The following is a 55,077-nucleotide window of genomic DNA, read 5'->3' as shown; positions in this document are numbered from 1 at the left end:
TTCTATCTTTTTCCTATTGCTTTTTCCAATGATTAATATTCCAAAGATATTTTAACTTTTTTAAGAGCGTTATCCTAATAAACAAACTTATCACAGGGTACCTTCCTGCCTCCTTATTCCCACTTCCATCTTCCAGCCACCTGATATTAATTTTCTTACCCCTAATTCACTTCATTAGGTCAAACTTTTCTAGTTACATTTTCGTACTTTTGCCGCTGAATAAAAAATCAATATCAAACCATTACATTCCAATGAATTACGTTTCTGTCGAAAATCTTACTAAATCTTATGGCATCAAAGTTTTGTTCGAAAACATCTCCTTTCACGTTAATGAGGGTGACAAAATAGCCATCGTTGCCAAAAACGGAAGCGGAAAGTCTACCCTTCTTAAAATATTAATGGGGAAAGAAATTGCAGACAGCGGAACTGTAACTATTAATAAAGACATCCAGGTGGTTTTATTCGACCAGGAAATCGAGTTTGATTCTGATCTGACCATTGACGAGTTTATGATGACTCTGGATTCTGCACCCATTCAGGCTCTGAAAAATTATCATAAATCACTGCTTTCCACAGATTATGATTTCATTGAAAAGGCTCTGGCTGAAATGGAAATTCACAAAGCGTGGGATCTGGAGAATGATATGAAACAAATTCTTTCCCAGCTGAAAATCACGGATCTGGAGGCCAAAATGGGAACTCTTTCCGGAGGGCAGATCAAACGTGTGGCTTTGGCCAAATTACTGACTGAAACCAGAGCGGAGCACCGTCATACTCTTCTGATCATGGATGAGCCTACCAACCACCTTGATGTGGAAATGGTAGAATGGCTGGAAAGCTATCTGAGTAAAGCAAAAATTACATTAATCCTGGTCACTCACGACAGGTATTTCCTGGATGCAGTTTGTGGAATTATCTGGGAAATGGAGGATAAAAACCTGTATTTCCATAATGGTTCTTACGCAACTTATCTTGAAAACAAAATGATTCGTGAGGACAATATGAATTCTACCATCGACAAAGCCAATAATCTTTACAGAAAAGAACTGGAATGGATGAGAAGACAGCCCAAAGCGAGAACGACAAAATCGAAATCCAGACAGGATGACTTTTACGAAACTGAAAAAATAGCGAAAACCGATACAAGAAAAGAATCTCTGGAACTCGATTTCGAAATGAAAAGGCTTGGAAACAAAATTCTGGAGCTTAGAGATATTTCTAAAAGCTATGGTGATAAATTATTATTAAAAGATTTCAGCTATCAGTTTCAGAGAGGTGAGAAAGTAGGAATCGTAGGAAAAAATGGTGCTGGAAAATCTACTTTACTGAACATTATCCAGGGACTTGAACCCAAAGATTCCGGAGAGATTGAAACCGGAGAAACGATCAAGTTCGGCTATTTCTCACAAAAAGGACTGAAGTATAAAGAAGACGAAAGAGTCATTGATTTCATTAAAGAAATTTCTGAGAACTTTCCTTTAGCTAATGGGAAAACGATCTCTGCATCGCAGTTCCTAAGATTATTCTTATTTGATGATCAGACGCAATATTCGCCTATTTCAAAACTTTCGGGTGGTGAAAAAAGAAGGTTGCACCTGATGTACATCCTGTATCAGAACCCTAACTTCCTGATCTTTGATGAGCCTACCAATGACCTGGATCTTCCTACATTGACTGTACTGGAAAATTTCCTGCTGAATTTCCAGGGAAGTTTGATTATTGTTTCTCACGACAGGTATTTCATGGACAGAATTATCGACCATGTTCTGGCTTTTGAGGGAGACGGAAAAATCAGAGATTTTATAGGAACTTTCTCAGAATACAGAGAAGCGAAAAGCCGTGAGGATGCACAGGGAAAAAATGCGGTATCTAAACCGGAACCTGTAAAAGAAATTGTTGTAGCAGCACCAGAGGTTTCTCAACCTGCTACCCCAAAAAGAAAAATGTCTTTCAAGGAACAGAGAGAACTGGAAACGATAGAAAAAGAAATGCCTGAACTTGAAGAAAAACGTGCCAAGATCATGGATCAGCTCAATAACGAAACGGAATACGAAAAGGTAGCCAAGCTCTCTGCGGAACTGGAAACCATTTCTGAAAAGCTGGAGGGATATGAGATGAGATGGCTGGAGCTTCAGGAAATATAAATAAGTTAGAGGGTTTTAGAGTAAGAGTGTATTAGGGTTTATACCCAACGCTTTTACTCTAAAACACTCCAACCCTCCTACTCTCAGACTCTCCTATAAATAAACCACTTTCTCCCCTTTCGAACTCTCCAAAGAAGCGTCAATGATCTTCATATTTTGAACCACTTCTCTTCCCTGAGACGGCAATGCATATCCAAAGACAATATATTCATAGATCTGTTGGTAATAATCCATATAATTTCCGGGATCGCTGGAAGTGAGTATTCTTTCTGTTTCTGAATTTTCATTCAAATAATTTAAAATTCCGTCTGTTCCCTCTAATGGCTTCGTCCATTCATTCCCGTAAACAGGTATAGATCCGGCCACCAGTTCATTTTCCTGATTATCGGTTCTTTCCTGCAGGAAACTTCCTTTTTCTCCATGAATATTATAAGCATGGTGTGCTTCTTTCGTAAAGACCGATGATTTTAGTCTCACTCTTAAATTATTCTTATAATATAATAAGATCTCAAAATAGTCATTGGCGTATTCTTCGCCTTTCATCGAAAACACATCTGCAAAAAGCTTTTCAGGATATCCGAAATACTGCACCGCCTGATCTACAAGATGAGCTCCCAAATCGTGAAGTGATCCCGAACCTGTCTGCTGAGGGTCTTCTTTGTGCTGTTTTCCGCTCGGCGTTGTACGGAATCTGTCGAAACGGATCTCGGCTTCTTTGATCTCCCCTAATTTTCCTTCATTCAATATTTTATGAACCTGTAAAAAATCGCGGTCAAATCTTCTGTTTTGGTAGACGCTTACAAACAATCCTTTTTCTTCAGCCACACTTACAAGCTGTTCTGCTTCAGAAACGGTTACTGTAAAAGGTTTTTCAACGATAATATTTTTCCCGGCCTCAAGTGCCATTTTAGCATATTCAAAATGCGTCTGCACGGGAGTATTGATGATCACAAGTTCAATATCTGCATGCTGAAGCATCTCCTCTACCGAACGGTAAATGGTAGCTTCCGGATATTTTTCTTTAGATTCTTCCTTGCTTCTTTCTACGATAGCAGCCATAAAAAATCCCGGATGTTCTTTCAAAAACGGAGCATGAAATACTTTTCCGCTCATTCCAAAGGCACAAAGTCCTGCTTTTACCAATTGCATATGTATATATTTTTTAACAAATATATTCAATAATCCTCAGTTTAAAAGCCTTTGACAGCAACTGGTATTTTTATCACATCTTCAAAGTATGACAAAAATCATTTTATTATTTTTATTAATTCTAAATTAATCCTTTGCGAATTCTTATTTTTGCCGCTATTTAAAACTGTTCTACATAAAAATAAGAAATGAAAAAACAACTAGCTTCTTTAGGTTTTTTATTGGCCGCCTTATCTGTAAGTGCGCAGATGAAAAACCTTGAAACCGATACCATCAGGTCTCAAACCATTGAAGACATTAATCTTCACAAAACAGGAAATCCCAACCAGGCAAGAACATTATCTACGAAGTCAGCACTTACGGTAATGGAAAATCCTCAGGCCATCTCAATCGTAACCCACGAAATCATTGAGCAGCAACAGGCAAAACAACTGAGTGATGTTATTCAGAATATCAACGGTATGTACGTGACTTCATCCAGAGGAAATTCTCAGGACAGTTTTGGAGGCCGTGGTTTTATTTTAGGTAACGATAACGTTTTTAAAAACGGAACGAGAGTTAACAGCGGAGTATTTCCTGAAGTAAGCGGTTTGGAAAGAGTTGAGGTATTGAAAGGAGCTAATGCGATGCTTTACGGAAATACGGCTGCAGGAGGAATCATCAATATGATCACCAAAAAGCCTAAATTTAATTTCGGAGGAAGCATAGGACTCAACGGAGGAAGCTGGAATTCATATAAACCTACTGTTGATCTTTATGGTCCGATATCTAAAAATATTGCATTCAGAGTAAACGGTGCTTATGAATATGCCGAAAGTTTCAGAGATGTGGTACAATCTGAGAAATATTATTTCAATCCTTCTATCTTATTTAATTTAAGTTCGAAATCTCAGTTGATTGTAGAAGCGGATTATCTGAAGAATAATTTCACTCCGGATTTCGGGATTGGTTCTATCACCAATAAAGATCTGAGCTATTCTTTGAACAATTATGTGGATAGAAATACATTTTTTGGTACCGACTGGCAATATCAAAATGTAGAACAGGCTTCTGCGAATGTGACCTTCAATCATCAAATAAGTACCAACTGGACATTAAATGCGGTTGCCTCTTATCAAAACTATGTAAAAGATTATTTCTCATCCGAGCGTGTGCAATGGGGATATGATAAAAAAGTATCTGAAACCCGTCTGTCATGGACAAGACCTTTTAATAAAACCAACAACAGAAGTAAATATGGTTCTGCACAGGTGAATATCAACGGAGAATTTAATACCGGATCAATTAATCATAAAGTATTAATCGGTGCTGATGCTGATTACAACCAGGCAGATGCTTACGCTTATAATGTTATTGCTCCTGTTAATGTTCTGTTCCTTGATGATCCTTCAACATGGGGAAATGTTGCAATGCCGGACAGTGGTGAAAATTCACTAACGAGAATCAATACAAGAAGAGCGGGTGTTTATGTACAGGATTATATAAGTCTGACCAAGCAGTTTAAAGTGATCGCTGGTGTTCGTTGGTCTTATGTAGAAAATATGCCTTCTATAAAGACTACTTATGCAACGGCAACAAAGCCTTTGGATAAAAGCTTTGCCCCTAACTCTTCAACTTCTGATCAGGCATTCTCTCCAAAGTTAGGGGTGGTTTATATGCCTAATGATAATCTATCTGTATTCGCCACTTATACCAATTCATTTGTTTCCAATGCAGGATATATGTCTGATGGAGTTGGCTCTTTAAACACTTCAGGTACGGTTGCGCAGGTGAGAGACAGAGTCAATAATCTTCAGAAGCAAGGTATCAACCCAACTACCATTGATCAGTACGAAATCGGGGCAAAGAAAAACCTTTGGAATAACGCTCTGGCTATTAACCTTACGGTATATCAGATTTTACAAAATAACAACTACCAGAACTTCTTTTACGTAGATAACACAGGAACTGTACAGACACCTGACACTAACCTTAAGGAATTTGCGGGAAAAATGAGAAGCCGTGGTGTTGAGGTAGACATCACAGGAAATCCTACAGAAAACCTTTCTATCATAGGTGGTTTCTCCTATAATAATTCAGTTTATCTGGATACCCCTGAAAAAGGATACGTAGAAAAACAAAGACTGGTAAGAACTCCAGCCACTACAGCCAATGCATCTGTGTTTTATAAATTCACCAAATATGCAAAAGGATTAAAAGTAGGAGCCGGTATTTACTATATCGGTGACAGAATAGCGGGTTGGAATGACTCAAAATCTACCAATGTCACCAGAAAGGATGTAAGCAGAATGTTTGAATTAAAAGATTACACCACAGTAACCGTTTCTGTAGGCTACGAGTGGAAAAAATTCTCTATTCAAGGGAAAGTGGGTAACCTATTCGATGTGGTTAATTATAACGTACACGAAAATTATTCGGTAAACCCTATTACTCCGAGAAATTACTACTTCACACTGACGTATAAACTTTAGAATTATAGAACGAATAATTTTATCAATCAAAGGGGAAATTGCATTTTTGCAGTTTCCTTTTTTAAATTAAACAAAAACAATACGATATGGATAAGATCAAGGACACAAGAAGTTTCATGAGAATCACGCACCGCTATCTGGGGTATTTTCTTGCAGGAATAATGGCTGTATACGCTGTAAGCGGAGTGCTGTTGGTTTACAGGGATACAGATTTCCTGAAAAAGGAAAAGAAGTATGATAAAACAGTTGCTGTGAATCTTTCGGAAAAAGAATTAGGTAAGGAACTCAAGATCAAAGGGCTGGAAGTAGAAAAAACAGAAGGAAACATCTTATACTTCAAACAGGGAACATACGACGCAGCATCCGGAAAGGCAAAATATGCTAAAAAGGAACTTCCATTCGTTCTGGACAAGATGGTGAAACTTCATAAATCCCAGTCCAAGGAAACATTATCCCCTCTGAATACATTTTTCGGCATCTCTTTATTTTTCTTTGTGATCTCCAGTTTCTGGATGTTCAATCCAAAGACAAAAGCCTTCAAAAGAGGAATCAAATTCACAATTGCAGGCCTTATCATTTCAGTGATTCTTCTGTGCATATAAATTTGTGGTATCAACAAAAAAATGACCAAATAATTCACATTTTGATTCCTCCCAAATTAACACTTATTCTGAGTTTTTATCTAAAATTAAGAAGCTTGGCACATTTCTTGTTTTTTCTTTAATCTACAAATGATAACATTTAATTATTAAAATAATAAATTATGAAAAAACTAATTTTTGCAGGAATATTGGCAGCAACAGGTTTGACTGCAACAGCTAATGCTCAGATTCAACAAGGTAATTGGATGGTAGGAAGTACTTTAGCTACAAGTAACTTTGGATTAAACTCTGGAGCTGGTTATGATTTCTCAGTTGAGCCAAGAGCTGCGTACTTTATTAAAGACAATGTTGCAGTTGGAGGTTATGTGAAATTAGGTTTTTTAAAACCTGGAAAAGGAGAAGCAACTCAGTTTAACTATGCTGTTGGAGCTTTAGGACGTTATTTCTTATCACCAGGTGAAAAAGGAGTAGATAACTTACTTAACCACGGGCGTTGGTTCCTTGAAGGTAACGTAGGTATCGGAGGAACTTCAGTAGAAAACGGAATTTCAACAACAGGTCTTGACTTTGGTGCGGGTCCGGGTTATTCTTATTTCATTACACCAAACATCGGTGTTGAAGGTTTAGTAAAATATAACGGTGTAACTGGTTTTGGAAATGAAGGGCTAACATCTAAAATTAGCTTTAACATAGGATTCAGTATTTACTTACCTACTTCAAAAGCTAAGGAAGTAGCGAATGATGTAAGAAATTAATCATTTTTTAATTTAATTTACCGAATAAAAAAATTGAAATCGCCCCGAAATATTTTTCGGGGCGATTTTCGTACAAATTAAAACTAAACTATAAAAAATCAAATAAATCATGTATTGGGTTGGGGCGTATATCTCAGATACGGCTTTATTTCTGTCACGCCTTTCGGAAATATTTTTCTGGCATCCTCTGTAGAAATAGCTGGCGGAACAATAACGTCTTCGCCGTTTTCCCAGTTGACAGGCGTCGCTACCTTATGTGAATCAACCAACTGAAGAGAATCAAGCACTCTCAGAATTTCATTAAAATTCCTTCCTGTAGAAGCCGGGTAAGTAATGATGAGTCTTACTTTTTTATCCGGATCAATGATCAATAAAGAACGCACAGTAGCAGTAACTGAAGCATTCGGGTGAATAAAATCATAAAGCTCTGAAATCTTTCTGTCCTTGTCTGCAATTATAGGAAACTGTACATCCGTATTCTGAGTCTCGTTGATATCCTTGATCCAGTTTTGATGATCATCTACTCCATCTACACTCAGGGCAATCACTTTGGTTCCTCTCTTATCGAATTCAGACTTAAGCTTTGAAGTATATCCAAGTTCCGTAGTGCATACCGGTGTATAATCTGCAGGATGCGAGAACAGGATTCCCCAGGAATTCCCTAAAAATTCGTGAAATTTAATATCCCCTGAAGAAGTCTCTGCCTGAAAGTCCGGTGCTGTATCTCCTAGTTTGATTGACATAATATTCTGCTTTATTAGTCTACAAATTTAGTAGACTTTTTGGAACTGGCAAAATTTTTGTTAATTATTTATATCTTTAATCAAAATTTTATTCATGCAGAACATTGAACACAGCTATATAGATGTTGTTTACAGGGTTTTGGAAAGCTGGTACATGAAGTTTGCCGAGCTTACACCGAAACTTATCGTCGGAATTTTAGTATTCTCATTTTTTCTTATTACGAGTAAGTACTTAAGCATAGGAGCGGTAAAATTATTCCACAAATTCTTCCCGAAAAGCAAGAAAGAAGGGTCTCTGGTTACTCTAATAGGCGTTTTCAGGTTCTTGATCATGATGATGGGGAGTTTTATTGCCCTTGAAATTATGGGCTTTAGTGGTTTTCTCTGGAAGTTTATCGGAAGTTTAGGAGTAGCCGGGGTTATTGCCGGGGTGGCTTTAAAAGATCTGGTATCGAGTATTTTTTCAGGAATGCTGATTGGGATTGATAAGGCATTTAAAGTAGGAGATTATATTACCATCGGGAATCATTCAGGAACAGTTCAGGAAATTGGATTTTTAACGACCAAGCTTATCACGGATGACGGAAAGAAAGCATACATCCCGAACCAGGTTATTTTTAATGCTCCGTTTTACAATATTACAGCATCCCCGCAGCGCAGAATTATTTTAAATTTTGAAATTCCTGCAGATGAGGATATTACCAAGGCGCAGAAAGGAATGCTGGATGTCATCAAAAATCTTGACAGTGTAGACAGGCTGGATACTTCAGAAGTTATTTTCACAGACCTCAAACAGGGCAATTTTAACCTCCAGGCCAAATTCTGGATGAAGGTAGGCGCCAACATGGTTCAGCTGAAAAGTGAGGCTTATCTGAAGATCAAGCAGCGTCTGGATGCCGATAACATTCAACTGGTAACACCTACGAGTATCAGCATCACAAATGGGGAACCTCTTCCTTCCGAACATCAGGATAAATAAGAATCAGCCGCTTTTTTTAAGCGGTTTTTTTATACCTCAAATTATTTGGTAACCATTAAATTCAACCACAAAAGTCACAAAAGTTTTTTAAACACTTAAGTTATTTTAAAGTTAAATGGATTGCGGATAGAAGTCCACTTAAGTTTTTAAGAAAATCAAAGATTTTCTGCTTATGTAATCTTGTTGTTTTCAAGATGGTAAAACTTTTAAAACTAAAGTGTTCTAAAGTGTTTAACATTAAAAACTTTTGGACTTAAGTTATTTCAAAGTTAAATGGATTGAGCATAGAAAGTACACTTAAGTTCTTGTGAAAATTTTTGATTTTCTGCTTATGTGATCTTGTTGTTTTCAGGATGGTAAAACTTTTAAAACTAAAGTGTATAAAAAACTTTTGTGACTTTTGTGGTTTAAAAAAAACCGCTCCAAAAAATGGAACGGTTTCTCTATTTATTTAAAAGTTCAGCTTAAGCTAAAACTTCTTTTACTTTGTTTGCAGCTTCTTCCAAAGTAATTGCAGAATGTACAGGAAGACCTGACTCGTCAATTAATTTTTTAGCTTCTACAGCGTTAGTTCCCTGTAATCTTACGATCAATGGAACCGGAAGGCTACCCATTGCTCTGTAAGCGTCTACAACTCCCTGAGCTACTCTGTCACATCTTACGATACCTCCGAAGATGTTGATAAGGATTGCTTTTACGTTAGGATCTCTAAGGATGATTCCGAAAGCAGTCTGAACTCTCTGAGCATCTGCAGTACCTCCTACGTCAAGGAAGTTCGCTGGGCTACCACCAGATAATTTGATGATATCCATCGTTGCCATTGCAAGACCAGCACCGTTTACCATACATGCAACGTTACCGTCTAGCTTTACGAAGTTAAGACCAGCTTCACCAGCTTCTACATCCATTGGATCTTCTTCTCTTGTATCTCTTAAAGCTTCAAGATCTTTGTGACGGAACAATGCGTTACCATCTAAAGTTACTTTAGCATCTACAGCGATAATTTTATTGTCAGAAGTTTTCAAAACCGGGTTGATTTCGAAAAGAGAAGCATCAATTCCTGTGTAAGCATTGTAAAGAGATGCAATGAATTTTGTGAATTCTTTGAAAGCATTTCCTTCAAGACCAAGGTTGAAAGCAATTTTTCTAGCCTGGAATCCCTGAAGACCTAAAGCCGGATCAATGATTTCTTTGTGGATCAAATGAGGAGTTACCTCAGCTACATGCTCGATATCCATACCACCTTCAGTAGAATATACGATGGTGTTTTTACCTTCAGCTCTGTCTAAAAGAATAGAAACATAAAATTCTTTAGTTTCAGATTCTCCAGGATAATAAACATCTTCTGCAACCAAAACAGAGTGTACTTTTTTACCTTCAGCAGAAGTTTGTGGAGTTACCAACTGCATTCCGATGATGTTCTGAGCGTTTTCTTTAAGTTTATCCATGTTTGGAGAGAACTTTACACCGCCACCTTTACCACGTCCACCTGCGTGAATTTGCGCTTTTACTACCCAAGCCTGAGCTCCGGTTTCAGCAGTCAATTTTTCAGCAGCTGCTACAGCTTCTTCTACATTGTTCGCTACGAAACCACGTTGGATAGCAACTCCGTACTTTGATAAAATCTCTTTTGATTGATACTCGTGAAGATTCATATTATTTTTATTATTTTATTTTAAAATTTAAAGGTTGACAAATTTACTAAAAAGACATGGAAGTTCAAGTTTATTGACTTAAAAATTAAGGCACAGGAAACTTGATTTTTAACATATCCTCCAAATTTGCTTTATTCTTCGGACAATTTCTCAGACTGCGAACCGATGAACGGAATCTTAGGAGCCAGAAAATAGCCCGTTAAGCTTGCAAAAAGTATCGGAACGAAATACGTAAACCCGGTTAAGGTTCCCAGAATAATCGTTGTACTCATTGGCGTTCGGGTCACGCAGGCATTAATGGCAGCCATACAGCTTACAATTGCTAAAGTGGTATCAACAGTGGGAAACAGCTGATGAATGATCAATCCTAAAGTAGTTCCTACAAAGAATAACGGGATAATGAAACCGCCTCTCCATCCTGAAGTTACGGTCACAGCAATCGCAATGATTTTAAAAATAAGGACCACAATTAAAAAGTTCAGTGCAAAATTCCCATTGATCAGTTCATTGATTTCATGGTGACCGAAGTATCTTGTAATCGGGAAATTATAAGCAATAACACCTAAAATAATTCCTCCTACTAGGGTTTTAATGTAAATAGGAAATTGTCTGTATTCGAAAATCTTTTTGAAAAATTTAACCACAAAAATAAAGATCCATCCGAAAATAGTGGCCACTACTCCAAATAGAAAGGCATAGATGAAATCATAGACTCCGGAATAATGATAAGCCTTCAGGTCCCACGTTGCGCCTATCCCCAAATGAATAATCAAAGCAAACATCACATAACTGAAACAGCTCGCCACCAAAGCAGGAATGATTGCCCTGTAATATTCTACCGCATGTTTATGATGCAGAATTTCAAGTGAGAAAAGACTTCCTCCCAGCGGTGCCCCAAACAGAGCCGTAAAGCCTGAAGCCATTCCGGCGATGCTCAGAGAACGTAACTCCTCTCCTTTCAATCTGAAGATTTTCCCCAGCCAGGTTCCCGTAGATCCGGTGACCTGAACCAAAGGAGCTTCCGGACCGAGACTTCCGCCCGAAGCCACACAAAACAGGGACGACAGAATCATGGAAGGATTGTTTTTAGGATCCAGCTTTCCCTTATTAAATCTGATATTATTAACGATTAAATGAATTTCTCCGGGATCTCCTATAAAGTGAATCACAAGTCCCGCCATCAAACCACAAATGGCCATGGTAGGAATCACCATCCATCCCTGAAACTGTACTAAAAACTCTGTAAAATGTTCCAGTACGATCCAGTAACCACCGGCAATCGCTCCCCCAACAAGACCGGTAAGAGCCCACATGAAAAAAGTTCTGCTGAATACAAACGGATTGAATCTTATAGGCTGATCCAGAAGATTGAATGTTTTTATTAAACGTCTCCTTCTATTGATTTTCATTTAATTTATTTTAAATAGTAAAGGAATCTCATCATTTGTTTTTATTGTTTTTGAATGTGTACATATACACAATAACTTCTTAAAGTACATGTTATAACTATTCAAATCTTACTATGATTGGTTGGGAAAACTGTTGGATGATTGGCTTTTTGTTATACATCAACGGTTCTTCCAAAGATCCGATGGCGTATAGGAATAATGCACTGATGATATTGAATTCTGTGCCGGATGACCCGCTGTATTTTACTTTCTTGAATTTTCCATCTACATCAATGATGAAATTCAATTTACATTGGTACACACCTTCACTGCTGTCTTCTATCAAAGAAACGGGAAAATCAGCAGTCAAACGTTTTTTTAAGTCTGTAAGCTGCTGATAATTTTCGATCTGAGCAATATCAACAATTTTAGTTTTTGTTTCATTTTGAGGAGGAGCTTCTCCGGGCGATACGCTGTTTGTTGGAACCTCGCCCGTTGCTTTAAATGAAATACCGGTATCAAACTTCCCGATAATTACATCCTTGTCATAGATACTCTGGTACAGGTTTTTCAGATCCTGTATTTTTTCAATGTAAAAAGCTCTGTATTTTTCACTGTATACAACAGAATTCTTTTTGTAATCATAATGACTGATACTATCCGAAAAACGCTTTTGAATAATTTTCACTTCCGTTAAAATACTACCATTCAGTAATTTTTTCTTCTCCTGTGCTTCCATCTTCTGAACACTTAGAAAAAAGAAAAGGAACGTTATGAGAAAACTTGTAAAGCGGGTATTCATTTTTAAATTTTTCGGTGAGCCACTCCGTAAAGTGAGTATATTTTCTTTCTGCAGACTGAACTGCAATGATTATATTTTTGTCTTGGCGAAATACCAGATCAGCATTCCCCAGCTTAAAATCATAAAAAGACCTCCCAGCGGCGTAATAGGTCCTAAAAATTTCAAGTTGGCGCCCAGATAGTCCTGTAAGCTCAGGAAATAAATGCTGAAAGAGAACAGAATCGTTCCTGCCATCATTAAAATAGAAATCCATTTTTGTGATGAAGTATCAAATTTTAAGATGTATCCTACAATCAATAAAAAGAAGGCAGCATACATCTGGTATCTCACTCCCGTTTCAAAACTTTCCAGTCTTTCCACAGATAATATTTTTTTTAAAGCGTGTGCTCCGAAAGCTCCGAGAATAACCGACAGCATTCCATACGCAGCCCCGAAAATTAAAGTAATTGTTTTCATTTTATAATTCTTCTAATTCTAGATTTAAATATTTTTTTGTTTTGTTATCCTGCCAGGTTCCGGTGATCTTGTTCCCCGTGATATCAGCTTCCACAAATCCCGTCACCATCCATTGTCTGGCTTCTTCACTGTAGAATTCACTTTCTGTGATAGAGATATGATTCCCTTTCATCTTGCCGTTCCACTCGATCAGTTTTTTATTTTTATCATACCAGTACGAAGCGTTAAAGCTGGCACCGCCACCCTGCTCATCATACAAACGCTTAATAAGAACCGTAACCGGATATTTTCCACCAATTGTCCCTTTGTACAGTTTGTTTCTGAAACTTGTATGATCTGCCTGTGAGGAGCCTGATACTAAGTTTTTAGCATAGGGACTCCAATATTTCTCCAGGAATTTATAGGAAAATTCAATCACATGACTATCCAGTTCATCCAATGCTCTCATAGCATGGTTGGCACATCTTGGTGCAATAAACTTCATCTTATCTTTTGCGAAATAATATTCCATACCGTCTAAACCATAATCAGTATAGCAGTTTTCATAAAGGCCAATCTGCGTCAGAACCTCATCTGACTGATTTTTCTCTGCTTTTAACACGACAAGAAAATCAGCAATCTGTTTCTTTATTTCTTTCTGGATCAAATTTTTAATGGTTTTGGCAGCATCCGGCGGGAACAAATCCTCAACATTGATATAATTTCCTGTTCTCAGGTCAAAATTCTTAGCGATAAAAAAATTCTCCGGATATGCTCCCGAAGCTTCACCTTCCATCGTAATACTCAGAATATTTTCAGGAGATTCCATTTTTTCCCAACTGTAATAATCTACATAATTGGAGTAAGAATTGGTAGCAGTAGAAGCCCGCTTAAAAGGATTTCCAACGGAATTCGGAACGTATTCCAGTTCACTTACCTGCAGAAAAGTATTGATCTTATTCTCAAGTAAAGGCTTTCCGCTGTACGAAATTACCGGAAAATAATGATTTTCAGAGGCAGGCTTCAGGTCATTAATCTTCACATTTTTTTGTTGTGAAAAACTTAAACCTGAAATCAAAAGGAAGAAGACAATGTTGCGTTTCACTATTTCGATTTTATGTAGATTAAAATAAGTTTCGCCACCAATGTTGAAATCCCCAATATAATAAAGACATTGGAAAGCTTTTTAGAATTTCTAAAGCCCGGCGATGTCGTTTTCTTTAAAAAGATCCCGAAGATGATGAATATAATGGGTAAGATGATCTGCAGCATTATTGAGCTCTTAATCTGTTAAACTCATGAATAACCTCATGATGGCTTACCGTTTTATCTTTAAAATACGTTACAAAATGTTGTTTTTCTGCCTCTGTAGCGCCCATTTGATTTAAAATATTCAGCAAGTGCATTTTCATATGCCCTTTTTGGATTCCTGTGGTTACCAGAGAGCGGATGGCTCCGAAGTTTTGCGCAAGACCTGAAACCGCAAGAATACTCATCAGTCCCTGTGCAGAAGGTTTTCCAAGCAATGCCAGTGAGAATTTCACCAGTGGATGGAGGTTCGTAAGTCCTCCCACTACTCCTACAGAAATCGGAAGGTCGATCCAGAATCTGAAAATTCCGTTATCGATGGTACAGTGTGTCAGAGATCTGTATTGTCCGTCTCTCGCAGCATAGGCATGAGCACAGGCTTCTGTTGCTCTGAAATCATTTCCTGTGGCAATCACTACAGCGTCTACTCCATTCATCACCCCTTTGTTGTGAGTTGTAGCACGGAAAGGTTCAATTTCAGCAATGGTAACGGCCTGTTTAAATTTTCTCGCGAATTCTTCATTGGAAATTCCGCTGTCATCTTTTAAGTCTTCAATCTTACATGAAACCTCAGCTCTTACAATACAGTCCGGTGTAAAGTTGGAAAGAATATTCATCACGATCTGAAGTGAACTTTTCTCTTCCTGTGTGAAATCTTCACTCGTGGCAATCTCCTGCTTCATCGTTTTTCCGAATTGCTCAAGACATGAATTGATAAAATTCGCGCCCATGGAATCTACCGTATCAAAGCTTGCTTTAAGCTGATAGTAATTCGGCATTTCAGCAGTTTTATCCACTAATTTAATATCTAAAATTCCACCCCCGCGTTTTCTCATATTGGCGGTAATGTCTTCTGTAGCTTCAAGAAGTTTTTTCTTTAAATTGAAATTAAAGAAATGCAGAAGTTTATGCGATTCTACATTGAATATAAAGTGAGTATGGCCCAGCTTTTCATTGTTGATAATGGTCGTTTTAAAACCTCCTTTATCAATCCAGAATTTGGCAGCTTTGGAAGCAGCGGCTACCACTGAACTTTCTTCAACAGCCATTGGAAGAGCGAATAATTTTCCGTCAATTAAGAAATTCGGAGCAATTCCGTAAGGCATATAGAAATTGGAAATGGTATTTTCAGAAAACTCTTCGTGAAGCTTCTGAAGTTCAGCATTTTCGTTCCAGTATTGTTTTAATATATTTTGATATTCTTCGTTTCCTTCAAGGTATTCGCCGACAAGCCAATCGATTTTCCCCTGCTTGGTCAATTTAGAGAAACCTTCTACCGGTTTATGATTCATAGCATAAATTTAATAAGTGTAAAGATAGTAATTTTGAAAGTCTCCATTGTTGATAACTTCTATAGAAAAATATTGGTAATTATACATTTTGGAACTACTTTTGAACAAACTTTAGATACAAATTGTAACATCCAGTTAAAAATATGAACTTTGAACGCCTGAAAGAAAAGCTCGAAATCCTTGCCGATGCAGCGAAATACGATGTTTCCTGCTCATCCAGCGGAGGAACGAGAAAGAATAAAAAAGGCGCTTTAGGAGATAGTTCCGCGAGCGGTATTTGTCATACCTATACGGAAGACGGACGATGTGTGTCCCTGCTCAAAATTCTCCTGACCAACCATTGCATCTATGATTGTGCTTACTGTGTATCCAGAAGTTCCAATGATATTAAAAGAGCTGGGTTTACTGTAGAAGAAGTCGTAGATCTGACGATTAATTTTTACCGCAGAAATTATATTGAAGGTTTGTTTCTGAGTTCCGGTATTTTTAAAAATGCAGATACAACGATGGAACGTCTGGTAAGAGTCGCGAAAAAATTACGGACTGAAGAAAATTTCAACGGCTATATCCATTTAAAATCGATTCCCGGAGCCAGTGATGAACTGATGCAGGAGGCTGCTTTGTATGCAGACCGACTCTCTGTGAATCTTGAAATCCCTACGGAAAGCGGATTGAAATTACTTGCTCCTGAAAAGAACCGTCAGGATATGATCAACCCGATGCGTTATATCCAGAAAGGCATCACTCAGTATAAAGATGAAAAGAAAATTTTCAGAAAAGTTCCGAAGTTCGCACCTGCAGGCCAATCTACGCAAATGATCGTGGGAGCTACTAATGAAAATGATTTACAGATTATCAAAGTGGCCGATCATTTTTATAAAAATTTCAATCTGAAAAGAGTCTATTATTCAGGCTATGTTCCAGTGTTGGAAGATAAAAGACTCCCTTCTTTGACTACGGAAGTTCCTATGCTTCGGGAAAACCGTTTGTATCAGTCGGATTGGCTAATGCGATTCTACGGATTCAAAGCGGAAGAAATCCTCGATCCTCATATGCCTTTCTTAGATCTGGAAGTCGATCCTAAGCTTAGCTGGGCTTTGAGACACCTTCATCAGTTTCCGGTTAATCTTCAGACTGCCGATTATCAGATGATTTTAAGAATTCCCGGCATCGGAGTAAAAACGGCACAGAAGATTGTTCAGGCACGCCGTTTTCAGGCTTTAAATATGGATCATCTGAAAAAATTGGGAGCAGCCGTCAACCGCGCCAAATATTTCATCGATTTTAATGCAGGGAATGCTTATTTAAAATATTTAACCGATAAAAATTTAAGGCAACTGCTCGTGGGCGGAAGTTCTTCTAAGTTTCATAATCAGTTTTCACAGCAGCTGAGTTTGTTTTAGATTGATTTAAAGATTGAAGAATTTAAAAATTTAAAGATTCAGAGATTGAGGAATTAAGAGATTTATATATAGGAACAGGAAGTCATCACCTTAACTGTTACCTCATCAACACATCAACACATCAACACATCACCAAATCATCACATCAACCAATGACTACACTCCTCTACGACGGAAGTTTCGACGGCCTTTTAACTGCAGTATTTGAAGTTTTCGAATACCGGTATAAAGATGTGGAGATCGTAAATAAGGAAAGATTTCATAAGGAAAATATTTTTGCAGAAATTCATGAAACCATTACGCAAAATGATAAATCTGAAAGGGTGTTCAAAAAACTGGAGCAGAATATTGGGAGATCCGGCGTTCATCAGCTGCTGAAAGTTTTCCTGTCAGAAGATCCGGAACTGGAGCATCTTATTTTATCCGCAGTCAGACAATCTATTAAACATCCTGAAGAAAATATCCTTCAGAATTATGCCGATAACGACATGCTTACCGTATCAAAGATCTGTAAATCTGTAGACCGCGAAAGGCACAGAATGACCGCTTTTGTACGTTTTGAAAAAATGCAGGACGGTGTTTTCTTTGCGAAAATAGATCCTGATTTTGATGTTCTTCCGCTGATCCGGAAACATTTTAAAGACCGTTACCAGGACCAGAAATGGATGATCTATGATTTGAGGCGACATTATGGCATTCTGTACGATCTGGAAAACTGCGAATTCTTTTATCCGGAAGAAAAATTAGACCTTCACCAATACCAGCAGAAGTTTCACGACGAAGAACAAAACTACCAAACCCTCTGGCAGCGATACTTTACCAAAACCAATATTGTTGAACGAAAGAATTTAAAACTGCATGTTCAGCATGTTCCAAAAAGATACTGGAAATATCTGACCGAAAAATGGTAAACAGATCCTTAAAAATTTAAACAATGTGAGTTCGGGATAAAATTGCATGTAAATATGCTGGTCACATATAATTTAACGCAATGTGCGCTAGCTTATTGATTCTTTTATTTTTTCGGTCGCAAGGGCGTTCCACTCAGCAAAGGCAGGTTGCGGTTTCTGCTTAGTAAAACGCCTTTGCGAACATTTTTTTCAGGCTTACTTAAAAATATTTTGCGATCATAGCGTTTAAAGGTAGCTTCAAGTTTATCATCTAAATTTTTTCATACCGATTTCGGATTATATAGGCGGTCTCTGGAAATGAGCTCTAAAATTTGAATCGATAATTCCATATTGTGGATAACTTTTTATTATGGCGAAAAAAGACCTGATTTCAAGTCCCTTTTTGATCTCCATTATTTAAATCATTCATTTCGTGATGTATATAATCCCCATTAATCAAAAACTAATATTGTGGATAACTTTTTCCAGTTAACATACAGTTAATATTGAAGCTTTTTCAATCGTATCTTTCCTGTCAAATTATGCAAATTATTCCCTGGTCAACGGGAATAAAGGGTTTGAGAAAATCATTTAAAAATGTGAAAATCTGTGATATAGGTAATAAAAACTTACATCACCATTCTTCCTTTGTGGATAAGTCTTACTTTTTAAGGGTTCGCAGAGCTTTTTTTACGATATACTGCGTCTCTTTTGTCGGACTTTCCCGAAGCCATTCATCGCAGATTTCTATGACAAACTCAGGTTGTGATTTGCTGGCATCATTCAGCCAGTTACCCACACTATCCTGCACATATCTTGAAGGATCTGACCGTAAAGGTTCGAGAATTTTCAGTCCAAGTCCGGGATTTTGTTTTAAAGCAATGATATGCTCGCACCAAACTCCTCTGGGCCTTGTAGATTCGCTGGCAAAACGTCTTACATTCTCATTGTCATGCCTCGTCCATTCGGATAAAACAGATAAGCTTTCATCAAGATTTTCGGAAATATCCGGACGCACCGCCATCCAGCAGATTTCCCTAACTCCAAAATGAGGATCAGAAGCAAATGACTGAATCCTATCTAATTTTTCTCTAAGTTTTAAATTATTGTTTCGTCCAACAGTATAGGCAGCCCAGCAGCGCACGAGATCTGCCTGATGGGCTAAAAGTTTGAGAAGAAAATCATCGTCATTATTTTTAGAAGCCAGATTAAGCAAACCCATTCCGATGGTTTCATTAATGGTGTTAACGGTTTGTTTTTTCAGCTGATCTACATTTTCTACAATAGGTTTCAAATATTCTGTACGGTGATTCTGCTGAAGTAAATTTTCCAGCAACAGCCTTTGATCTACCGCCAGCCATTCTGTAAGGTTTGCCGTTTCGATATCACCCCGGTTCAGCTGTTCGAGGATATCTTTCGGGATATCTTTTATGGAGCGGGCGCCTTTTCGTTTTTCGGTCATGATTCTATTAATGATTAACTTTACAAAAGTCCGAAAGTGAATCAAGATGGGCAACAGCGCATATTTTTCACCCATAGGGATAAAAAAGTCAATTTTATGAAAACAAAGGAGAAAGCTGAAGAAAATAAAATCTGTCCATTGGAAATTGCCGTTAATACCATCAGTGGAAAATGGAAAATTCCGATTGTGTGGCAGATCAATGAAGGGAAAAAACGTCCGAGTGAATTTCTCCGGGGAATTGCTAAGGTAGACCGCAGAGTTTTGAACCAGCAGCTGAATGAGATGGTGGAAGATGGGATTTTGGTTAAACAGTCGTTTAATGAATTACCTCCCCGTGTTGAATATACCCTAACAGAACTTGGCGGAAAACTGGTAGAAATCCTTTGGCAGCTAAACGACTGGGGGAAACTTTTAATCCCTGAAAATGAGAATGTTTAATATTTTTCACTCGCGCAGATTAAACAGATAACGCAGATAAAACGCAAGCATCCGTGTAAATCTGTGCAATCCGTTTATTCTGTAGGAAAGATACCAACCACAAAAGTCTCAAAAGCTTTTTGAAACACTTAAGTTTATTTAAAGCTTAAAATCTTACTGCAAAAAGTTCACTTAAGTTTGTAAAAAATCAACGATTTTTATAATACCATAAAAATATCCTCAAACATCTGTGTAAATCTGTGCAATCCGTGGTTAAAAAAATTAATACTAAATAAAACACAGGCACCTTTACAAATTCGTGCAATCTGTGTTTAAAAAAAATCACTTCATGTTCAAAAATCCATGATATTTGTAATTGAAGAAAAAGCACATGAAAAAAACTATTTCTATTCTGACTGTTGCACTCATGACAGCAGCATGCAGCAATGACAAAGCCATATCCGGCAATAAAACCAATATTACGGAGGTTTTGGCTCCGGAAAACTCCGTTTCCATTCATAAAGATAAAAATACCATCAAAGAGAGATTTTCTCCTCCCAAAGGCTATACCTGGATTGAAGAACAACCTGATTCTTTCGGATATTTCCTTGAAAATTTTAAGCTAAAACCTTATGGCAGCCAGATTTTGAGATTTGATGGAACTCCCATCGAAACCCAGGATCTTCATGAAGCCGTCTTTGATATTGACACGGGAAATAAGGATCTACAGCAGTGTGCTGATGCCGCCATCCGTCTCAGAGCTGAATATTTATACAAAGCCAAAAAGTTTGACGAGATCAAATTTCATTTTACAAGCGGCGATTTGGTTTCCTGGAATGACTATAAAAATGGTATCCGCGCCTTTGTCAGTGGGAATAATGTCAGTTTTAGAAAAACAGCAGGCTTTGATGATTCCTATCCCAATTTCAGAAAATATCTGGATCTGATTTTCAATTATGCAGGAACCATATCTTTAAATAAGGAAACAAAACCTGTTGCTACAACTTCAGATCTGAAAACCGGTGATATCCTGATCACCCCGGGAAGTCCGGGACACATTGTTTTTATTTCCGGAGTATGTCAGAATAAGGAAGGGAACAAGTTATTTTTATTAAGTCAGGGATTCACTCCGGCGCAATCTATTCATACACTTTCCAATCCTTTTGAGAAAAATATTTCACCATGGTACAGTCTTGATGTAAATGCTACAGAAACGAAAACGGCGAGGTATTTTTTTAAACCTACAAATTTTAGAAGCTTTTAATTATTTATATTCAAAACTCTTCTCAACTTACTGCCATTATCTGAACTTGTTTTTGTAAATTTGTGTTCGAAATTTTTTACTAGATGAAAGAGAGTGCTGTAAAAAAAATTGCAGTTCTTACCTCTGGAGGTGACGCTCCGGGTATGAATGCGGCATTAAGAGCGGTAGTAAGGACCGCAAACTATTATAATATTGAATGCTACGGAGTAAGGGAAGGCTATAATGGCCTTATCCACGATGATTTCCTGAAAATGGGTCCCCGTTCCGTAAAAAATATAATCAACCAGGGCGGAACGATTCTGAAATCCGCCAGATCCGTGGAATTCAGAACTCCTGAAGGACGCCAGAAAGCCTATGAGAACTGTGTGAAACATGGTGTGGATGCATTGGTATGTATAGGGGGAGACGGAACTTTTACCGGTGCTAAGATCTTTTACGAAGAGTTTGGGATCAGAGTAATCGGTGTACCCGGAACAATCGACAATGATATTTTCGGAACGGATAATACCATCGGCTACGATACGGCTTTAAATACGGCTATGGAATCTATTGATAAGATTCGTGATACGGCAACTTCTCACAACAGGGTTTTCTTTGTAGAGGTAATGGGCCGTGATGCAGGTTTTATCGCTTTGAACAGCGGATTGGCAACTGGTGCGCTGGATATTCTTATTCCTGAGAAAAAAGACAGCAGAGATGAACTTTTCGCTAATTTCAGAAAGGCTGAAAAGACCGGAAAGGCATCAAGCATCGTTGTGGTAGCAGAAGGTGAAAAGCAGGGAAGCATCTATGATCTTGCCAACCTGACTAAAGAAGAATTCCCTGATTATGACATCCGTGTAACCATTTTGGGACATATCCAGAGAGGTGGTTCTCCAAGCTGTGCAGACAGAGTTTTGGCCAGCAGACTGGGTTACGGTGCCGTAGTGGGATTAATGGAAGGAAAAACAAATGTAATGGCGGGAATGCGTTCCAACGATATGGTGTACACACCGATCGAAGATGCCATTAAAAAACATAATGAAATCAATAAAGATCTTTTACTGATTTCCGAAATTTTAGCAATCTAATTATTTTTTTATAAATCTAAAACAAACTATTATGTCAACAATCAAAGTAGGTATCAACGGTTTTGGTAGAATTGGACGTCTTGTTTTCAGAGCAATGACTGAAAGAGATAACATTGAAGTAGTAGGAATCAATGACCTAATCAACGCAGAATACATGGCTTACATGTTAAAATATGATTCTGTACACGGTATTTTCCCGGGAGAAGTTTCTGTAGAAGGAAATGACCTTGTGGTAAACGGAAAAAGAATCAGAGTAACTGCTGAGAAAGATCCTAACAACTTAAAGTGGAATGAAGTAGGTGCAGACTATATCGTAGAATCTACAGGTCTTTTCTTATCTAAAGACTCTGCTCAGGCTCACATCAACGCCGGAGCTAAAAAAGTAATCCTTTCTGCTCCATCTAAAGACGATACTCCGATGTTCGTAATGGGTGTAAACCACCTGGAACTTACTGACGATATCAAAATCTTATCAAACGCTTCTTGTACAACGAACTGTTTAGCTCCTTTAGCTAAAGTAATCCACGATAACTTCGGAATCGTAGAAGGTCTTATGACTACGGTACACGCTACAACAGCAACTCAGAAAACGGTTGATGGTCCTTCTGCTAAAGACTGGAGAGGTGGTAGAGCTGCTCTAAACAACATTATCCCTTCTTCTACAGGTGCTGCTAAAGCGGTAGGAAAAGTAATCCCTTCATTAAACGGAAAATTAACAGGTATGTCTTTCAGAGTACCAACTGTTGACGTTTCTGTAGTAGACCTTACTGTAAGATTAGAAAAAGCTACTTCTTACGATGAGATCTGTGCTGCTATCAAAGCTGCTTCTGAAGGTGAATTGAAAGGAATCTTAGGATACACTGAAGATGCAGTGGTTTCTCAGGATTTCGTAGGAGATAAGAGAACTTCTATCTTCGACAAAGACGCTGGTATCATGCTTTCTCCAAACTTTGTAAAACTTGTTTCCTGGTATGACAACGAAATGGGTTACTCAAACAAATTGGTAGATATGCTGATTCATTCTGCTTCTTTATAATCAGTAATGAGCAATTAGCAATATATAATGAAAACCTTCCCATCGGGAAGGTTTTTCTATGACTAATAAATATATTGGTTATAAAATTCTCACACTAATAATTTACGGTTTCGCTCCGAAAGGGTTTTTATCAAATCTAAACGATAGTCCCACGAATGGATTCACCCTGTACTGCGATTTATTCAGATTATCGGAGGTAACGGAGCTGTCAATAGTCTGCCCTACTGTGTAGTCTGTGTTAGGGCGGTTTTGCTTATGAACCGCAACGCCTGCTGATAAAACAATATTCTGTCCGATCCCTAAAGCACCTCCGGCAAAGACAGACAATTCTTCGAAATTAAATCCTAAACCGCCTGTAAATCCGGGAGAAAAATTCCGCTGGTTATTCATAAATGTAAACATAATACTTGGCATCAGGTCCATCATTTTACCATCTCTGTTTTGTGCTACTACATTATCTACGGACGTAAATCTTGAACGGCTTGTGAGAAAAACGGCATTGGCTCCAAAGGAAGTTGTCCATTTCCAGTCAGATTCACTTTTCAGAATATACTTTCTTATTTTCTCTTCGCCAATTACACCGATGTACAGAATATATTGAGTATTGTTTCTAAAAACCAATTCCGCAACCACCTCATTTTCAGAACCAACCTCAGCTTTCTCTTTTTCTTTTTCTTTCTCCATTTTTAATGGTTCATATTCAATAGCTTTCTTTTTTATCACCAGACTTTTTAGCTGCAAGGATGGTATATATAATTTATAAATTCCTTTTTCAACAGGCATTTCAATACTATCTATTTTAACAGACAGATCAATAGTAATATTTCTGCCTATTATTTTTTTCCCGTCATCTCCTGTTATCCTTTCAACTTTTATCTGTGTAAAAAAAATGGAGGGGATAAAAATTACGAAAGCAAGAATCTTTAATAATAAATGTGTTTTCATGGCTATTAGTTTTCTACAAAGTTTGGAATTCCATGAATACAAGTAAAGTACCCGTTCGGGTGATTTTAAAATGCCGGATTAGCAAGAAAATAAGTGGATCATAAAAAAGAAAAAGCCTCTCCAGCAACGAGAGGCCATTAGTTTATCATTTTCAAACAACTAAAAAGAAAAGAGTAAACTGATTTTATAACATTCATTATCGTTTCAAATAAAGCCGTCCTGAAGACGGTTCGTTAAGTTTGCTATGCTCAACATTTTCCTAATTACAATAAATTATGGAAAAAATAAATCACAAAACAAAACGGAATAGTAGAAATTGAGTCGCCATGGTTATTAGCTAGTACAAAGTTTATCATTTTATCAGTGTAAAAAAATCCCCCTTTTGTGGTATTTTGTAAGTTTTTTAGTTATTTTAGCGTAAAACTATTTATTCATGGGGAATTCAGAAAAAAAACATCCTCTGCTTGAAGTCTGGGATACCTACCCGGGTGTGAGAAGAGACAGAGAAATCCTGAATAGACCTCCGGTGGAACGTATCATCGGCGAGATGTTTGCGATCGGCGAGTTTTATTATTATGCTCTGAATCTTACCAACAGTACGCTTTCGCACCATCATGAGAACATTCTTAAGCTTCATGGACTTCCTGAATATCCCGAAAATTTAAAAGAAGTCATCGACCTGACCCATCCTGATGACATTGAATTCGTAATGAAGGCCGAACAGACTCTCATTGATAAAATGACAGAGATCGGTCTGGAGCACCAACTTTACATTAAGTGCAGCTACTGCTTCAGAATGAAAACCGCTGAAGGAAATTATGAACTGTTTCATCATCAGTCTGTTATCACCATGGAAGACGAGAGCGGCATTCCCGTGCAGGCCATAAATATCCATACCAATATTCATCACATCACAAAAGAAAATCCTTATACCGTGCTGATTTCCGGGATAGGTCCGAGAAATGATTTTCATCAGGTAAAACTGGATTCTTTTTCCAAGCCGCAGCAGTTTTCAGAGCATTTAACCAAAAGGGAAATGGAGATCCTTGGCCTTATCACCAAAGGATATTCCGGACCTGAAATAGCGCAGGCATTGATCCTGTCCGAACATACGGTACGCACCCACAGAAAAAACATTTTAAGAAAAACAGATTCCAGAAACTGCAAGGAACTCGTGAAAAAAGCCTTTGAAAGAGGCCTTATCTGATATTTTTCATCGCTCAATATCCAACGCATTCTAAGACTGATAAATCTCACCAGGGTATTTCGGTGCAAAACTTGTATTTTTATATACAATGGAAAGAATGACTACCCAGCCGCGTTTTAAAGATTCTCCCCACTTCAAAGATTTTTGGGAAAAAGGCAACGGAAAACAACTTCTTGATTTTTCGGGAGCAGAAGTAAGTTTTAAGGACTTCAACAGATTTTCCGCCAATTTTTACCACGTGGATGAAATCGGTGATCAGGTGGTGAAAGATGTCTATTTTACTAAAAAATTTCACGAAGCATCCCGAGAAATCGAAGATTATATCCGAAGCGGGGTCTCCGACACAGATGATGTTCCTGAAAGCGTAAAAAAACTTTTCGCCCAGACCCAACATATTCCCGAATGGCTTGATTACCGCCTGTTAAAAAGCGGTGCAGAGCTTTGTATGCGTGGCAACATCGACTCGCTCATTTCGTTAAGGGATTACTGTCTGATGGGAGGTTATGATTATGCATACCTCAACAAACCCCTTACTGCTACGGAAGCTTTGAAAAAAGGGGCAGTAAAACGTCTTTCCGAAACCTTGGACTTTTGGGTCAATGCCACCCGCTATGATGCCCTGGAACTTCATGCAAAAGGTTATGAATTTGCTATAAAAACCCGCCTGATTCATTCTTATGCAAGACTGTCCATCAAGAAGCATTATAAGCAATGGGATACTGAAAATTGGGGTGAACCCATCAATTCATGGGATATGATGGCCACATATATTGGTTTCAGTCTTGTTTTTCTCCACAGTCTTCAGAAACTGGGAAATACTTTTACTGAAGAAGAAGAGAAAGGAATTTTTCATCTTTGGAAATACGTGGGATATTTATTGGGAATTCCGGAAGCGCTTCTTCCCGACAGCAAAAAACAGGCAACGGAATATTTCTATCTCTGGACTTCTGTACAACCTCCGTCAGATAAAGACTCAATTCTATTGGCTCATTCACTACTGAATGAATCGTTGGAAAATCCTATTCTAAAGTTTAAATTTCAAAGAAAGAATTTGAGATACCTTCACATCTGCTGCACCTGGTTTCTTCTTGACGATGAAGTTTGTAAAAGATTACAGATTCCGGATGTTCCGAATAGAAACCTTTTTCCCAAAACCAAAATTATGATCAATAAAATTTATGACAAGATCATAAGCAGAGATGCCAGAATAAAAAAAGGGAACAAAGACCAGATGAAAGTGCTGGAAGATTATCTGAGCATTACCAAAAACTCAAATTTCCACTAGAAAAGTCGGAACAGTCCATACATCAGAAGGTAAAATTTATTTTTTTATGTTTTGAATCATAAAACGCTGCATCCCGTTCGTAATGAACGATATCAGTCTCTCAATTTTATTATTTTTTAACTCTAAAAACAGATTTCTGCCCTAAATAATATTAGTTTTTGATGTTTAAATTATGTACTTTTGAAAAATTATTTTAACAACAGATGAGCAACATAGACGATAAGAAAAAAGCACTTGCATTGGTGCTTGACAAGCTAGATAAAACATACGGAAAAGGAACTGTAATGACATTAGGTGACAGTACTATTGATACCACCATCGAAGTGATTCCTTCCGGATCTTTAGGATTAGACATCGCTCTTGGAGTAGGCGGATATCCCAGAGGAAGAATTATCGAAATCTACGGACCGGAATCTTCCGGTAAAACCACTTTAACCCTTCACGCTATTGCAGAAGCTCAAAAAGCAGGTGGAATTGCAGCATTCATTGATGCAGAGCACGCTTTCGACAGAGGTTATGCAGGAAAACTGGGAATTGATCTTGAAAACTTAATCATTTCTCAGCCGGACAACGGGGAACAGGCATTGGAAATTGCTGACAACCTGATCCGTTCAGGAGCCATTGATATCGTAGTTATTGACTCGGTAGCAGCACTTACTCCAAAAGCAGAAATTGAAGGCGAAATGGGAGATTCCAAAATGGGTCTTCATGCAAGATTAATGTCTCAGGCATTAAGAAAACTGACCGCTACGATTTCAAGAACAAAATGTACCGTAATTTTCATCAACCAGTTGAGAGAGAAAATCGGTGTTATGTTCGGAAACCCTGAAACGACTACAGGTGGTAACGCCTTGAAATTCTACGCTTCTGTAAGAGTAGATATCAGAAAAGCAAGTGCACCAATTAAAAACGGAGATGAAGCAGTAGGAAGCCGTGTGAAAGTGAAAATTGTGAAAAACAAAGTAGCTCCACCTTTCAAACAGGCTGAATTCGACATTATGTATGGTGAAGGAGTTTCTAAAACGGGAGAAATCCTTGATCAGGCTGTAGAACAAGGAATTGTAAAGAAAAGCGGATCTTGGTTCAGCTATGAAGAAACTAAATTAGGTCAGGGACGTGACGCCGTAAAAGATGTGTTAAAAGACAACCCTGAGCTTGCTGAGGAATTGGAAAATAAAATCAAAGAGGAACTGAAGAATAACAAATAGGTTCTATCTGCGGATTACAATATAAAAGACAGCTTTTGGGCTGTCTTTTTTGTTGTGCTCTATTTAAGTTTTGGCTAAAGCCAATATCGCTTTGTGTATATTTTGTAAGCGGGCTAAAGCCCGCTCCTATTGAATTTTAATATGTTTGAGCTAAAGTCGGTGCGTGTGTCATTTATTTTTGGGGTAAGTGGGCTGAAGCCCACTATTGGATTTTAGCATGGTGCTTTTAATCTTTTAAATTCTTAAATCTTTAAATCTTCAACGAATTCTGTCATTCTGTCACTTTCTTCAAATCGGTATTTTTTTTGAGCATTCAAAAGAAATTAAAACAAAAATTATTATGACTAAAGGAAATATTAATGTATCTGTGGAAAACATTTTCCCGCTTATTAAAAAATTTCTTTACAGTGACCACGAAATATTCCTGAGAGAACTGATCTCCAATGCAACTGATGCTACTTTGAAATTAAAGCATTTAACGAGTATCGGTGAGGCTAAAGTGGAATACGGAAACCCGAAGATTGAAGTTAAGATCGATAAAGAGCAAAAGACCTTACGCATTATTGACCAGGGAATCGGGATGACGGCTGAAGAGGTTGAGAAATATATCAATCAGGTTGCTTTTTCCGGGGCTGAAGAATTCCTTGAAAAATATAAAGATTCTGCAAAAGACTCAGGAATCATCGGCCATTTCGGCCTTGGTTTCTATTCTGCATTTATGGTGGCAGAGAAAGTGGAAATTCTTACAAAATCTTACAAAGACGGATCTGCCGTAAGATGGATCTGCGACGGAAGCCCGGAATTCACCCTTGAAGAAACCACTGATAAAACCGACAGAGGAACGGAAATCATTCTTCACATCGCTGAAGATTCTACGGAATTTTTAGAAGAAGCAAAAATCCGTGAACTGCTTTCAAAATATAATAAGTTCATGCCTGTTCCCATTAAATTCGGAACAAAAACGCATACACTTCCACTACCGGAAGACGCTCCGGAAGATGCTGTAGCAGAAACTGAAGAGGTTGACAACATCATCAATAATCCGGCACCGGCCTGGACCATCGCACCAAGCGAGCTTACCAACGAAGATTATATGAAGTTCTACCATGAATTGTATCCCATGCAGTTTGAGGAGCCTTTATTTAATATTCACCTGAATGTTGACTACCCTTTCAACCTTACCGGAGTTTTATTTTTCCCGAAGCTGAGCAACAATTTAAATATTGATAAGGATAAAATTCAACTATATCAGAACCAGGTATTTGTTACGGATGAAGTAAAAGGTATCGTTCCTGATTTCCTGATGCTTCTGAGAGGGGTAATCGATTCTCCGGACATTCCGTTGAACGTTTCCCGTTCTTACCTTCAGGCAGATGGTGCGGTAAAGAAAATCTCCTCTTACATCACTAAGAAAGTGGCGGATAAAATGTCTTCTCTGATCAATGAGAACCGTGAAGACTATGAGCAAAAATGGAACGACATTAAAATCGTCATCGAGTACGGAATTATCACCGAAGAAAAATTTGCAGAAAAAGCAGATAAATTCACCCTGTATCCTACCACTGACGGAAAATATTTCCTTTGGAATGAACTGATTGAAAAAATCCAGCCGGCTCATACGGATAAAGACGGTAACACAGTGATACTTTATGCAACCAACCAAGATGAACAGCACAGCTATATCCAGGCAGCTAATGATAAAGGTTATGATGTTCTGTTATTAGATTCTCCTGTGATCTCTCACGTGATCCAGAAACTGGAGACTTCAAAAGAGAAGATCTCATTTGCAAGAGTGGATGCAGATCACATCAACAACCTGATCAAAAAAGACGAGCCGGTTATTTCTAAATTAAATGAAACTGAAAAAGAATCATTGAAGAAGAACGTTGAAGAAGCCGTAAAAGATGCTAAATTCACGGTACAGCTTGAAGATCTTGACAGCAATGATGCTCCGTTTACCATTACACAACCTGAATTCATGAGAAGAATGAAGGAAATGCAGGCGTCTGGCGGAGGTGGAATGTTCGGAATGGGAGGTTTCCCGGAAATGTACAATTTGGTTGTCAATTCGAACAGTGAACTTTCCAGCCAGATTTTAAAGACAGAAAATCCTGAGGAAAAAGAAACACTGATTAAATATGCTCTTGATCTTGCGAAACTTTCACAAAATCTACTGAAAGGAAAAGACCTAACAGATTTCATCCAGAGAAGCTATAAGCAATTGGAAAAATAATATGACAAAGAAGGCCGTATCACACCCGTGACAACGGCCTTTTTTATTACCTTAATCCTTGGCAAGGACATCTTCCGACCTACCTACTCCCTATTTTACCCGCCTAATTTAATCTTCTTAACCCAAGCTCACGTTAAATTATCCTACAGATTCTTTATTATCCTGAATATCATTACATTTGTTCAAAACGTAACCGATGTTCGAAATAACCTTTGAAATGCTTCCTTTCCTCCTCCTGTTCTGTTTAGGGATTGCCCTGTTTCATACCTTTATTTTATCCGGAATTTTTAATGTCAACTTAAAACCCGGCTGGATTATGTTTGTCATAGATCCTGCTATTTTAGGGATTGCTTTTTTCTTTTTCAGAAAAGAATCAGGAATTGTTTTCATAGCGTTGTTTCTTTCTGTTTTTGCCATGGCTATTATCGGGATGATCAAAAACGGCATTGAATCTACTGTCGATTCCTTTAAAGAACAGCGAAAAAATAAAACTCCGGTCTGGAAAATTATTGGTGGTGGATTGCTGGCTCTTTTAGGATATCTTGCCTTTTTCTACTTAGGCATCTATTCTTTCTTCCTCATCTTTTTTGTGATCATCTTGAGCTCCATGCTTCCGAATAATAAAAACAGGTTTTACTTCTATCAAAGGACGCTTCCTACTTCCACTATAAAAAGTGTGGCGATGGGTCTTGCGGAAATTTCGGGGAAAGCAAAAGCCATTCAACCCGTTATTTCTCCGGATACGTATACCCCATGTGTCGGGTATATTTATACCGTTGATGAAATTCATACCACGAGAGATGATGACGGCAGAACTTCTACTTCCTATCACGAGATTTCAAGAAAAACAGATCTCAAAAACTTTTATATTGAAGATGAAACCGGAAAAATAGAAATCGTTCCTGCACAGCTTCAATGGATTAATTTTTCACCCACCCATTCGCGGGAAGGTGGTGGAAAACGGTATCAGGAATATATTCTCGATGAAAAAACAGATTTCCTTTTAATCGGACAGGCTTTTTATGAAGGCTCAAACACGATTCTCCGTTTTGATGAGGGTAAGAAAGTATTTGGAATTGCTCCTTTGGATATCGTGAATTTCTCCAACAAATGGAGACCTTTAAAACTCAGAGCGCTGACTGCATTGGCCTGCATCGCTGTATTTGCTGCCATTATTCTTTTTACACCCATTACCATTAATGGGACTAAAATCACTATTGAACAGAGAAACTGGAAAGAGGTTCTGAAGTCAAATCCTTTTGAAAGTATTTTTAACCGTTAATAAAAACTGAACCATGATTTCGCTTTTACTTATCATTATTGTTGCTGTGGGTCTGATTACTTTCTTAATCAGCACTTATAACCGACTGGTGATGCTGGAAAACAATTCTCAAAAAGCTTTTGCCAACATTGATGTGGTGCTGAAGCAGCGGGCAGACGAAGTTCCCAATCTTGTAAGAACGGTGAAAGCAACCGCCCTGAACGAGAATACAATTTTGAAAGAACTTGTAGCCCTTCGCTCCCAATACCTTAGCACCAAAGAAAACGATCAGAAAATGAAAATTGCCGACAGTATCGATGGGAAACTAAAATCATTTCTGATTACTGTGGAAAGTTATCCTGAAATAAAGGCCAGCCAGTCATTTCTTGAGCTTCAGAAACGGTTAAGTGAACTGGAAGATATTATTGCTGACCGGAGAGAGTATTTCAACGATTCTATCAATTTGTACAATACGGGAATTGAAGTTTTCCCGGATTTTATTTTTGCTAAAATGATGAATTACCGGAAAAAGGAAATGCTCCAGTTTTCGGATAGCGAAAAACAGAATAATACAATAACACTTTAATTATGGAAATAGATTTAGGCGCCCTTGGCAGTTTTATCAATTCTGAGAAATTTTTTGGAAGTCTGGCCATTGGCTTTCCGGTTCTTACCATCGGATTATTGATGCTGTACAGTATTTTTAAGAAGATTTTCTTCATTAAAAAAATTCTCAGGTTCATCATTCTTACTTTCGGATTGTCCGTGATTGTGTTTATCCCTTTTATTTTTTTCTCAGCGTTTATTGGCTTTGAAAAACTAAAACTGACATTGATTTATCTGGCGATTTTGATCTGCGTGACTGGTTTCACGTTATTCAATACAGAGGAGAGCGTTAATTTCCTGAAAGATGCCTCAAAACTGAAAAACGCACAAAAAAACTAAAACAAAACCATGGGAAAATTTATTTTATTAACGCCCTTAATTTTCACAGTCTTCATCCTTTTCATGAATTACAGAAGGAAGAAATCCAGACAGGATGGTGTACCCGTTTCTCTGGCTTCTTTTATTTATCCGGGCCTTGTTGTTTTTGCTGTTTCCAGTTTATTTTTCGGTTTGGTATCGTTTATTTCTTACCCGGTAATATCCTTTTTCTCATCTCCCAGATATGAAGCCAGGGTTGTTGAGTATGATTCCTCGCAATCTTATGGTGACGAAACTAAAAAAGCGGTAGTGGAATTCAGAGATCAGAAAAATCAATTGATTAAAAAACCTTTAAACTATGGGAGCAGTCATCCCGTAGAAATAGGAAGAATAATAACCATTGGCTATGAGGATGGAGATCACAGTGTGACCAACTTAAGTTTCGGAACGCAAAAACTCATCATCTTTATTATTTCACTTTTCCTGTTTTTATTAGGGCTTGCGATGGCCTGGATCATCTTATATTCCTTAGGTCAGGACTACTCTATTATTTTCCGGATTGGAATTGGCTTTGTGATGTATCTTGTTTTTCCTGCAGCCATGCTGTTTTTTATCGGAGTGATGTCCTGGGTGATCTGGGAATATTTTCAGGGGAGAAGAAATGATATGCCGATTTGGGCATTGGGAATTTGCAGTCTTTTTGTAACGATCCTTATCCCGGCTTTCTTCGGATACCTAAAAATGCTTTTTACCAAAGAAAAGACCATCAGAAAAAAAAGTAGATTTTCCACCTTTAAAAACCGAATGCGTAAATAATTTTTTCTGTAACCTAAATAAAATTTCAAATTTTACGACTTACATTTATATTCTACGAATGTAACGTGCTTAGTGCACAAAATCTTATTGCACATTTTTTCTGTTTTCTATTGTACACATTGTGCTTTTTTTCCATTTTTGTATAAAATGTCGGATATGCAAAAAGAAAAATTACGCGTCATCAGAAAACAAAAAGGCTATACTCAGCAGCAGATAGCTGATATTATCGCGACTGATGTATCCAACTACAGCAGAAAAGAAAGCGGAGATGTACGGATTGTAAAAGATGAATGGGACAAAATTGCCCGTTTTCTGGATGTGACTGTAGAAGATATTTATGAGGATGAGGAAGCTAAAGTGGTTATTAATAATGATCACCCTATATTTAATGGAAGTGCTTCAGGAGGTAATATCAATCAACAGTTTAATAACATTCCAGGAGCTATTATTGAGAATCTTCAGGGCTATATCGCCCTTTTGAAGGAAGAAAATGAAAGATTGAAAGAAGAACTGAAAACTCCTAAAGGAAGAAGATAAGGGTTGACTTTTTTAATCTACCTTTTAATTTATAAACTTTAAATGCCCTGAATACAGATAAGTATTCAGGGCATTTTTTATTGTATTATAGTGGCAATTTTTAATCTAGATAATTATTTTTACTTTGATGTAACTTAATAATTCTAGCTTGCTGTTATTTTATTACAAAAATAAGAAAATAATGAAAGAGTAAAGTCTTAGTTAAATATAAAGATAAATGTTAAATAGATATAAAGATGATACTAAAGATATAACTTGTAGTAGAGTAATAGAAGATAATAGGGATGAATGTCCTGTTAAAGTATATGTTAAAGTATATGTTAAAGTTTAAGTTAGACATCATGATGTTTGTTATATAAACAAATTTTGTTTATATTTGCAAAAGAAATCCTGCCAGTTGGAGCTGACAGGAAGTTTAAAAAGTTATTAATTGATGTCCTTTAAGAAAAAGGTTTTATAAACATCGAGGACAAGATGTAAAACCGCAATGACTAAAGCCACTGTACCCATATAGATTTGTTTTAGTTACAGGCATGATTAATACTTTAATCCGCAAACACACCTTTTACCTGCGGAGTATAACAAAAAAATATCCGAATTGATTTGAAAATTACTTTTCTTCAATCGGATATAATAATACAAAGATACGAAAATATTCTTAATTATAAGAATATGTTTTTGTGTTTAACTTAACTTTAACTTTTGAAAAAAAATAAAGAGAGCAACAATTGCTCTCTTTTTTAATTTAACAAATGGTATAACACTGTATGTTAGTGCCATAAATAATTAATTCAATAGCTAAGGACATTATGTTATGATGTTAAAAAACAAGCTGTTTAATAACAGGCTCCATAGTTAATGATAACCTGTTTATAATTTGCCTATAGCTTTCAGAATCTCTTCCTTATTATTGACCAATCCCTGCAGGTGATCCCCTTTTGATTTGATGAATACTTTAGGTTCAGAAGCATTATCAAAAACTAGTTTTCCCTGTTCGTAAGGAATGGTTTGATCTTCTCCTCCATGAATCACAAGTACAGGAAGCTTTCCTAAGGCTTTTACATCTACTTTAGCGGCATATGGAGAAACCATCGACTGCAGGATGAAATCTTTATATTGAGGCGCGAAATGAGCAGCTATATCAGTGAAAGAAGACATCGGACAGTCAAGGATCAAACCTGAGATTTTTGAAACATTATCTTTGGCGAGGTGAGCTGCAATCTGCGTTCCCAGAGAAGCTCCGTAGATATAGACTTTGGTGTTTTTGATATCGGATCTTTTCATCAGTTCATCAATCAGCTTCTGCCCGTCTTCTGCTACATTCTTGTGGTTGGGTTTTCCAGTAGACAGTCCGTATCCTCTGAAATCAATCATCACGACCTGATATCCTGCATCTACCAAAGGTTTGGTCATAAACTGATAGGTCGTCACATTTCCAGCAGCGCCATGAAAATAGAAAATCGTTTTTTTGATATTTTTTGTGTTGGGTTTTGCAATAAAGGCTGTGACTGTATCTTGGTCAACCGGCAAATTAATCTGCTCAGCTATTTTAAATTCAAAAGGCTTCATGGTTTTGTTTGGCTGATAAAATTTTTCATCCGACTGAGCTTTTGAAAATACAGCCAAAAAAAGGAATACAAATGTGAAAATTGAAATTGGTTTCATAAGGTTTAGTTTTATTATGAACCAAAGGTATTGCGATGGGCGACAGTTTAAAAAAATAGGTGACTGAGCTGTAAATATTTTTATCTGAACGGTAAAATTCTTAAGACTAAATCTCTTCAAGCGGGTTCCAGAATAGTTTTTTGAAATCTTTTATCCTCAGATTCTCTACAGTAATCCCTTCCGCTTCTAATCTTTTCTGAAATTCAGGAACAGATAACACGCCTGAACTGGATATGACACGGTGCGCCGGAACATCTTCAGGACATCCACCCATCGCTTTTCCTACATGACGGGAATGATTGGGATAACCTACCGCTTTAGCTATGGCGCCATAAGAAGAAACTCTCCCTTTCGGAATAAGCCTTGTAATCTCGTAAATCTGTTGTTTAAAAATTTCGTCCATCGTAAAGTGATTTGTTTTATTCTGTTAAAAATAGGGTTTAAATACATTTTAACCTGTTTCTGCATCATTTTTGAATTCTTAATGATTCAATGATGTCTGATTTTAAATATAAAGATATGAAAAAATCATTTTTCAGACTGCTGAATGCAGTGAATAAAAAGATGCTCCCGAAGTTGAGCAATAAGGATCCGAACCGTCTCAGTAAAATACAGAAAGGAATTCTGGCCTACCGTTATTTTGTGCTGGTGAATTCTCTTGACTGACCTTCGCGTGAGGGATATGGAGGGCGCGAGCGCAGCGAGCGGTACAACGTACCGGAACGAAGTGGAGCCCGGAGCAGCCCGACCCGAGGATTGGGATTGGGGTGGTGAGGGGCACGCCATTTTTTTGTATAATGTATAATGTATAATGTATAATGTATAATGTATAATGTATAATGTAAAGATATGGTGTATCAATGAGATTGCTTCGCTTCGTTGGCAATGACGGTGTGGGAACATAAAAAAACGCTTCAAAGTGAATTGAAGCGTTTGTATTTTAATAAGAAATATATTCTTAAGAATTTTCTAAGATGTAAGAGAACATCAATGGTGCACAGATGGTTGCATCACTTTCAACGATGAATTTCGGTGTTGTGATATCCAGTTTACCCCAAGTGATTTTCTCATTTGGAACTGCTCCTGAGTATGAACCGTAAGATGTGGTAGAATCCGAGATCTGGCAGAAATAAGACCAGAAAGGAACATCATGCATTTCCATATCCTGATAAAGCATCGGCACTACACAGATTGGGAAATCCCCTGCGATACCTCCTCCGATCTGGAAGAAACCAACTCCTTTTCCAGCTGAATTTTTAGTGTACCAGTCTGCAAGATACATCATATACTCGATTCCTGATTTCATAGTGGTTGCGGTAAGCTCACCTTTGATACAGTAAGAAGCGAAGATATTCCCCATCGTAGAATCTTCCCATCCCGGAACTACGATTGGAAGGTTTTTCTCAGCAGCAGCGATCATCCATGAGTTTTCTCTTGGAATCTCGTAATACTGCTCAAGAACTCCTGAAAGAATCATTTTATACATGAATTCGTGCGGGAAATAACGCTCGCCTTTAGCTTCTGCATCTTTCCAGATATCCACGATATGCTTCTGAAGTCTTCTGAAAGCTTCCTCTTCAGGGATACATGTATCGGTAACTCTGTTTAATCCTCTTTCTAATAAAGCCCACTCATCCTGAGCCGTAAGATCTCTATAGTGAGGAACTCTTTCGTAGTGAGAGTGTGCCACAAGATTCATCAAATCCTCTTCAAGGTTGGCTCCTGTACAAGAAATAAAATCAACTTTCCCCTGACGGATCATTTCTGCAAGGATTTTCCCCAATTCAGCAGTAGACATAGCACCTGCCAAAGTGATCATCATTTTTCCGCCATCTTTAAGATGTGCAACATACCCCTTAGATGCATCTACCAATGCAGCCGCATTGAAGTGCAGGTAATATTTCTCTATAAATTCAGAAATCGGTTTGCTCATTTTTTTAATTTTTGCAAAGATAAAACTTAAAAACGGAATGCAACATGAGTACGGAAAGAAACTCTCCTCTGAACATCCTTTTTTAACAAATGATAAACAGCACTGCTATCACAAAGCCTTTAAATAAAAAGTACAGCCCTGGAGCTGTACTTTCTCTAACAATATAGATTACACAGGGATTACCCGTGACAAGATTCTACTTTTAAGATCTCAATCTTTCTTTCGCCGTCTCTAAAGGGCCAGTCGATGACATCTCCCACTTTATATCCTAACGTTGCCAAAGCGATATCCGACAAGATGGAATGTTTGTTCTTCGCCGGTTTAGCTTTTGCAGAAGCCACGAAAATATATTCATGTTCAAAATTCCGGGTGTGATCTTTGATGGTTACTTTTCTGTCCACCGTTACAATATCAGTGGGAAGATCTCTTCTCAGAACCTGTTTCGCTTTTCTAAGCTCTTCTGCAAGCCTTTTTTCTTCCGGCATACTTACTTTTTTTCTTCTGAGTGTATCTTTTATCGCGTCATAAATTCCGGTGGTGAGTATAATAGGATTGGACATTTTTTACTTGTTTTAAAAATTAATGAATGCAGTTATTCTTCGTGATCCAATGCAGGACGGCACTTCTATTCAGTTTTTCTCCTGTAGAAAACTGCAAAAAATAATAGGTAAAATAAATCGGAATGTTTTCCCTGTCGTGGATCCTGACAGGGCTTAATTGATAAAGTCCTTAGAACTCTTCAGAAAAGAATCTGTATGTAAATATAACAGCGACAGCAAAAGACCATTGGAATGGCAATCTGCAGATAAAGAAATAAGTGCTGTCATAAATTAAATTGTATTAATAATACCCCTAAGATACTCAAAAATCCCGACATACGGAAGAAAACCATCTTAAACTCGCAACCCGTATGCTAAAACTTAAACTTCCTGTTATCCTTCTTCTCAGAAATTTTCTTTTTGGTATCCAGTCTTTTTTGCTTTTGTCCTTTGGAAGGCTTGGTTGCGACTCTTTTTTTGGGAACAATTAAAGCTTTATTGACGATTTCAATAATTTTTTCAATCGCTTTGTTTTTGTTCATCAGCTGGGTTCTGCTTTCTGAAACTGTCAGAAACAAATAGCCTTCAGCATTGATCCTGTTTTTTAATTTAGTCTGGATGAGTTCTTTTTGGTATTCATTGAAAAATTCGGACTCAGCAACGAACCAAAGAACAGTTACAGCAGTTTCCACTTTATTGACGTTCTGGCCTCCTGCTCCACTGCTGCGGGACGTTTTAAAGTTGAGTTCTTTTGAGAAATCTTTCATAAGATAAAGACTGATAGATTAAAGATTAAAGATTATAAACTTTCACTTATTATTTTATGGAGTTCTATTCGGTTTACTTTACCGTTTGGGGTTCTTGGTATTTTTTCGGTGAAAATAATTTCTTTGGGTCTGTGAAAGTTCTTTTCAAAGGATATTCCAGAAATCTTTTCAATCAAACTTACGGATTCTTCTCCTTCTATGATCAATATTAATTTCTGGCCAAGGCTTTCATCTTCCATTCCAATGAAAACGGCCTCATTTGGGATTCCTTTTTTGACCAAAGCTTCCAGGGCTTCAGGAAAAATTTTCGCTCCTCCGGAATTAATAACGTTATCTATTCGCCCAAGGAATCTAAACTGTTTTTCATTTTTAATTTCGACTAAATCATTAGTCTGCAGCACTTCGGCATTCACATTCGGAGCAAAAATCTTCAGGCAACCTCTTTCATCTGTACTGATAGAAACGTTTTCGAAAGCGGTAAAATAATCTTCAGGTTCAGGCATCAGTTGCTTTAAGGCAATATGAGAAAGGGTTTCAGACATTCCATAGGTTTCAAAAATACGGTTTGACGTTTGGGAACGCTGAGCTGCTTGATCAATTTTCTCTTTCAGGTTTTCTGAAACCGTAGCTCCACCGATGATTAAATTTTTAATCAAATGCAATTGCTCCAGCGAGTTCTCTACCTGAAGCGGAGTCATCGCGCAGAAATCTATTTCTTCACTCAAATGATCTACAGGCTTCAAAGATGGCTCTGAAACGATCAGCTGTAGTTTTCTTTCAATGGAACGAACGACCATCATTTTACCGGAAATATATTCTACCGGAAGACATAATAAGGCTTTATCGCCTTGTTTTAATCCTAAAAAATTACAGGTCATCACCGCAGAATTGACCATTTTCTGTTTCTCAATTTCAAAAACCTTTGGTGTTCCTGTAGAACCGGAAGTCTGCACTTTTACCGTATTTCCGTCAGAAAACCATTCGTCCAGGAAATTTTTGGTTTTCTGTTCAAAATCGGTTTGAAATGATAATTTATTAATATTGAGATTATTGAAGTCTATCTGCATGATTGTAGTACATAAAAAGTGATGTAAATGTAAAAAAAACTTTAAAAAGTTCTTGTATCTAAAGAAAAAAGCTGTAAATTTGCCTCACCAAAATAAAAACAGACCCATGGTGTAACGGTAGCACTCTGGTTTTTGGTACCATCAGTTGGGGTTCGAATCCCTGTGGGTCTACAAACCATTCTTTTTTAAGGATGGTTTTTTTGTTTTTATAAACTTCTCGATCCGTACCATTCCCATTATTTCCGATGATTAAAGTTAGTCAAAATTTAGAATCATCTGTGAAACCTGTAAAGCAGATAAAGATTATTGTTATAACGCAAAAAAAAATTATTCTAACGCTTTATAAAGGGAAGCAAAGACGGAATCAACTTCGTTGATTCTGATGAAGGAAATGGATAAAACGCTTGCTTAGTCGAATCAATCGAAGATTGATTTTTATCTTTCGCTTTCTTAAAATATCCAATACTATTGTAAACCTTTGCGTCAAAAAAATACTATTTTATTCACAAATTTTGAGTCTGACCTTATTTCAGTGACTTAAGATGTATTAAAGTTATTCCAAAATACCAGGAAAGATAATTACATCAGAAAAATAAATCTTAACTCATCAAAAGATAGTCATTTACCTTTTATACACTTAAAAATTCCAGACTTTTTACGGGAGATTCTTGCCTGTAAAGAAAAAAATTGTAAATTTGCACCACCAAAATAAAACAGACCCATGGTGTAACGGTAGCACTCTGGTTTTTGGTACCATCAGTTGGGGTTCGAATCCCTGTGGGTCTACATAACAGGAGAAATGATTAGTCTTATCATTTCTCCTGTTTTCATTTTGTGGTAAACCACTCTTAATCTGAAAGATATAGTGAGCAATAGAGTTCATTCTGGTGGTTCGATACTCTTTTCCGTCAAATTCAAGTTTTTCAGGGAAAATCGAACCAATAATTGCCCGTTTTACGGCAATCCCTCCTTCTGAATAAAGTTTCCAGATGTTTGTCAGGATTTCTAGTGCCTGTTCGATAAGTTTAGGAATATTGACTTTAGCTTCAGGTTCTTCCTTGAATTGTGCTTCTAATTTCTCTATTTTCTCCCTGCATTCTTTCCTGATTTCAAGGTATTCCTCATCGTCAATTATCTCGGAAAGCAGTTTGTTTCTAGCAACGGATAACCTCGCATTAAGTTTATCAATCTCGTTTAGGATGCTCTTCCTTTCATTTTTGGGAGTTTTAATGTATTTCTCATAATTATCCAGAAACATCTTTTTGAGAATCCTTTTGGCAGGTTCCTTCATTTCCAATTGTTTCAATCCATCCTCAAAAATACGGTTAACGATTTCTGCTCTGTGACGAAATCCACATGTTGCATTACAATGATAATAATAGTACCTGTTTTTTCTTCCTTTAGATGCACTTCCGGTAATATTATTACCACACTTCGGACATGTCAGAAACCCTCTTAAGGGAAAGTTTTCATCGGATAAGATCTTAGTATTGGGACGTTCTTTTCTCTTTTTCCCATCCAACACATCCTGAACCCTATGGAATAGCTCTTCGCTAATAAGGGGCTCATGCTGGCCTTCTACCAAACAGGCATCCTCATCTTTGTGCTTTCCTAAGAATACTTTTCCATAATACACAGGATTTCGAATGGCAATATGAAATGAAGTTCTGCTTATTTTTTTGCTTGTTGATTTATTAAGCTCTTCTCTTATCTGGTTACAGGCCAGAATACCTTTTGCAATCTCATTAAAAGCCCACTTCATGGCAGAAGCTTCGGGTTCCTGTAACGCAATATACTTTTGTCCGTTTTCAAAGCTCTTATTGGCATACCCAAATGGCGCTTTTCCCATCACTCGCCCTTCTTTCCTTGCCCTGCGCATTCCGTAGAAAACATTGAGTGCCCTTCTGTCGTTTTCTACTTCAGGTGCCGCCAAATAAATAGCAAGCATCATTTTATTTTCAGGAATAGAAAGGTCAAGCGGCTGTTCAACGGCCTGTATCTCTATTCCTAATTTAGAAAGGATGCTTATCATCTGATAAGCATCCCCTGCATTCCTACTGAAACGATCCCATTTAGTAAATAGAATAAGGTTTGTCTTACAACTTTTCTTTTTCAGTGTAGTTAAAAGTCTTATCCATCCCGGGCGGTTAAATGATTTTGCGGAATGGTCTTCGTAGATTATTTGTCCAATAGAGATATTGTTAGATGAACAATATCTTTTTAAACGATCTTCCTGATCTCTTTGTGAATATCCTTTGTCTGCCTGTTCATCAGTAGAAACACGGATGTATAAATCTGCTACCTTCATAATTTTCATGTTTAGTAAATATTAGAGGACAGCTTTAGAAATACATTATTCAGAACCGAAGTACTGTCTAATAACAGACAAGGTAAGAGTGTACAGAAATTCCATGATCAATTCTGCCTCTTCCTCAGTTATTTCCATGCCTTCGTTTTGAAAGAATTCCATCACTTCCTCAATAGGTATTTTTTTTATTTTCTTGTCCTCCAGCACCCCGTACAAATTTCAAATAAAATTATTAGCGAAATTGAATAATAATTTTATTCGGCTATGAAGGAATGTCTATGGCTTTTAATGGCTTTATTTTAAAGCTAGTATTTCCGCCCACAAAAGAATTGGAGGATTCAGCTTATGTACATTTCAATTGGATTGTTATCCATATATAGTCATGAAGATATCTTCATCAATCTCCTCCTTTTTCGAGCAAAGAAATTTCTTCTGATTGCAGTCATCACCTGAATCAAGCGCTAAAGCCTCTTGCTTTATTCAAAACATTTTTCTAAAGCGTTTTTATGTTTCTTCCTTCATGTATTTCTGTTCCATATTATATATATAAAAAAGCCCACGCCGTTGTATATACTACTAGAGTATTTAGTGAGTGTCCATAACCTCACCCTATGGGTGTACAAGCACCCTCGTTATTTTTTTTAGCTATCCGATGATTAATTCGATACCAGCTTTTTCGGCTTTGTATTTTATTTTGGTCTGCAATTCATAATAACTCCAGTTGCGAAGCACAAATTCTTGTTCTTTTGCAATTCCTATTTTGTCTTCCTGATTTTTAAGAATAAGTGTGCCCGCCTGTTGCTGGATGCAGAAATCGATAAGCTTCCGACTATATACATGAAGCCGGTGACTTACATACCTGCTTTCCAAATTCTCTGTTTTATAAAGTGCCTTTTGTTTCCGTTTGGCTCCTTTTCCTGAACGGGCATAAGCAATGCCGGTTTGAATCCTTTTTTGACTTGCCTGAATGGCAAGCCTGCGGTACAAAAACTCCTCTTTTGAGCCGATATTAATTCGCACATTACCAATTTTTGCTACTATGGGATGTTCCAAAGACAGGGAAGCTTCAGCGATGATTTCGGGTTGTAAAAGGTGCTCTTCTTTTTCAAATTCAAATACTGCAAGCCAATAGATCTTCCCAGCTTTTAGCTGTATCTGTGATGTGCAAAGCTTTATCTCTCCTTTTAAAAGGCGTTCCATGATCAATCGCTTATCAGAGAAGTCTTTGCCTAAATACGTTTTAACTGGAATCGCAAACATGTTGAAGCAAAACGCTTTCTTTTGGTAATCGTACTTCATTTTGCTGATGCATTTAACTGGAAGCGGAATGGGAATGTCTTTTTTAAAATTTCTCAGCGATTTTGTTCCCTGCCAGTAGTGGACTTTATTTTTAGAAAAGGTTGATTGAATCGAATTATTCAGGCTTCCCAGAATATCGGTAGGAATTTCTCCTTTGAAACGGTCAAATACCATGCGTGCCGTTGTGTTTGTTTTAGAACGTGTAAATATTCCCATGTGATCTTTGGTTGCATCGACAAGCTTATATTGGATTTCTTCGGTGAAGTAAAAGAAATCTTTAATCATTTCCTGAACATACAGATGGGAAACAATTAAATTAGCCGCTCGAAAACACCTATTCTGATAACGATAGAGCTTTTCCCACATTTCGTTTTTTTCATTGGAAGGAACGTCGATCAGCATCTGAATTTTTCGGGTAAGTGTAATCGTTGATTTTTCCATTTCTAAAAGAGATTTGAGAGGTATTTCGATTTTGTAGAAATTGATAAGCATCTATAAATTCCCGGTGAACTTCCTTTTCAGGCAGTTTGAGTTGCCGTGCAATAACCGTGAAAGACGATTTTTGTTCAAACCTTCTTTTTAATATCTCGAGCTGTAGGTTACTGAGTTTATCTGGTTTTTCTTCGTTATTATCAGCTTTCTTCTGTGGCTGTTCAAAAGAACTTCCTTTAATGATTTTCCGAAGGTCATCTATAGCTCTGTTTACTTCATTGCTTGTATCTTTTATGCTGCTTCCCATTGCTTCTGCGATTGCTTTGTACTGAAAACCATATTCAAGGCAAAGTCTGATCAGGTTTCTTCTTTTGGGAGTGAGCACATTTACAACCTTTTTAACTTCATCAAAATCTTTTTGATCAGATTCCTGACGAAGAAGATGTTCTTTATCTTGCAGAGGATCATAACCAACAAGGTAATCCTGATAATTCTCAAAACGTTCAAGGGAATCAATTAAACGGGTAAATTTGTTTTTTGGAGCATTGAAATATGAGATACAGTCTCTTTTCAAAACAAACCGTAAAAAACAAACAATATGATTAGGAGTTTCAATGGAATCACGGTGTAGCCACAATTTGAGGAAGACATCCTGTACAAGCGTATCCACTACAAAATCATCTTCAATCATTTGTTTACCGAGCCAGAAAAGGAGTCTTTTGTATCGTAAATGAATATGTTCTAAAGAGGTCGGATTGCCTTTTTTCAGCAGTTCATAAAGCTGGTTATCATTCAATACACGGGGCAAAGAGTCTGTTCTTTTCATAGCAGTATATTTTAGCTAAATTATTGCTGGAAGGATTTCAATCTGATATACAAATTTTCTATTGTGATATACTGAGCTTTAGAGATTTTATGTACTATTGCCAAAAATTTGTTTGGTTCTAAGTTTTTAATCTCATATACTAGTTGCTTTTCTCTACCCATTAGGGATAGTAAGTTCTTTCTTAGGCTTGGACATCTTGATTGATATCAGTATTTTTTTTACCTAAAAAACAGCTCTACACCCCCTATTCTTTTACCTTTACAGCATCAAAATTTGGTAGTTGTAGCACAAAATACTACTTTTAAGGTGAGAGTTTAAAAGATAACCGACTTTAGGAGCTGGGGTATTTATAAATTCATGTTGAAACCTACCTCACTTTAATGTTAGGATTAGAGCTGATGATCTTTTTATTAAAAATGGTAGATTAACCTGCCGGTGGTTCCTTAATTGGAATGTTGGATAATTTCGTTCTCATATTAACTATTTTAAATGTTGGTATAGAACGATATTTTCTGTATGAAAAATTTCCTTGTAAAAAGCAAGGAGCGGTCACACGTTTTGGGCTCATGGGCGACCAACCCAACTTGTAAATCCTAAGACTTATAAGTTCCAACCACAAATTAACGTGAGAACCGCTCTCATGCCGTATGCAAAGTTAGGGAACTTTTAGACATGGAGCGATATCACGGTCATCTCAGTTGGAAATTGGTCGTTTTGAGCTGAGAAAACATCGTCAATTAATGCCAATTGGCATAATTATCAAATCGCTAAAGCAAATATAAGAATAATATTTAAATATCCAACATGTTGGATAATAAAAAAATAAAAAAATGGAGAAGATTATTCAATTTGAAACAACTCAATTTGACTTGGATCTAATAGAACATATCAAAACTTTGAGAAAATTAAAAAATATTACCAAAGAAAAGCTAAGTTTATTAATGGGAGTTTCAAAAACATTTGTTGGAAATGTTGAATCGTATACTCAACGACATAAATATTCTACTAGACATATTACTTTGTTGGCAAATGCTTTCAATTTTGATAATATTTCTCAATTATTGGACTTACCAACACCCAAGTATGATAAAATAAAAGTTACCATTAAGCAAACTCTCAACGAGAGTGGTACCAAGGTGATTCATAATGAAGTCATGAAAATAGAAGCACTCTAATATTAATTCCTCACAAATTGCAATATTTATCTTTCACTAATTTCTCTTAAGGACTTTATTTGGTCTGATGCAAAGGAAATATAAATTACTCTTGGACATTTTTTTAAATAAGATGAGTATTTGGGATTAAAAAAGGTGTTTATATGAATTTCAAGGAAAAAATAGTCTTTTAGCTTTGCATGCCAAAGAATTGGGACGACTTCCCTTCACTTTATGGCTGTTTATAATTTGTCAAAAGAAAAAAAGAAAAAAAAGAAAGTCCATTTTCCATTGTGCAAGATTTTAAAAAAGCAAGTTTATGATGAAAAATACAACCTGAAAGGTGGAGATTTTTTAGCATATCCTTCAGGACTTGAACTTGTCTTTTTCAAAATCTGAAACGATACCTTCACTTTCTTTTTATTATTTTTTGCCTGTTCTATTTGGGACGACATTGTCTTTTCCGGCGCTGTTGCTGAGCAATATTTTCTGATTCATAATTAACCTGTGTTTCACCAAAATTTAATAAACTTATGAGTTGAAGACTATTTTCAGGATTTTTAAAAATCTCCTCAAATACAGAAAATGGAATTTTATTTTCCTCACATACTTTTTCACAAATACCATTAACAATTCCAGCCAGTTTATCTTTGGTTGTTTTGAAAATGTGCGGCTGCTTTAATTTTTGAAATTGCAATGCCTTTATTAATGTATCTTTTACTGAGCTCAAATAATTTTGCTTTTCAGCTGAGTAAGAATTAACATTAGACAAAACGTTAGTGATTTTATTTTTCAGAATTGATATTTCCTTTTTCAGATCGTTATTTTTAATTTGAAGTTCTGTTATCAGCTTATTTTTGATTTCTAATTCCTGCTTATTTTTTCTGAGCTCAACATTATACGTTTTAAAAACTTTTTCATAGTTATCAAGCGTTTGATCTGTTCTAATTTTCTTAAACCCTAAGAAATCGCTTTCTTTCACAATAAGATCTTCAAACTTTTTGGAACTGATCTCAGATTTTACAGCATTTATTTTTTCATCCAGTGCCAAAAGCTCCCCTTCTTTTTTTCGAATCTTAAATTCTACCGCTTCTAACCTGCCTTTCGAACCTTCAATTCCTCTTTCCATTCCCAGACATTGCGCTGTAATATCCTGCATCTTTGAATAGTGAAAGGATTGATGCTTTAAAGTTTTTCCTGTTTCCAAATCCTGCCAATCAGCAACCAAATGAGCGTGATAATTTGGTTTCCATTCTTTAGTTTCCTTGTTAAAGTGTCCCTCGTCTTTATGGATAGCAATCTGAAAAATTCTTATTTTAAGTTCTTCTTCAAATCTGTTGGAAAGATTATGCAAATCCTGCATGGTCGTATTTTCCTTGATCACAACAACTGCTTCACGAATAGGCATTGCATTTTTTTGCAATTTCCTGCCAGACTTTTCCTTACAGTAGTTTTCTATTTTATGGAGTCTTTCTGAAAGTTTATCCTCTGACCAATATTCATTCTTTGACGTTAAATCTTTTCGCATATAATCAAAGGTTTTTCGTCTGAAGTTATGAGCTTCTGAATCTGATTTAGCGACTTTAAAGTTAATCGAAGTTTTCATATCGGATGATATGAAAGAATTCATTCCAGAACTGAAAATAAACATAAAGAGGAATTCTTTTGCTTCTTATGGCTTATATGTTTTATTTACTAGTTTACTACTTATAAAAAAAATATTAAAATGATAATTTTGTCCTGTATACTGTAAATGTAATCTCGCTACAATAGTATTTTTTGCAAAAAAAGAAGCACTCATTTATAATGTAAATTCACACTGAAATAACTATTAGAAAACAGGGAAAAACCCTAAACAAATTGAAGTCGTCAATTTAGTGTAGATAAATCCTCTTATTCTAAAACCGAAAAAGACAAAGAAGTTTAGGTGTGGAAGAATTCCCCAAAAAAAAGGCTCAGCTTTTTGACATGTCAATTGATCAGATTACTAATTACAACGGTTCTATTCCTAAAGAAGTAATTCTGGAAGATAAAACGGAACTCGAACAGATTCAGCTGAGACAGCAAATTGAAGAGGAAGACAACAAACTATTTTCCTACTTGCGAAAAAAATACTCACCAATAAAAAGTTTAAAGATTTTTTTGCTAAAAAAGCAGCACCTTTATAAAATACAAAACCCAAAGCTTTTGCAGTGGGTTTATTCTTATCCGATCAAAGTCGGGTGACTTTGAGCAGCGGGGTTTATAGCACATTAGTCTTTTATGAATTTTACAATGCAGTATTCAATTAATTGTTGTTGTGTAAAGATTACTTTTTTTTCATTTAGATACATAAACAATGAGTTATTTTTAACTATAATCTTTTGGGCTTAAGTTCTTTATAGTCTCACCAATTTTTATTTCGCTTTTTGTACTGGTAAATATACTGATCTTCTTACCAACACATTTGAAACACCTTTGTATGATTCTAAATATTTTAGGTAGTCTGCTTTCAATTTTCTTCTATTCCAACTACTAAACTATCACTTGAAATTTTCAGTTTTTTTTAATTTCATAAAAATATAGCGTTGTAAATCAACGCTATATTTTATTACTTAAGTGTTTGAAACATGACCAATTTTTTGATGCTCTACTTATAAAATTATTGTTTCGTATTCTTCACTAATATTAATTAATAAAAGGAATAAAGGGAACAAACGCTACAATCTTACTTTTTACAATGGTTTTTATATGAGATTCCAGGTATAGATTTTGGATCTGTTATTGGAATTTCTTTATTTGATGGATCATCAAATTTTTGAATAGCACCATCTCTCCAATGAGTAATAGAACTTTTTAAAATACTTGTTTTTGCACTGCAATTAATTTGTACATAAAATTCGATAAATTCTATCCCCGGATCATTTTCTTTGGTTTCTTCAATCTTATGCCATAGATAAACCTTATCCCCGGCATTACTTTCTAATTTTTCATATATTTTACTATCATATTCTCCTTTAACTAAAAATTTATACTCATTAGTTTTTTGAGAATAGATTGATAATGAAAAAAGACTAAAAAATAATAATATAATATTGTTTCTTCTCATATAAAAGTTTATTTAAAAATTAATAAATTTTAATTTTATAGTTCCCATATTCCTCATAAACGATTAATTCCCTAAAACTACATTTTCTATCTTAGTTGTATCAACTTTTATTGGTAATTCATTAAAACTCCACCCTTTAACTGGTAAATTAAACAATTGATCAATTTTATATGCATCTAATAAAGCATTACTTTTTGGGTGTAAAGAATCAAAGATTAATAAATATTTTTCATTTTTTTTCAAATCTAAGTTTATAGTACTTGAATATCTTCTTTTGTTTACAAAATACTCATAATCAACACCTATTCCATTAGTATCTTTATGATGCCAATCACTTATTATTAATGCAATTGTATATTTAGGATTTTCCAAAATTTTTTTACTACTAAAATAACTATTAATAAGAATACAAGAAATGACTATAATACCAACTCCTATGCAAATTACATGAAAATACTTATCTATTATTTTTTCATTTTTTAATTTTATTTTCTATAACAATATCTGTTGTGTTAAAATAAACTCCTGGCAAAAAAGTAGTACCAAAATATCCGCCTAGAATTCCGTTTGTTAGGCCATTATAGTTCCCTAATGCCATTCCCATAATCCCCGTGAATACCTTAGATCCATTAATGTATCTATCACTATATATTCCATTCCATCCTTTTCCTCCTTGCGAAGATGTATAAATATTGTTACTCATATTAGCTACAAAGTTTGCCCATCCCATTTTTATAGCAGTACTTCCTGATCCTCCTCCAATAAATGCGTTGATACCTGTTTGCTTTAAATCTATACTTCCTTTTATACTTTGCTGTAAGGCGGCATCAGTTGCTCCTCTAATAATAGTTCCTTGTGCATATGTGCCTATAGCACCATAACTGCCTAATGTAGCCCACCCAGTGACTGCATAGGTTGCAACAAAAGGTGCCGCTAATGCTCCTCCAAACATAAGGTAAAAATTTCTTTCTATCTTATCGGCTCCTGTCTCTACAACTTTATTGTAAAATCGCGCCCTATTTTGTTGCAAATTCCATTCCCCGAGTGCACCAGTGAGCTTACTCATCATAAGATAACTATTGTAGCCCTAATTTTCAGAATTGTTCCATGTAGAACTATTTCCATGAGCATTTATATTAACTGGTATAACATTTTCCCAATCTCCCATTGTAAAAGAACCACCATAACTTACAGAGGAATTATAGGCGAGCCCTGGACCTCCTGAACCACTTGACCCTCCCCCGTAACTGATAAATTCTCCCCCGTTATTAGCCCAACAAGAAATGGTCCCAGGTGGAACCACAACAGTAAACCGTAATACTCTATAATTAAAAGTATTACGGTTTTTTATTTATTATTCTTCCCAACATTTTCCCAACCGCATAAAATTATTTCAAATTTATATTTAATAAATACCAGAAAAATTTTTGCCCAGCATTTTAGATCTGAATATATTAATTGGATTTTTGATTAAATTCTTTTAATTCAAAATAGCAATTCTCACAAATTAACTGAATTTGCGCAAAGCTCTCAGATTCTTCATTCCACTCACCGTGCTCAATCCTCACTTTTTCACATTCGTCACACCACGCTTGGAAGTCATCATCTTCCTCCAATTCCATTCCTTTGTAGGTATCAAAGGCTTCCTGAAATCCTCTGGCAGTTTTGCAATCTAAATGCTGGCAGACAAATGCTGGGCGTGAATAGCCATGCTGAACACATTCGACTGTTTTTTGTTTAAGTAGTTGAACATCTTTGGAATCTATATCTTCGACAGCCATAATAACCATGAATTTGTCCAAATCATTCGAATCAACTTTGTATGCTCCTATTCCATTTAAGAAATCCAGACAGATTGACGTAAATTCCCAAGCATCAAATTTATCACTGGTAAAAGTTCCTTCGAGCAATTTTTCGTATTGATTTTTAGCACCAAATTCTTTGACAGCCAATACCTTTTCTTTGCTCTTTTCAATTGAATTTTCATTGAACCAGCTCCACATCCATGTTTGCTTATTTTGAGAATAGCTTCCTACAGGGATATACCTAAAGTATATTTCATCTTCGTCCGAGTTGTATAATCTTAAAAGTTCAGATTCACTGTCATAAAACCAATTTTCATAGCCATCTATATCAAACTTCTTTTTGAATAAATCTTGAATGTGAATTAGGTTATCCAGCTTCTCCTGACTAAATTCTTTGTAGTTCATTTAAATTGTTTTTATCCTTTTCTAATTTATGAATCATTATCCTTAGACACTTTCACATTTCCATTTTCCATTAAAAACCTATATCCAAATGGTAAACCAAGATATTTTAAAATATCAGGACGCGCAAATGCCACATGATGAAAATGAACTGTCTTTAAAGATTCAATATTATCATCATAATCATCCGTAATTAACCACCATCCAGACATGTGTTCTGGTGACTCATATCTGATTCCTTCAATATCTTTCCCTTCATAAACTCCATCAGAAATAACAATCATCTGACTAAAATTAGGAGATTGAGGAGCTAATCCATAATGTGAGCACAATTCAGACTGATTTCTAACAACTGAAATTGCCGTATCACAACCTTTATTAAAGCCGCTACCCTCAGAGTTTGCTTCATACAGATCATAGTATTTATTTTCATCTAGTCTAATTTGTAAAAGCCATGAATAATAGCCAATATTTTGGTTTTCAGAAATAATAGGTTTACTATCTACAATATAATCTATAATGTATTTAATAACGTCTATATAGTTTTCGGGTTGATTATTACCAATGGTAACTCTAATTTCTTTATCTAAGTAAGAGTTTAGTCCTTTAGTCTCAACATAAATATTATTACTACTTATTTCAATCTTTTTATATGTTATCATTCTATTTTTAAATTATTTCCATATCATCATTTTCAAATTTGTAAATAAATTCTGAAAACGACTCAGCTAGTAAAACAGCATCACTTTCTTCCATTCCGACAAATGGTATTGAGTAAATATTACTATTTTCTTTATTTATGAAAATACCTACACCGCTTCCATTTGTTCCAATAGCTATAAAATTTGGAACTAACTTCTGGGTTTCATATTCTTTATTGATTGCTTCCAATTCATTTAATGGAAACAACTCAATATATCCATTTTCAGAATTGATTTCATTATCCTTTAAATTATTAATATATGACAAATAATCGTTAGGATATTCAAAATTTAAACTCATAATATTATCTTAAGATAATTGCCCAATAATTCTGAAATATTTTCATCTTTCATTTCATAATACTTATCATCCAATTCATTTAATTTATCAAATAATATATCGTCGAAATCTACAATTTTTGAAAGTTCTCTATTAAAAATTAGATGTCTAAAATCATCTTCTATCAAATATTCTTCATTAACAAGATGGGTTGCTGCATCTAATAAATTAGCTCTTTGAGATGCCTCTATTAATTTTAAATTTTTAATGGTTAAATAAGCAAATTGTCCGTAAGAATTTAAGAAATATTGATGAGATCCACCATTCTCAACTTGCCATTGAAATAAAATAACAGTATAAACAACTTGTTGAGCTTTTGATAAATTCAAAACATGGTTATACCATGCATCACAATTATTTAATATTTCTTCTTTTATCCCTTTTGTAGATTCTAAATATATTTTCTCTATTAATTCTTGATTATTCATAATTTCTATTTTAGCAAAACAGAGCATTGGAAAAACCAATGCTCTGCTTGCAATGCTTTGGATTATGCATCATTTATGGCATAATTATAAAGAAGTTTTGTAAGCTCTTCGTTTGACAAAGCTTGATTATCATCATTATTAGACTCTTCAATAGCATCTAAAAAGTAATAAAAATCAAATAAATTAGAATATTTGATCCCATTATAAGAATATTCTATGTTTCCTTCCGTTTTCTCTATTTCAAAAAAAGCCAAATTATTGTCTATTTTTAAAGGTTGCTCCATATAGATTTCAACCACCTCAGATTTAGTATCCAAAGATTGTGTTTGGCAAAACTCTTCATAAGAGCCTCCATTTCTGAAAAACTGAATTAATTCTGCTAATTTCATATTTATATTATTAAAAATCTGGGTATTAATTTCTCAACACCCTTATTATCGGTAATATGTTTTAACTGTTTATTTTCCTTCTATCAATTCTAAAAATAAGTCCTGTAAGTCTTCGTTAATCTTTACATTGCTATTTTCTGTAGTTAGGAGTAAATCATCATCTATTTCATCAACATAGGTACTTCCATCTAATATTCCCAACACATGAGATAGAGTATTAATTTCAACGATCCTTAAAAATTTCAAAAAAACATCTTTTTCTTCCTTTGAAAACTCAATATACATAGGCAGAATCCCTTTCCATACCGGATCTTGTGCCTCATTTGTTGTATTTAACAAGTTTCTATACAATTCTATATTTCCCTCAATAACATCTCTTTCGAGAACTCTTACTAATTGTTCTGGTTTCATATATTAATTATACTTAGTTATTTTTATAAATGCATTTGGGTATCTTGTTTCATTTGCTTGAATTAATTCCTATAATGCACTATTTGGTACGCCTTATACTCCATAAACCCATCTTAATTTAAAAATAATATCTTTGATTTAAATAAAGCTTAAAAAATGGTTACATATATTTATGAAGGGGATATTTTTAGCCTAGAAGGAGTTTCTAATTTTGCACATGGTTGTAACTGTGCAGGTGCTATGGGAAAAGGAATAGCATTACAATTCAAAACGAAATACCCTAAAATGTATAAAGAATATAAAGCATTATGCCAAGAAGGTTTGTTTTTATTAGGAGATGTTTTTATTTATAAATACGAAACTGGAACTATTTTTAATTTAGGGACTCAAGCTACTTGGAGAACTAAAGCTGACCTTAATTCTATTGAGACTGCTTTGGAAAAAATGTTGTCCTATTCAAATTTAAATAAAATTAATAAAATAGCATTACCTAAAATTGGTGCCGGATTGGGTGGATTAGATTGGCATAATGTAAAAAGAATAATTGAAAATTTATCTGAAAATTATCCACAAATAGATTTATTGATAGTTGAAAATTATAAGAGTAAATAAAGCCCCAAATGGGGCTTTATTGTTATTGGTCATTCCAAGTACCTTCAAACTCTTCCTTTGGAATAAAGTCAGAATCTTGTAAATCAAGTTCTTCAATAGATTGGTCATATAACATAGATTCTCCCTGTTGTGGGTTTTCTAATGTTAAAAATACTTTTCCTTTAGAACTAATTTCAATTTGTCTGATTGCTTCTTCATTTTGAAAATGTATATAAAACCATATACTTTCTTCTTTCCAAAATTTTTTCACAAATAGTTCCTGTATGTTTTTATCCATAATGTTTCAAAATTTCGTTTTCATTTTCAGGTTGAGACAAATCCCAATACCACCATTTATCAGGATTATTTTTTTCCTCCTTGAACCTTTTAGTATAAGCTACTTTGAAAAGACTCATGAATAAAACTAGTACCTTTTCTAATTCAGAATCAGTTAAAGCAATTATTTTTTCTAAATTATGTTTGGCAACTCCTTTTTTCAACAAAACACAAGGAGTGTAAGTCGGTTTTAATTTACTTTCTTTTATAGCCACTTCTATGTCATTATTCTCAGGCTTTGATTGCGTAATTAAAAATATTATCTGTTCCAAATAATTTCTTTTTTCCTCTATCTTTAAATTAGAAAAAAAAATTTTAAAAGGAAGTATATCAATAAGTCCTTGCCCATTCTTATTAATAAAAATTTGATCAATAATTCCTAACATATTTATAAATTTAACGTGAATGAATAGTAAGATATGGCCTTGATAAATCAAGCTTCTTAAAAAGATCAATATTTCTTGGAGTATTACCTATTGTAGATCTAGCGCCAGCGATTGAGTTTTTTATTTTTGACCACTCCATTTTCAATAACATAATCCCAATCAGAATATGCCTTAGTCTTTCCGCTTGCCTTACTCCCAACTACTGTAATTGGTTTACTAATTCTTGTTGCTGCATTTTCAATTCTTAAAAGATCTCCTAAATTTAATTAATCATTGGCATCCGTGATTTCAAGAGCACCTGCACTGTTTCTTGCGAAACATTGTTAAAAACTAAGGCATTGAAATCAACACCCTAATTTTTCTATTTTATGTAAAGAGTATAAAAAGGATAAACTTTTTGTCTCAAAAAAGCTATCAACTCCACGTATTCGATGCCATTTCTATTTCTTTATAATATTCCATCATTTGAATTTAAAAAATTTAGCGTATTAACTTAATACGCTAAATTACAACTCCCCATTTTTTATAT

General features: G+C 35.9%; 53 protein-coding genes, 2 tRNA genes and 1 pseudogene. 25 read left to right on the top strand and 31 right to left on the bottom strand.

What is annotated here, in order from left to right; all coding sequences use genetic code 11:
- Positions 1-251 precede the first annotated feature (251 nt).
- Positions 252-2,144 (top strand): ABC-F family ATP-binding cassette domain-containing protein, encoded by a 1,893-nt coding sequence (locus tag BM143_RS23250; RefSeq protein WP_090027702.1) that lies wholly within the window; start codon positions 252-254, stop codon positions 2,142-2,144.
- Between the two features lie 93 nt (positions 2,145-2,237).
- Here the strand turns inward: BM143_RS23250 and BM143_RS23245 are convergent, their stop codons facing one another.
- A complete protein-coding gene (locus BM143_RS23245; RefSeq protein WP_090027701.1) occupies positions 2,238-3,293 on the bottom strand; it encodes a Gfo/Idh/MocA family oxidoreductase in 1,056 nt (351 codons plus the stop codon).
- 188 nt (positions 3,294-3,481) lie between these two features.
- Here BM143_RS23245 and BM143_RS23240 point away from each other — a divergent pair, with 188 nt between their 5' ends.
- From BM143_RS23240 to BM143_RS23230, 3 genes are all read left to right on the top strand, one after another.
- Positions 3,482-5,764, top strand: a complete 2,283-nt coding sequence (locus BM143_RS23240) for a TonB-dependent siderophore receptor (protein ID WP_090027700.1) — start codon at positions 3,482-3,484, stop codon at positions 5,762-5,764.
- 86 nt (positions 5,765-5,850) lie between these two features.
- The gene (locus tag BM143_RS23235) at positions 5,851-6,366 is read left to right on the top strand and encodes a hypothetical protein (protein ID WP_090027698.1); all 516 of its coding nucleotides are present in this window, start codon (positions 5,851-5,853) and stop codon (positions 6,364-6,366) included.
- 161 nt (positions 6,367-6,527) lie between these two features.
- The gene (locus tag BM143_RS23230; RefSeq protein WP_090027696.1) at positions 6,528-7,121 is read left to right on the top strand and encodes a hypothetical protein; all 594 of its coding nucleotides are present in this window, start codon (positions 6,528-6,530) and stop codon (positions 7,119-7,121) included.
- Positions 7,122-7,228: 107 nt separating this feature from the next.
- On the opposite strand, the gene BM143_RS23225 is transcribed toward BM143_RS23230, so the two are convergent.
- Positions 7,229-7,864 carry a peroxiredoxin gene (locus BM143_RS23225; protein WP_090027694.1) on the bottom strand — a complete coding sequence of 212 codons (636 nt, stop codon included), beginning with the start codon at positions 7,862-7,864 and terminating at the stop codon, positions 7,229-7,231.
- Positions 7,865-7,958: 94 nt separating this feature from the next.
- Between BM143_RS23225 and BM143_RS23220 the strand changes: the two genes are divergently transcribed.
- The gene (locus BM143_RS23220; RefSeq protein ID WP_090027692.1) at positions 7,959-8,843 is read left to right on the top strand and encodes a mechanosensitive ion channel family protein; all 885 of its coding nucleotides are present in this window, start codon (positions 7,959-7,961) and stop codon (positions 8,841-8,843) included.
- 464 nt (positions 8,844-9,307) lie between these two features.
- Here BM143_RS23220 and sucC read toward each other — a convergent pair whose 3' ends face one another.
- The 6 genes from sucC to BM143_RS23190 form a co-directional block, all read right to left on the bottom strand.
- A complete protein-coding gene (sucC, locus tag BM143_RS23215) occupies positions 9,308-10,498 on the bottom strand; it encodes an ADP-forming succinate--CoA ligase subunit beta (RefSeq protein WP_034723629.1) in 1,191 nt (396 codons plus the stop codon).
- 131 nt (positions 10,499-10,629) lie between these two features.
- Entirely contained in the window at positions 10,630-11,907 is a 1,278-nt protein-coding gene (locus tag BM143_RS23210; RefSeq protein WP_090027691.1) for a chloride channel protein, read from the bottom strand.
- A gap of 97 nt (positions 11,908-12,004) precedes the next feature.
- Positions 12,005-12,688, bottom strand: coding sequence for a hypothetical protein (locus tag BM143_RS23205; RefSeq protein WP_139222104.1), 684 nt, complete (start codon positions 12,686-12,688; stop codon positions 12,005-12,007).
- A gap of 69 nt (positions 12,689-12,757) precedes the next feature.
- Positions 12,758-13,144, bottom strand: a complete 387-nt coding sequence (locus tag BM143_RS23200) for a DUF423 domain-containing protein (RefSeq protein WP_090027687.1) — start codon at positions 13,142-13,144, stop codon at positions 12,758-12,760.
- 1 nt (position 13,145) lies between these two features.
- A complete protein-coding gene (locus BM143_RS23195; RefSeq protein WP_090027685.1) occupies positions 13,146-14,228 on the bottom strand; it encodes a hypothetical protein in 1,083 nt (360 codons plus the stop codon).
- A 166-nt stretch (positions 14,229-14,394) separates the two neighbouring features.
- Entirely contained in the window at positions 14,395-15,723 is a 1,329-nt protein-coding gene (locus BM143_RS23190) for a hydroxymethylglutaryl-CoA reductase, degradative (protein WP_090027684.1), read from the bottom strand.
- Positions 15,724-15,866: 143 nt separating this feature from the next.
- On the opposite strand from BM143_RS23190, the gene BM143_RS23185 reads away from it, so the two are divergent.
- Together BM143_RS23185 and BM143_RS23180 are read left to right on the top strand one after the other, a co-directional pair.
- On the top strand, positions 15,867-17,126 hold the full coding sequence (locus BM143_RS23185; RefSeq protein ID WP_090027682.1) for a putative DNA modification/repair radical SAM protein: 1,260 nt from the start codon (positions 15,867-15,869) through the stop codon (positions 17,124-17,126).
- Between the two features lie 152 nt (positions 17,127-17,278).
- Positions 17,279-18,037 carry a TIGR03915 family putative DNA repair protein gene (locus BM143_RS23180; RefSeq protein WP_090027680.1) on the top strand — a complete coding sequence of 253 codons (759 nt, stop codon included), beginning with the start codon at positions 17,279-17,281 and terminating at the stop codon, positions 18,035-18,037.
- 640 nt (positions 18,038-18,677) lie between these two features.
- On the opposite strand, the gene BM143_RS23175 is transcribed toward BM143_RS23180, so the two are convergent.
- Positions 18,678-19,478 (bottom strand): DNA alkylation repair protein, encoded by an 801-nt coding sequence (locus BM143_RS23175; RefSeq protein ID WP_090027679.1) that lies wholly within the window; start codon positions 19,476-19,478, stop codon positions 18,678-18,680.
- A 96-nt stretch (positions 19,479-19,574) separates the two neighbouring features.
- Between BM143_RS23175 and BM143_RS23170 the strand changes: the two genes are divergently transcribed.
- From BM143_RS23170 to gap, 4 genes are all read left to right on the top strand, one after another.
- Positions 19,575-19,916 carry a winged helix-turn-helix transcriptional regulator gene (locus BM143_RS23170; protein ID WP_090027677.1) on the top strand — a complete coding sequence of 114 codons (342 nt, stop codon included), beginning with the start codon at positions 19,575-19,577 and terminating at the stop codon, positions 19,914-19,916.
- A gap of 370 nt (positions 19,917-20,286) precedes the next feature.
- Positions 20,287-21,159 carry a DUF4846 domain-containing protein gene (locus BM143_RS23165; RefSeq protein WP_090027676.1) on the top strand — a complete coding sequence of 291 codons (873 nt, stop codon included), beginning with the start codon at positions 20,287-20,289 and terminating at the stop codon, positions 21,157-21,159.
- Between the two features lie 83 nt (positions 21,160-21,242).
- Positions 21,243-22,229, top strand: coding sequence for a 6-phosphofructokinase (gene pfkA, locus BM143_RS23160; protein WP_090027674.1), 987 nt, complete (start codon positions 21,243-21,245; stop codon positions 22,227-22,229).
- Between the two features lie 31 nt (positions 22,230-22,260).
- The gene (gap, locus tag BM143_RS23155; protein ID WP_034723610.1) at positions 22,261-23,265 is read left to right on the top strand and encodes a type I glyceraldehyde-3-phosphate dehydrogenase; all 1,005 of its coding nucleotides are present in this window, start codon (positions 22,261-22,263) and stop codon (positions 23,263-23,265) included.
- A 102-nt stretch (positions 23,266-23,367) separates the two neighbouring features.
- Here gap and BM143_RS23150 read toward each other — a convergent pair whose 3' ends face one another.
- Positions 23,368-24,210: a hypothetical protein gene (locus BM143_RS23150; RefSeq protein ID WP_090027672.1), complete on the bottom strand. Its 843-nt coding sequence runs from the start codon at positions 24,208-24,210 to the stop codon at positions 23,368-23,370.
- Between the two features lie 433 nt (positions 24,211-24,643).
- Between BM143_RS23150 and BM143_RS23145 the strand changes: the two genes are divergently transcribed.
- The 9 genes from BM143_RS23145 to BM143_RS23105 all read left to right on the top strand — a co-directional run bounded on the left by BM143_RS23145 (position 24,644) and on the right by BM143_RS23105 (position 33,681).
- Positions 24,644-25,417, top strand: a complete 774-nt coding sequence (locus tag BM143_RS23145; RefSeq protein WP_090027670.1) for a LuxR C-terminal-related transcriptional regulator — start codon at positions 24,644-24,646, stop codon at positions 25,415-25,417.
- A gap of 97 nt (positions 25,418-25,514) precedes the next feature.
- Positions 25,515-26,702 (top strand): oxygenase MpaB family protein, encoded by a 1,188-nt coding sequence (locus BM143_RS23140; protein WP_090027716.1) that lies wholly within the window; start codon positions 25,515-25,517, stop codon positions 26,700-26,702.
- 203 nt (positions 26,703-26,905) lie between these two features.
- Entirely contained in the window at positions 26,906-27,910 is a 1,005-nt protein-coding gene (gene recA, locus BM143_RS23135; RefSeq protein WP_090027668.1) for a recombinase RecA, read from the top strand.
- Between the two features lie 340 nt (positions 27,911-28,250).
- Positions 28,251-30,143: a molecular chaperone HtpG gene (gene htpG, locus BM143_RS23130; protein WP_090027666.1), complete on the top strand. Its 1,893-nt coding sequence runs from the start codon at positions 28,251-28,253 to the stop codon at positions 30,141-30,143.
- A 196-nt stretch (positions 30,144-30,339) separates the two neighbouring features.
- Complete coding sequence (locus BM143_RS23125; protein WP_090027665.1) at positions 30,340-31,425, top strand: hypothetical protein; 1,086 nt, start codon at positions 30,340-30,342, stop codon at positions 31,423-31,425.
- Positions 31,426-31,438: 13 nt separating this feature from the next.
- Positions 31,439-31,990, top strand: coding sequence for a LemA family protein (locus BM143_RS23120; RefSeq protein ID WP_090027663.1), 552 nt, complete (start codon positions 31,439-31,441; stop codon positions 31,988-31,990).
- A gap of 2 nt (positions 31,991-31,992) precedes the next feature.
- Entirely contained in the window at positions 31,993-32,349 is a 357-nt protein-coding gene (locus BM143_RS23115; protein ID WP_090027662.1) for a hypothetical protein, read from the top strand.
- Between the two features lie 9 nt (positions 32,350-32,358).
- Positions 32,359-33,144 carry a hypothetical protein gene (locus tag BM143_RS23110; protein ID WP_139222103.1) on the top strand — a complete coding sequence of 262 codons (786 nt, stop codon included), beginning with the start codon at positions 32,359-32,361 and terminating at the stop codon, positions 33,142-33,144.
- A 156-nt stretch (positions 33,145-33,300) separates the two neighbouring features.
- On the top strand, positions 33,301-33,681 hold the full coding sequence (locus BM143_RS23105) for a helix-turn-helix transcriptional regulator (protein WP_090027714.1): 381 nt from the start codon (positions 33,301-33,303) through the stop codon (positions 33,679-33,681).
- A gap of 870 nt (positions 33,682-34,551) precedes the next feature.
- On the opposite strand, the gene BM143_RS23100 is transcribed toward BM143_RS23105, so the two are convergent.
- Together BM143_RS23100 and BM143_RS23095 are read right to left on the bottom strand one after the other, a co-directional pair.
- Entirely contained in the window at positions 34,552-35,346 is a 795-nt protein-coding gene (locus BM143_RS23100) for an alpha/beta hydrolase (protein ID WP_090027658.1), read from the bottom strand.
- A gap of 106 nt (positions 35,347-35,452) precedes the next feature.
- On the bottom strand, positions 35,453-35,749 hold the full coding sequence (locus tag BM143_RS23095; RefSeq protein ID WP_072922467.1) for an MGMT family protein: 297 nt from the start codon (positions 35,747-35,749) through the stop codon (positions 35,453-35,455).
- A gap of 116 nt (positions 35,750-35,865) precedes the next feature.
- Here BM143_RS23095 and BM143_RS24105 point away from each other — a divergent pair, with 116 nt between their 5' ends.
- Entirely contained in the window at positions 35,866-36,012 is a 147-nt protein-coding gene (locus BM143_RS24105; RefSeq protein WP_167375338.1) for a hypothetical protein, read from the top strand.
- A gap of 292 nt (positions 36,013-36,304) precedes the next feature.
- Here the strand turns inward: BM143_RS24105 and BM143_RS23090 are convergent, their stop codons facing one another.
- The 4 genes from BM143_RS23090 to BM143_RS23075 all read right to left on the bottom strand — a co-directional run bounded on the left by BM143_RS23090 (position 36,305) and on the right by BM143_RS23075 (position 39,652).
- On the bottom strand, positions 36,305-37,279 hold the full coding sequence (locus BM143_RS23090) for a deoxyhypusine synthase family protein (protein ID WP_034723588.1): 975 nt from the start codon (positions 37,277-37,279) through the stop codon (positions 36,305-36,307).
- Positions 37,280-37,458: 179 nt separating this feature from the next.
- A complete protein-coding gene (locus tag BM143_RS23085) occupies positions 37,459-37,839 on the bottom strand; it encodes a GreA/GreB family elongation factor (RefSeq protein WP_090027656.1) in 381 nt (126 codons plus the stop codon).
- Between the two features lie 353 nt (positions 37,840-38,192).
- Positions 38,193-38,585, bottom strand: coding sequence for an alternative ribosome rescue aminoacyl-tRNA hydrolase ArfB (arfB, locus tag BM143_RS23080; protein WP_090027654.1), 393 nt, complete (start codon positions 38,583-38,585; stop codon positions 38,193-38,195).
- 32 nt (positions 38,586-38,617) lie between these two features.
- Positions 38,618-39,652 (bottom strand): AMP-binding protein, encoded by a 1,035-nt coding sequence (locus BM143_RS23075; protein WP_090027653.1) that lies wholly within the window; start codon positions 39,650-39,652, stop codon positions 38,618-38,620.
- A gap of 100 nt (positions 39,653-39,752) precedes the next feature.
- Here BM143_RS23075 and BM143_RS23070 point away from each other — a divergent pair.
- Positions 39,753-39,823 (top strand) — tRNA-Gln (locus tag BM143_RS23070).
- Between the two features lie 544 nt (positions 39,824-40,367).
- A tRNA-Gln gene (locus BM143_RS23065) sits at positions 40,368-40,438 on the top strand.
- A 550-nt stretch (positions 40,439-40,988) separates the two neighbouring features.
- On the opposite strand, the pseudogene BM143_RS24225 reads toward BM143_RS23065, so the two are convergent.
- The 3 genes and pseudogenes from BM143_RS24225 to BM143_RS23050 all read right to left on the bottom strand — a co-directional run.
- Positions 40,989-41,960: pseudogene (locus BM143_RS24225) on the bottom strand (recombinase family protein); the annotation flags it as partial.
- A gap of 645 nt (positions 41,961-42,605) precedes the next feature.
- Positions 42,606-43,700, bottom strand: coding sequence for a hypothetical protein (locus BM143_RS23055; protein ID WP_090027651.1), 1,095 nt, complete (start codon positions 43,698-43,700; stop codon positions 42,606-42,608).
- Entirely contained in the window at positions 43,636-44,517 is an 882-nt protein-coding gene (locus BM143_RS23050) for an RNA polymerase sigma factor (protein WP_090027649.1), read from the bottom strand. Before BM143_RS23050 ends, BM143_RS23055 begins: the two co-directional genes overlap by 65 nt.
- 830 nt (positions 44,518-45,347) lie before the next feature.
- Here BM143_RS23050 and BM143_RS23045 point away from each other — a divergent pair.
- The gene (locus BM143_RS23045; protein WP_090027647.1) at positions 45,348-45,692 is read left to right on the top strand and encodes a helix-turn-helix domain-containing protein; all 345 of its coding nucleotides are present in this window, start codon (positions 45,348-45,350) and stop codon (positions 45,690-45,692) included.
- A 418-nt stretch (positions 45,693-46,110) separates the two neighbouring features.
- Here BM143_RS23045 and BM143_RS23040 read toward each other — a convergent pair whose 3' ends face one another.
- The 10 genes from BM143_RS23040 to BM143_RS22985 form a co-directional block, all read right to left on the bottom strand.
- On the bottom strand, positions 46,111-47,277 hold the full coding sequence (locus BM143_RS23040) for a plasmid recombination protein (protein ID WP_090027646.1): 1,167 nt from the start codon (positions 47,275-47,277) through the stop codon (positions 46,111-46,113).
- A 1,101-nt stretch (positions 47,278-48,378) separates the two neighbouring features.
- Positions 48,379-48,759 carry a hypothetical protein gene (locus BM143_RS23030; protein WP_090027644.1) on the bottom strand — a complete coding sequence of 127 codons (381 nt, stop codon included), beginning with the start codon at positions 48,757-48,759 and terminating at the stop codon, positions 48,379-48,381.
- 63 nt (positions 48,760-48,822) lie between these two features.
- On the bottom strand, positions 48,823-49,131 hold the full coding sequence (locus BM143_RS23025; RefSeq protein WP_090027642.1) for a hypothetical protein: 309 nt from the start codon (positions 49,129-49,131) through the stop codon (positions 48,823-48,825).
- Between the two features lie 100 nt (positions 49,132-49,231).
- Positions 49,232-49,828: a hypothetical protein gene (locus BM143_RS23020; protein WP_090027641.1), complete on the bottom strand. Its 597-nt coding sequence runs from the start codon at positions 49,826-49,828 to the stop codon at positions 49,232-49,234.
- Positions 49,829-50,213: 385 nt separating this feature from the next.
- Positions 50,214-50,969 (bottom strand): DUF6882 domain-containing protein, encoded by a 756-nt coding sequence (locus BM143_RS23010; RefSeq protein WP_090027637.1) that lies wholly within the window; start codon positions 50,967-50,969, stop codon positions 50,214-50,216.
- A gap of 26 nt (positions 50,970-50,995) precedes the next feature.
- Entirely contained in the window at positions 50,996-51,628 is a 633-nt protein-coding gene (locus BM143_RS24215) for an immunity protein Imm33 domain-containing protein (RefSeq protein ID WP_228430945.1), read from the bottom strand.
- Positions 51,629-51,635: 7 nt separating this feature from the next.
- The gene (locus BM143_RS23000; RefSeq protein ID WP_090027636.1) at positions 51,636-51,968 is read right to left on the bottom strand and encodes an SMI1/KNR4 family protein; all 333 of its coding nucleotides are present in this window, start codon (positions 51,966-51,968) and stop codon (positions 51,636-51,638) included.
- Complete coding sequence (locus BM143_RS22995) at positions 51,965-52,435, bottom strand: DMP19 family protein (protein WP_167375337.1); 471 nt, start codon at positions 52,433-52,435, stop codon at positions 51,965-51,967. Before BM143_RS22995 ends, BM143_RS23000 begins: the two co-directional genes overlap by 4 nt.
- A 62-nt stretch (positions 52,436-52,497) precedes the next feature.
- Positions 52,498-52,824 carry a hypothetical protein gene (locus BM143_RS22990; protein WP_090027633.1) on the bottom strand — a complete coding sequence of 109 codons (327 nt, stop codon included), beginning with the start codon at positions 52,822-52,824 and terminating at the stop codon, positions 52,498-52,500.
- Positions 52,825-52,893: 69 nt separating this feature from the next.
- Positions 52,894-53,235: a hypothetical protein gene (locus BM143_RS22985; protein WP_090027632.1), complete on the bottom strand. Its 342-nt coding sequence runs from the start codon at positions 53,233-53,235 to the stop codon at positions 52,894-52,896.
- 156 nt (positions 53,236-53,391) lie between these two features.
- On the opposite strand from BM143_RS22985, the gene BM143_RS22980 reads away from it, so the two are divergent.
- Positions 53,392-53,847: a macro domain-containing protein gene (locus BM143_RS22980; protein ID WP_090027631.1), complete on the top strand. Its 456-nt coding sequence runs from the start codon at positions 53,392-53,394 to the stop codon at positions 53,845-53,847.
- Between the two features lie 22 nt (positions 53,848-53,869).
- Here the strand turns inward: BM143_RS22980 and BM143_RS22975 are convergent, their stop codons facing one another.
- Together BM143_RS22975 and BM143_RS22970 are read right to left on the bottom strand one after the other, a co-directional pair.
- Entirely contained in the window at positions 53,870-54,124 is a 255-nt protein-coding gene (locus tag BM143_RS22975; RefSeq protein WP_228430943.1) for a hypothetical protein, read from the bottom strand.
- Positions 54,117-54,548, bottom strand: a complete 432-nt coding sequence (locus tag BM143_RS22970) for a DUF5958 family protein (RefSeq protein ID WP_090027629.1) — start codon at positions 54,546-54,548, stop codon at positions 54,117-54,119. The genes BM143_RS22975 and BM143_RS22970 overlap by 8 nt, the downstream gene beginning before the upstream one ends.
- Between the last annotated feature and the right edge of the window lie 529 nt (positions 54,549-55,077).

Origin of the sequence: Chryseobacterium oleae (assembly GCF_900115055.1) — a bacterium.
Lineage (GTDB): Bacteria > Bacteroidota > Bacteroidia > Flavobacteriales > Weeksellaceae > Chryseobacterium > Chryseobacterium oleae.
The sequence above is the reverse complement of the archived record's forward strand: the minus strand, read 5'-3'. Positions and strand labels throughout refer to the sequence as shown.

Coding starts and splice junctions, on each gene's coding strand:
- BM143_RS23250 (WP_090027702.1), top strand. CDS start 252: ATGAATTACGTTTCTGTCGAAAATCTTACTAAATCTTATGGCATCAAA.
- BM143_RS23245 (WP_090027701.1), bottom strand. CDS start 3,293: ATGCAATTGGTAAAAGCAGGACTTTGTGCCTTTGGAATGAGCGGAAAA.
- BM143_RS23240 (WP_090027700.1), top strand. CDS start 3,482: ATGAAAAAACAACTAGCTTCTTTAGGTTTTTTATTGGCCGCCTTATCT.
- BM143_RS23235 (WP_090027698.1), top strand. CDS start 5,851: ATGGATAAGATCAAGGACACAAGAAGTTTCATGAGAATCACGCACCGC.
- BM143_RS23230 (WP_090027696.1), top strand. CDS start 6,528: ATGAAAAAACTAATTTTTGCAGGAATATTGGCAGCAACAGGTTTGACT.
- BM143_RS23225 (WP_090027694.1), bottom strand. CDS start 7,864: ATGTCAATCAAACTAGGAGATACAGCACCGGACTTTCAGGCAGAGACT.
- BM143_RS23220 (WP_090027692.1), top strand. CDS start 7,959: ATGCAGAACATTGAACACAGCTATATAGATGTTGTTTACAGGGTTTTG.
- sucC (WP_034723629.1), bottom strand. CDS start 10,498: ATGAATCTTCACGAGTATCAATCAAAAGAGATTTTATCAAAGTACGGA.
- BM143_RS23210 (WP_090027691.1), bottom strand. CDS start 11,907: ATGAAAATCAATAGAAGGAGACGTTTAATAAAAACATTCAATCTTCTG.
- BM143_RS23205 (WP_139222104.1), bottom strand. CDS start 12,688: ATGAATACCCGCTTTACAAGTTTTCTCATAACGTTCCTTTTCTTTTTT.
- BM143_RS23200 (WP_090027687.1), bottom strand. CDS start 13,144: ATGAAAACAATTACTTTAATTTTCGGGGCTGCGTATGGAATGCTGTCG.
- BM143_RS23190 (WP_090027684.1), bottom strand. CDS start 15,723: ATGAATCATAAACCGGTAGAAGGTTTCTCTAAATTGACCAAGCAGGGG.
- BM143_RS23185 (WP_090027682.1), top strand. CDS start 15,867: ATGAACTTTGAACGCCTGAAAGAAAAGCTCGAAATCCTTGCCGATGCA.
- BM143_RS23180 (WP_090027680.1), top strand. CDS start 17,279: ATGACTACACTCCTCTACGACGGAAGTTTCGACGGCCTTTTAACTGCA.
- BM143_RS23175 (WP_090027679.1), bottom strand. CDS start 19,478: ATGACCGAAAAACGAAAAGGCGCCCGCTCCATAAAAGATATCCCGAAA.
- BM143_RS23170 (WP_090027677.1), top strand. CDS start 19,575: ATGAAAACAAAGGAGAAAGCTGAAGAAAATAAAATCTGTCCATTGGAA.
- BM143_RS23165 (WP_090027676.1), top strand. CDS start 20,287: ATGAAAAAAACTATTTCTATTCTGACTGTTGCACTCATGACAGCAGCA.
- pfkA (WP_090027674.1), top strand. CDS start 21,243: ATGAAAGAGAGTGCTGTAAAAAAAATTGCAGTTCTTACCTCTGGAGGT.
- gap (WP_034723610.1), top strand. CDS start 22,261: ATGTCAACAATCAAAGTAGGTATCAACGGTTTTGGTAGAATTGGACGT.
- BM143_RS23150 (WP_090027672.1), bottom strand. CDS start 24,210: ATGAAAACACATTTATTATTAAAGATTCTTGCTTTCGTAATTTTTATC.
- BM143_RS23145 (WP_090027670.1), top strand. CDS start 24,644: ATGGGGAATTCAGAAAAAAAACATCCTCTGCTTGAAGTCTGGGATACC.
- BM143_RS23140 (WP_090027716.1), top strand. CDS start 25,515: ATGACTACCCAGCCGCGTTTTAAAGATTCTCCCCACTTCAAAGATTTT.
- recA (WP_090027668.1), top strand. CDS start 26,906: ATGAGCAACATAGACGATAAGAAAAAAGCACTTGCATTGGTGCTTGAC.
- htpG (WP_090027666.1), top strand. CDS start 28,251: ATGACTAAAGGAAATATTAATGTATCTGTGGAAAACATTTTCCCGCTT.
- BM143_RS23125 (WP_090027665.1), top strand. CDS start 30,340: ATGTTCGAAATAACCTTTGAAATGCTTCCTTTCCTCCTCCTGTTCTGT.
- BM143_RS23120 (WP_090027663.1), top strand. CDS start 31,439: ATGATTTCGCTTTTACTTATCATTATTGTTGCTGTGGGTCTGATTACT.
- BM143_RS23115 (WP_090027662.1), top strand. CDS start 31,993: ATGGAAATAGATTTAGGCGCCCTTGGCAGTTTTATCAATTCTGAGAAA.
- BM143_RS23110 (WP_139222103.1), top strand. CDS start 32,359: ATGGGAAAATTTATTTTATTAACGCCCTTAATTTTCACAGTCTTCATC.
- BM143_RS23105 (WP_090027714.1), top strand. CDS start 33,301: ATGCAAAAAGAAAAATTACGCGTCATCAGAAAACAAAAAGGCTATACT.
- BM143_RS23100 (WP_090027658.1), bottom strand. CDS start 35,346: ATGAAACCAATTTCAATTTTCACATTTGTATTCCTTTTTTTGGCTGTA.
- BM143_RS23095 (WP_072922467.1), bottom strand. CDS start 35,749: ATGGACGAAATTTTTAAACAACAGATTTACGAGATTACAAGGCTTATT.
- BM143_RS24105 (WP_167375338.1), top strand. CDS start 35,866: ATGAAAAAATCATTTTTCAGACTGCTGAATGCAGTGAATAAAAAGATG.
- BM143_RS23090 (WP_034723588.1), bottom strand. CDS start 37,279: ATGAGCAAACCGATTTCTGAATTTATAGAGAAATATTACCTGCACTTC.
- BM143_RS23085 (WP_090027656.1), bottom strand. CDS start 37,839: ATGTCCAATCCTATTATACTCACCACCGGAATTTATGACGCGATAAAA.
- arfB (WP_090027654.1), bottom strand. CDS start 38,585: ATGAAAGATTTCTCAAAAGAACTCAACTTTAAAACGTCCCGCAGCAGT.
- BM143_RS23075 (WP_090027653.1), bottom strand. CDS start 39,652: ATGCAGATAGACTTCAATAATCTCAATATTAATAAATTATCATTTCAA.
- BM143_RS23055 (WP_090027651.1), bottom strand. CDS start 43,700: ATGGAAAAATCAACGATTACACTTACCCGAAAAATTCAGATGCTGATC.
- BM143_RS23050 (WP_090027649.1), bottom strand. CDS start 44,517: ATGAAAAGAACAGACTCTTTGCCCCGTGTATTGAATGATAACCAGCTT.
- BM143_RS23045 (WP_090027647.1), top strand. CDS start 45,348: ATGGAGAAGATTATTCAATTTGAAACAACTCAATTTGACTTGGATCTA.
- BM143_RS23040 (WP_090027646.1), bottom strand. CDS start 47,277: ATGAAAACTTCGATTAACTTTAAAGTCGCTAAATCAGATTCAGAAGCT.
- BM143_RS23030 (WP_090027644.1), bottom strand. CDS start 48,759: ATGAGAAGAAACAATATTATATTATTATTTTTTAGTCTTTTTTCATTA.
- BM143_RS23020 (WP_090027641.1), bottom strand. CDS start 49,828: ATGATGAGTAAGCTCACTGGTGCACTCGGGGAATGGAATTTGCAACAA.
- BM143_RS23010 (WP_090027637.1), bottom strand. CDS start 50,969: ATGAACTACAAAGAATTTAGTCAGGAGAAGCTGGATAACCTAATTCAC.
- BM143_RS24215 (WP_228430945.1), bottom strand. CDS start 51,628: ATGATAACATATAAAAAGATTGAAATAAGTAGTAATAATATTTATGTT.
- BM143_RS23000 (WP_090027636.1), bottom strand. CDS start 51,968: ATGAGTTTAAATTTTGAATATCCTAACGATTATTTGTCATATATTAAT.
- BM143_RS22995 (WP_167375337.1), bottom strand. CDS start 52,435: ATGAATAATCAAGAATTAATAGAGAAAATATATTTAGAATCTACAAAA.
- BM143_RS22990 (WP_090027633.1), bottom strand. CDS start 52,824: ATGAAATTAGCAGAATTAATTCAGTTTTTCAGAAATGGAGGCTCTTAT.
- BM143_RS22985 (WP_090027632.1), bottom strand. CDS start 53,235: ATGAAACCAGAACAATTAGTAAGAGTTCTCGAAAGAGATGTTATTGAG.
- BM143_RS22980 (WP_090027631.1), top strand. CDS start 53,392: ATGGTTACATATATTTATGAAGGGGATATTTTTAGCCTAGAAGGAGTT.
- BM143_RS22975 (WP_228430943.1), bottom strand. CDS start 54,124: ATGGATAAAAACATACAGGAACTATTTGTGAAAAAATTTTGGAAAGAA.
- BM143_RS22970 (WP_090027629.1), bottom strand. CDS start 54,548: ATGTTAGGAATTATTGATCAAATTTTTATTAATAAGAATGGGCAAGGA.